Annotated in this window: 49 protein-coding genes and 1 tRNA gene (2 of these 50 running past the window's edge); 13 read left to right on the top strand and 37 right to left on the bottom strand. The window is 49.7% G+C overall.

Translation table 11 applies throughout. The annotated features are described in order from the left end of the window. Positions 1–294: the 3' portion of an alpha/beta fold hydrolase gene (locus A7E78_RS02985; protein WP_158516059.1), read on the top strand. It extends 225 nt beyond the left edge of the window; 294 of the gene's 519 nt are visible here — the last part of the coding sequence; the start codon falls outside the window, past its left edge; its stop codon occupies positions 292–294. 285 nt (positions 295–579) lie between these two features. Then, a complete protein-coding gene (locus tag A7E78_RS02990; RefSeq protein ID WP_072282848.1) occupies positions 580–2,394 on the top strand; it encodes a chloride channel protein in 1,815 nt (604 codons plus the stop codon). A 21-nt stretch (positions 2,395–2,415) separates the two neighbouring features. Here the strand turns inward: A7E78_RS02990 and A7E78_RS02995 are convergent, their stop codons facing one another. Further along, a complete protein-coding gene (locus tag A7E78_RS02995) occupies positions 2,416–4,287 on the bottom strand; it encodes an AMP-dependent synthetase/ligase (RefSeq protein WP_235606790.1) in 1,872 nt (623 codons plus the stop codon). Positions 4,288–4,454: 167 nt separating this feature from the next. Between A7E78_RS02995 and lepA the strand changes: the two genes are divergently transcribed. The 10 genes from lepA to recG all read left to right on the top strand — a co-directional run bounded on the left by lepA (position 4,455) and on the right by recG (position 17,626). Next, positions 4,455–6,257: a translation elongation factor 4 gene (gene lepA, locus A7E78_RS03000; RefSeq protein WP_072282850.1), complete on the top strand. Its 1,803-nt coding sequence runs from the start codon at positions 4,455–4,457 to the stop codon at positions 6,255–6,257. Between the two features lie 2 nt (positions 6,258–6,259). Continuing rightward, positions 6,260–6,910 carry a signal peptidase I gene (lepB, locus tag A7E78_RS03005; protein ID WP_072282851.1) on the top strand — a complete coding sequence of 217 codons (651 nt, stop codon included), beginning with the start codon at positions 6,260–6,262 and terminating at the stop codon, positions 6,908–6,910. Positions 6,911–7,209: 299 nt separating this feature from the next. Then, on the top strand, positions 7,210–7,746 hold the full coding sequence (gene pyrR, locus A7E78_RS03010; protein WP_072282852.1) for a bifunctional pyr operon transcriptional regulator/uracil phosphoribosyltransferase PyrR: 537 nt from the start codon (positions 7,210–7,212) through the stop codon (positions 7,744–7,746). A 111-nt stretch (positions 7,747–7,857) separates the two neighbouring features. Beyond that, on the top strand, positions 7,858–8,799 hold the full coding sequence (locus tag A7E78_RS03015) for an aspartate carbamoyltransferase catalytic subunit (RefSeq protein ID WP_072282853.1): 942 nt from the start codon (positions 7,858–7,860) through the stop codon (positions 8,797–8,799). A gap of 34 nt (positions 8,800–8,833) precedes the next feature. Next, a complete protein-coding gene (locus tag A7E78_RS03020) occupies positions 8,834–10,114 on the top strand; it encodes a dihydroorotase (protein WP_072282854.1) in 1,281 nt (426 codons plus the stop codon). A gap of 89 nt (positions 10,115–10,203) precedes the next feature. After that, positions 10,204–11,328, top strand: a complete 1,125-nt coding sequence (gene carA / locus A7E78_RS03025; RefSeq protein WP_072282855.1) for a glutamine-hydrolyzing carbamoyl-phosphate synthase small subunit — start codon at positions 10,204–10,206, stop codon at positions 11,326–11,328. A 68-nt stretch (positions 11,329–11,396) separates the two neighbouring features. Next, the gene (gene carB, locus A7E78_RS03030) at positions 11,397–14,654 is read left to right on the top strand and encodes a carbamoyl-phosphate synthase large subunit (protein WP_072282856.1); all 3,258 of its coding nucleotides are present in this window, start codon (positions 11,397–11,399) and stop codon (positions 14,652–14,654) included. Between the two features lie 89 nt (positions 14,655–14,743). Continuing rightward, a complete protein-coding gene (gene greA, locus A7E78_RS03035; protein ID WP_072282857.1) occupies positions 14,744–15,220 on the top strand; it encodes a transcription elongation factor GreA in 477 nt (158 codons plus the stop codon). 32 nt (positions 15,221–15,252) lie between these two features. Beyond that, positions 15,253–15,456, top strand: coding sequence for a DUF1858 domain-containing protein (locus A7E78_RS03040; RefSeq protein ID WP_072282858.1), 204 nt, complete (start codon positions 15,253–15,255; stop codon positions 15,454–15,456). A 16-nt stretch (positions 15,457–15,472) separates the two neighbouring features. Beyond that, positions 15,473–17,626 carry an ATP-dependent DNA helicase RecG gene (gene recG, locus A7E78_RS03045; protein ID WP_072282859.1) on the top strand — a complete coding sequence of 718 codons (2,154 nt, stop codon included), beginning with the start codon at positions 15,473–15,475 and terminating at the stop codon, positions 17,624–17,626. Positions 17,627–18,488: 862 nt separating this feature from the next. Here recG and A7E78_RS03050 read toward each other — a convergent pair. The 29 genes from A7E78_RS03050 to A7E78_RS03195 form a co-directional block, all read right to left on the bottom strand. Beyond that, positions 18,489–19,559: an alginate export family protein gene (locus tag A7E78_RS03050; protein WP_072282860.1), complete on the bottom strand. Its 1,071-nt coding sequence runs from the start codon at positions 19,557–19,559 to the stop codon at positions 18,489–18,491. A 687-nt stretch (positions 19,560–20,246) separates the two neighbouring features. Beyond that, positions 20,247–20,323: transfer RNA gene (locus A7E78_RS03060), tRNA-Pro, on the bottom strand. A 135-nt stretch (positions 20,324–20,458) separates the two neighbouring features. Beyond that, entirely contained in the window at positions 20,459–20,890 is a 432-nt protein-coding gene (locus A7E78_RS03065; RefSeq protein WP_072282862.1) for an amino acid-binding protein, read from the bottom strand. A 22-nt stretch (positions 20,891–20,912) separates the two neighbouring features. Then, positions 20,913–22,214, bottom strand: coding sequence for a phenylacetate--CoA ligase family protein (locus tag A7E78_RS03070; RefSeq protein WP_072282863.1), 1,302 nt, complete (start codon positions 22,212–22,214; stop codon positions 20,913–20,915). Positions 22,215–22,279: 65 nt separating this feature from the next. Continuing rightward, positions 22,280–22,858 (bottom strand): indolepyruvate oxidoreductase subunit beta, encoded by a 579-nt coding sequence (locus tag A7E78_RS03075; RefSeq protein WP_072282864.1) that lies wholly within the window; start codon positions 22,856–22,858, stop codon positions 22,280–22,282. After that, the gene (gene iorA, locus A7E78_RS03080) at positions 22,851–24,614 is read right to left on the bottom strand and encodes an indolepyruvate ferredoxin oxidoreductase subunit alpha (protein WP_072282865.1); all 1,764 of its coding nucleotides are present in this window, start codon (positions 24,612–24,614) and stop codon (positions 22,851–22,853) included. The genes A7E78_RS03075 and iorA overlap by 8 nt, the downstream gene beginning before the upstream one ends. A 142-nt stretch (positions 24,615–24,756) precedes the next feature. After that, positions 24,757–26,445, bottom strand: a complete 1,689-nt coding sequence (locus A7E78_RS03085) for a Na/Pi cotransporter family protein (RefSeq protein WP_235606791.1) — start codon at positions 26,443–26,445, stop codon at positions 24,757–24,759. A 125-nt stretch (positions 26,446–26,570) separates the two neighbouring features. After that, positions 26,571–27,185, bottom strand: a complete 615-nt coding sequence (locus A7E78_RS03090; RefSeq protein WP_072282866.1) for an L-threonylcarbamoyladenylate synthase — start codon at positions 27,183–27,185, stop codon at positions 26,571–26,573. 85 nt (positions 27,186–27,270) lie between these two features. After that, positions 27,271–27,711 carry a dUTP diphosphatase gene (dut, locus tag A7E78_RS03095; RefSeq protein ID WP_072282867.1) on the bottom strand — a complete coding sequence of 147 codons (441 nt, stop codon included), beginning with the start codon at positions 27,709–27,711 and terminating at the stop codon, positions 27,271–27,273. Between the two features lie 27 nt (positions 27,712–27,738). Next, on the bottom strand, positions 27,739–29,001 hold the full coding sequence (locus A7E78_RS03100) for a M16 family metallopeptidase (RefSeq protein ID WP_072282868.1): 1,263 nt from the start codon (positions 28,999–29,001) through the stop codon (positions 27,739–27,741). A 13-nt stretch (positions 29,002–29,014) separates the two neighbouring features. Next, the gene (gene pnp / locus A7E78_RS03105) at positions 29,015–31,171 is read right to left on the bottom strand and encodes a polyribonucleotide nucleotidyltransferase (protein ID WP_083553184.1); all 2,157 of its coding nucleotides are present in this window, start codon (positions 31,169–31,171) and stop codon (positions 29,015–29,017) included. A gap of 151 nt (positions 31,172–31,322) precedes the next feature. Further along, complete coding sequence (gene rpsO, locus A7E78_RS03110; RefSeq protein ID WP_072282870.1) at positions 31,323–31,589, bottom strand: 30S ribosomal protein S15; 267 nt, start codon at positions 31,587–31,589, stop codon at positions 31,323–31,325. 100 nt (positions 31,590–31,689) lie between these two features. Next, on the bottom strand, positions 31,690–32,601 hold the full coding sequence (gene truB / locus A7E78_RS03115) for a tRNA pseudouridine(55) synthase TruB (RefSeq protein ID WP_072282871.1): 912 nt from the start codon (positions 32,599–32,601) through the stop codon (positions 31,690–31,692). Between the two features lie 3 nt (positions 32,602–32,604). Further along, positions 32,605–33,555: a DHH family phosphoesterase gene (locus A7E78_RS03120; protein ID WP_072282872.1), complete on the bottom strand. Its 951-nt coding sequence runs from the start codon at positions 33,553–33,555 to the stop codon at positions 32,605–32,607. Then, positions 33,548–33,904, bottom strand: a complete 357-nt coding sequence (gene rbfA / locus A7E78_RS03125; protein WP_072282873.1) for a 30S ribosome-binding factor RbfA — start codon at positions 33,902–33,904, stop codon at positions 33,548–33,550. Before rbfA ends, A7E78_RS03120 begins: the two co-directional genes overlap by 8 nt. 8 nt (positions 33,905–33,912) lie before the next feature. Further along, on the bottom strand, positions 33,913–34,203 hold the full coding sequence (locus A7E78_RS03130) for a DUF503 domain-containing protein (RefSeq protein ID WP_072282874.1): 291 nt from the start codon (positions 34,201–34,203) through the stop codon (positions 33,913–33,915). Between the two features lie 14 nt (positions 34,204–34,217). After that, complete coding sequence (gene infB / locus A7E78_RS03135) at positions 34,218–36,953, bottom strand: translation initiation factor IF-2 (RefSeq protein ID WP_072282875.1); 2,736 nt, start codon at positions 36,951–36,953, stop codon at positions 34,218–34,220. Then, positions 36,953–37,531, bottom strand: a complete 579-nt coding sequence (locus tag A7E78_RS03140) for a DUF448 domain-containing protein (protein WP_072282876.1) — start codon at positions 37,529–37,531, stop codon at positions 36,953–36,955. The genes infB and A7E78_RS03140 overlap by 1 nt, the downstream gene beginning before the upstream one ends. Before the next feature lie 17 nt (positions 37,532–37,548). Then, positions 37,549–38,814 carry a transcription termination factor NusA gene (nusA, locus tag A7E78_RS03145; RefSeq protein WP_083552597.1) on the bottom strand — a complete coding sequence of 422 codons (1,266 nt, stop codon included), beginning with the start codon at positions 38,812–38,814 and terminating at the stop codon, positions 37,549–37,551. A gap of 63 nt (positions 38,815–38,877) precedes the next feature. After that, on the bottom strand, positions 38,878–39,366 hold the full coding sequence (locus A7E78_RS03150) for an LSm family protein (RefSeq protein ID WP_072282877.1): 489 nt from the start codon (positions 39,364–39,366) through the stop codon (positions 38,878–38,880). A gap of 171 nt (positions 39,367–39,537) precedes the next feature. After that, the gene (locus tag A7E78_RS03155) at positions 39,538–40,149 is read right to left on the bottom strand and encodes a hypothetical protein (protein WP_072282878.1); all 612 of its coding nucleotides are present in this window, start codon (positions 40,147–40,149) and stop codon (positions 39,538–39,540) included. A gap of 100 nt (positions 40,150–40,249) precedes the next feature. Further along, positions 40,250–41,545: a class I SAM-dependent RNA methyltransferase gene (locus A7E78_RS03160; protein ID WP_072282879.1), complete on the bottom strand. Its 1,296-nt coding sequence runs from the start codon at positions 41,543–41,545 to the stop codon at positions 40,250–40,252. Continuing rightward, positions 41,542–42,291, bottom strand: coding sequence for an RNA methyltransferase (locus A7E78_RS03165; protein WP_072282880.1), 750 nt, complete (start codon positions 42,289–42,291; stop codon positions 41,542–41,544). Before A7E78_RS03165 ends, A7E78_RS03160 begins: the two co-directional genes overlap by 4 nt. Positions 42,292–42,303: 12 nt before the next feature. Then, on the bottom strand, positions 42,304–43,101 hold the full coding sequence (locus tag A7E78_RS03170; RefSeq protein WP_072282881.1) for an RsmE family RNA methyltransferase: 798 nt from the start codon (positions 43,099–43,101) through the stop codon (positions 42,304–42,306). Then, complete coding sequence (locus A7E78_RS03175; protein WP_072282882.1) at positions 43,082–43,498, bottom strand: DNA polymerase III subunit chi; 417 nt, start codon at positions 43,496–43,498, stop codon at positions 43,082–43,084. The genes A7E78_RS03170 and A7E78_RS03175 overlap by 20 nt, the downstream gene beginning before the upstream one ends. A 21-nt stretch (positions 43,499–43,519) precedes the next feature. Next, positions 43,520–44,062 carry a 2-oxoacid:acceptor oxidoreductase family protein gene (locus A7E78_RS03180; protein ID WP_072285023.1) on the bottom strand — a complete coding sequence of 181 codons (543 nt, stop codon included), beginning with the start codon at positions 44,060–44,062 and terminating at the stop codon, positions 43,520–43,522. Between the two features lie 38 nt (positions 44,063–44,100). After that, on the bottom strand, positions 44,101–44,850 hold the full coding sequence (locus tag A7E78_RS03185; RefSeq protein WP_072285024.1) for a thiamine pyrophosphate-dependent enzyme: 750 nt from the start codon (positions 44,848–44,850) through the stop codon (positions 44,101–44,103). A gap of 14 nt (positions 44,851–44,864) precedes the next feature. Beyond that, entirely contained in the window at positions 44,865–45,932 is a 1,068-nt protein-coding gene (locus A7E78_RS03190) for a 3-methyl-2-oxobutanoate dehydrogenase subunit VorB (RefSeq protein WP_072282883.1), read from the bottom strand. Between the two features lie 57 nt (positions 45,933–45,989). Continuing rightward, positions 45,990–46,211 (bottom strand): indolepyruvate ferredoxin oxidoreductase subunit alpha, encoded by a 222-nt coding sequence (locus A7E78_RS03195; protein WP_072282884.1) that lies wholly within the window; start codon positions 46,209–46,211, stop codon positions 45,990–45,992. 278 nt (positions 46,212–46,489) lie between these two features. Here A7E78_RS03195 and A7E78_RS03200 point away from each other — a divergent pair, with 278 nt between their 5' ends. Then, entirely contained in the window at positions 46,490–46,960 is a 471-nt protein-coding gene (locus A7E78_RS03200) for a hypothetical protein (protein ID WP_072282885.1), read from the top strand. 287 nt (positions 46,961–47,247) lie between these two features. On the opposite strand, the gene A7E78_RS03205 is transcribed toward A7E78_RS03200, so the two are convergent. From A7E78_RS03205 to A7E78_RS03235, 7 genes are all read right to left on the bottom strand, one after another. Beyond that, positions 47,248–49,560, bottom strand: a complete 2,313-nt coding sequence (locus tag A7E78_RS03205) for a tetratricopeptide repeat protein (RefSeq protein ID WP_072282886.1) — start codon at positions 49,558–49,560, stop codon at positions 47,248–47,250. Continuing rightward, positions 49,553–50,263 carry a tyrosine-protein phosphatase gene (locus A7E78_RS03210; protein ID WP_083552603.1) on the bottom strand — a complete coding sequence of 237 codons (711 nt, stop codon included), beginning with the start codon at positions 50,261–50,263 and terminating at the stop codon, positions 49,553–49,555. Before A7E78_RS03210 ends, A7E78_RS03205 begins: the two co-directional genes overlap by 8 nt. 12 nt (positions 50,264–50,275) lie before the next feature. Beyond that, positions 50,276–52,459 carry a GumC family protein gene (locus tag A7E78_RS03215; RefSeq protein ID WP_083552606.1) on the bottom strand — a complete coding sequence of 728 codons (2,184 nt, stop codon included), beginning with the start codon at positions 52,457–52,459 and terminating at the stop codon, positions 50,276–50,278. 37 nt (positions 52,460–52,496) lie between these two features. Then, positions 52,497–53,300 carry an SLBB domain-containing protein gene (locus A7E78_RS03220; protein WP_072282887.1) on the bottom strand — a complete coding sequence of 268 codons (804 nt, stop codon included), beginning with the start codon at positions 53,298–53,300 and terminating at the stop codon, positions 52,497–52,499. Between the two features lie 24 nt (positions 53,301–53,324). Next, a complete protein-coding gene (locus tag A7E78_RS03225; RefSeq protein ID WP_072282888.1) occupies positions 53,325–54,647 on the bottom strand; it encodes an outer membrane beta-barrel protein in 1,323 nt (440 codons plus the stop codon). After that, complete coding sequence (locus tag A7E78_RS03230; RefSeq protein WP_145924833.1) at positions 54,644–56,632, bottom strand: polysaccharide biosynthesis protein; 1,989 nt, start codon at positions 56,630–56,632, stop codon at positions 54,644–54,646. Before A7E78_RS03230 ends, A7E78_RS03225 begins: the two co-directional genes overlap by 4 nt. Positions 56,633–56,828: 196 nt before the next feature. Beyond that, positions 56,829–57,671, bottom strand: partial view of a DegT/DnrJ/EryC1/StrS family aminotransferase gene (locus A7E78_RS03235; RefSeq protein WP_072282889.1) — the 3' portion only. 348 nt of this gene lie beyond the right edge of the window; 843 of the gene's 1,191 nt are visible here — the last part of the coding sequence; its start codon lies beyond the right edge, outside the window; it ends in the stop codon at positions 56,829–56,831.

Below are 57,671 nucleotides of genomic sequence, written 5' to 3' on the forward strand. Positions count from 1 at the left end.
TACGTTGTCACCGTAGCCTCCGCCACGTTTTTTCCCACAGCCATGTTGCTGTTGGCCCCTGCGGTTTATCTGTCCGGTTATGCCGAACAAAATCCTACCCCATTTGCCGGGCAAACAGTTGTCGTACATGGCTGGCATGATCAGGTTGTGCCGGTAGACAATGTCCTGCGTTTCTGCCGTGAACATTCCATCGAGTTACATGTTCAACCCGATGGTCATCAGCTTTTGGGTTCCCAACTTCAGATTAAGTTGTTGTTCCGGGAAATGCTGCAACATGTTCTCTGCCGTTTCTAAAACCCACACCTTAACACCACCTGTTTCCACTTTTTTCGCACCCCTTTACATCCGCTGAATCGTACCTGGTTTATATGCGGGTATTTGCCAGGTTACAAAAATTGACGGGAACTTTTCATCTTCCCGGGGTCTTGAGTTCGACAAACAAGATTTGTCCATTGCATAATATCAACGGGCCGTCTATATTTAGTTGTTTTTGTTACATAATTGACTTGTTGGTTTGGCTTGGTGCCAGCTTTGCTCCGAATTGGAGCGGTTCGTGGAAAAGCCAAAGGGGAGAGCTTGATGCTGCAGCGGTTACAGTTATGGAACGCCCTGGACAAACTTGATATTCGTAATGTCGGGCGATTCATGTTGCTTAGCTGTCTCGTCGGCATGGTGTCGGGAATCGGTGCAGTAGCCTTTTATGTAGTGACCAATTTTAGCGAGTTTTGGATTCTTGACCAGTGGGCAGGATTTCACCCGCCGATGGGGGAGGGGGCTTCCGCCTCAGAAGGCGATTTCATCAACTCTTTGTTTGTACCTCATCGATGGTTCTTGTTTCTTGTTCCTGCCGTGGGTGGGCTATTTTCCGGATGGCTGGTCTTTACCTTTGCTCCAGAAGCTGAGGGGCACGGTACGGACGGAGCCCTTGATTCCTTTCACAACCAAAAAGGGCGCATTCGGGCCAGGGTCCCCTATGTCAAAGCCCTCGCTTCCATCGCCACCATCGCCACAGGCGGTTCGGCCGGTCGTGAGGGACCTATTGCCCAGATCGGAGCCGGCTTCGGCTCTTTTCTTGCGGATCGGCTTAAACTTGGAAATGTAGACCGACGCACTTTGCTTTTGGCCGGAATGGCCGGTGGTATCGGCGCCACTTTTCACGCGCCCCTCGGGGGAGCCTTGTTTGCCGTCGAGGTCCTCTACCAGGACCCCGAGTTCGAACACGAGGGGCTAATCCCCTGCATTATCGCATCTATAGTCGCCTATTCCTTTTTCGGCGTCATTACCGGTTGGAAACCGCTTCTAGCGACTCCCAATTTCCAGTTTCGCCATCCCTCAGAGTTAGTTTTTTATTTTGTACTGGCGATCCTTTGTGCGGTCATGGGTCGCCTTTACGTAAAAACTTTTTACGGCGTTCATGCCATGTTTGAGCGGCTCCATTTTCCCAAAGCTTTGAAACCTGCCCTTGGAGGTTTAATGCTGGGCCTCCTGGCGATGGCGGTGCCTCAAGTTCTTGGCTCAGGCTATGGCTGGGTTCAGGCCGCGCTGTATGGAAAAATGGCCTTGTGGTTGATGCTGCTGTTGGCTCTGGCCAAGATCGTGGCAACCAGTTTAACCATCTCCTCCGGTGGTTCAGGTGGGGTCTTTGCGCCAAGTCTTGTCATTGGAGCGATGGTCGGCGGCACGTTCGGAGCGGCCTCCCATGCTCTCTTTCCAACAATGATTCAGGACCCGCGGGTTTGCGTGTTGCTCGGCATGGCCGGTTTTTTTGCCGGCGTGGCCAACACGCCTATTGCCACCTTGATCATGGTCAGCGAATTGACCGGCAACTATGCTCTACTGGCGCCATTAATGCTGGTTTGCGTTGTGGCCATGGTCGTTTATCGGCGTAACACCATCTACCAAAAGCAAGTCCGCGGTCGGGTTGATTCTCCGGCTCACCTGGGAGATCTGGTGATTGATGTATTAGAGGGGATAACCGTTGGTGAGTTGGCTGAGTTGGGGCGAGAACCGACCCTGATTCCGGAAGGGATGCCGTTGAGGGCTATTCTGGAAAAAATGGCCGGAGCTGCTGGCGGCTACTATCCGGTCATCAATGATGACGGCCGTTTAAGCGGCATCTTTTCGGTCAATGATATTCGCCGTATTCTGCACGAAGAGATTCCCGCCGGCTTGATTCGTGCCCGCGATATCGCCATGTCTCGTGTTGTGACCACCAGTCCTTCCGAATCATTGACAGGGGTCATGAGAAAACTCTCTCTCCGGGGTCTGGAAGAAATTCCGGTTGTGGATGATGAAGATCCGGGCAAGGTATTGTTTATGCTCTCGCGCCGGGTCGTTTTGGCTCGCTACGCAAGCGAACTGGAACGGCAAAAAGGTGTCTTTGCGGAAGCCTGATCCCTTGGCAAGGCCTTGTCCTTAGATCGAGGTCTTGATGTCGGCTTCCACCGCAAATCGTTTGATTTTACGCGTCGTTGTTTTAGGAAATTCGTCGTCCCGCAAAGTAAAACGTTTAATGCGTTTGTAATCTGCCAGTCGCTGCCCCGCCTGTAATACCTCCTGACGAAGCAAGGATTCGACTGCGTCTTGATTGAGAGGTCTAATACCTTCTCTGGCGGCATAAGCATCGAGCGCATCCTGGTCCGGATAGATCTGCGCATGGACCTCTTCCGCGGTTGCATCGATTCGATGCCCATACACCATGACTTCAGCGATCAGTGGGCTTTTCAGTAGTTCGTTCTCGACCTCTTCGGGATAAACATTCTTGCCGTTGGGAGTGACAATCAGATTTTTCAAACGACCGCAAATATAAAGAAGCCCTTCCTCATCAAGACGACCCAGGTCACCGGTATGATACCAGCCATCCTTTATCGCTTCGGCCGTCGCTTGAGGTCTGCGATAATAGCCCTGCATTACATTGTCTCCCCGCACCAAAATTTCACCGACCCCCTCTTTATTCGGTGCATTAATTCGCACCTCGACCCCGGGGATGGATCGGCCGACACTTCCTAGTTTTTTTGCGCCAGGACATTCTACCGAAATAATGGGCGATGTCTCAGTGATCCCATATCCCTGGTGAAGAGTAAAGCCAAGCTTTTCCATGCCAAGAGCAATTTCAGGATCAAGTGCAGCACCGCCGCTGATGAAGGTCGGCGAGCAGCCGAGTTTCTTTCGCACCTTGGCGGCGATCAACGGGCGGGTCAATGACATACCGAAGAGGGTGCGCGCCAGGGGTTTCTCAGAAATATTCTTCATAATGCGATTGAAAAGCAGGCGGTAGACGGCCGGAACTCCCATGAAGTAGGTCGGCTGTACCTCCACCAGGTTCTGGGCTATTTTTTTTATGGACTCTGCAATAGAAACGGTCCCGCCCAGAGACAACGGGGCTAAAGTGCCTGCGACCTGTTCGAAGACATGGTTGATAGGCAAAAATGACAGGGTGTGCATCGTATGATCTGCCCCCATCTGAGGGATAGCATTCTCGATATTCGACACGATATTGCGATGACTGAGCATGGCTCCTTTCGAACGGCCTGTTGTCCCCGAAGTGTAAAGAATGACAGCTGTATCATCGGCGTCTCGACGAACCGCTGCGGGCAATTCGTCTTTCAGTAAATCGCTGAACAGGCTTAGGTCGCATCCTTTAGGTAAAATCGCATCAGGCGTCGCGCCGGCGCGGCCAATCCACCGTTCGCCTATATCGATACCTGCCATGTCTTGAATCTCGCGGCTTAAATATTCCAGCGGCTGCAGATCCTTATCCGGTATAGAAAACTGTTTCGCTAAATGACGCCATGCGGCGACTAAGGCCTTCAATTTTTCCTGCAGGGGAGGCTGCTTGTGCTTCACTGTATCCATGTCGAACAACACAACTCCCTTCAACTCCGACAGGTCACCAGCAATATCGGCAATAATTTCGAGAGCGGAAGGTTCACAGATCAGCAATCGGGCGCCGCAATCATCAAGAACGTGGCGCATTTCTGCACTTTTGAGGTCTTTGTCAACGGGAACCACAATACCCCCGCAGCGAAGAATGCCAAGATAGCTGCTTATCCAATAAGGCGAATTGCTGCCTAACAAAGCAATTCGGTCGCCAGGAACGACGCCCCTGGCCTGCAGCCCTGCAGCGATCTGACAAACGGTGATCCATAATTGTCGATAACTGGTCTCTTGCCAATGACCACATTCTTTGTGTCGAATAGCAACTTTATCCGAAAACTTCTTGCAGCTTGCTTCAATAAATCCGTCGATAGTTTTCACCGGCAGCACTCCTTCTTCTGTTCGCAGCAATGCGCATATCCTAGCCGTGACTTGAGGCAAGGCAAAGTAAAAAATTCTTAAAGAATGGTTTTCTGCCTGCAGTCGGCAGCAGGGCTTTTTACTTTACAAATGACAGCACCTTTTGTAGATTGAGAGGTCTTTGTGTAACACACTTTTGCTAGGAATACTAAGCCACTATGGATCAAAGCCGAATTCGTAATTTCTCCATTATCGCCCATATCGACCACGGCAAATCAACCCTGGCCGACCGCCTGCTTGAAGAAACTGGAGCCCTCTCCGACAGGGAAAAGACCAACCAGTTTCTTGACAAGCTCGACCTGGAAAGGGAGCGGGGCATCACCATCAAGGCCCAGGCGGTACGACTTAAGTATCGGGCTGATGATGGTCAGGATTATATCCTCAATCTTATCGATACTCCCGGCCATGTCGACTTCAGTTATGAAGTTAGTCGTTCTTTATCCGCCTGCGAGGGGGGGCTGTTGGTTGTGGACGCCTCCCAGGGGGTCGAGGCCCAGACTCTGGCCAATGTTTATTTGGCTATTGACCAGAACCTCGAAGTCTTTCCCGTGTTAAACAAAATAGATCTTCCCGGCTCTGAACCGGAGCGCATCAAGGAAGAGATCGAAGAGATCATTGGTTTAGACACCTCCGACGCAGTTGAAGCCAGTGCCAAGGAAGGCATCGGCATCCACGACATCCTCGAATCGATTGTTGCCAAAGTGCCGCCACCTGAAGGCAATCCGAATGCACCACTCAAGGCCCTGATCTTCGATTCCTGGTATGATTCGTACCAGGGTGTCATTGTGCTGGTGCGGGTAGTGGACGGCACCTTGCGTAAGGGAGATAAAATCAAGTTCATGGCTAATAATAAAAGTCATGAAATCTTGAAGATCGGTGCTTTTTCTCCCCATCCGGTCGAGTTACCCGAACTGGCAGCAGGGGAGGTCGGTTTTCTTATTGCCGGTATCAAGGTTCTTCATGATGCCAAAGTTGGTGATACGATTACTCACTTGAATCGTCCCGCTGAAAAGGCGCTGCCGGGCTTCAAAGAAGTTAAACCGATGGTCTTTTCAGGCCTCTATCCCATCGACAGCGGCGATTATGATTCCCTTCGTGACGCGATGGAAAAGTTGCGATTGAACGATTCGTCCTTTACCTTTGAACCGGAAAACTCCATGGCCCTCGGCTTCGGCTTCCGTTGCGGCTTTCTTGGCCTGCTGCACATGGAAATCATTCAGGAACGGCTTGAGCGCGAGTTCAATGTTGACCTGATCACCACGGCGCCGACCGTAAGTTACCAGGTGACGACGGTCAAAGGTGAGGAACTGATCGTCGACAGTGCCAACAAATTGCCTGAAGTCCAGTTTATTCAAGAGATCCGCGAGCCGTTTATCCTTGCCTCGGTTCATGTTCCTAACGAATTTGTCGGTGCGGTATTGGCGCTTTGTACAGAAAAGCGCGGTATTCAGCGGGAAATCAAGTATCTCACCGCTAATCGTGTAATGGTTGTCTATGAGCTGCCGTTGAATGAAATCGTTCTCGATTTCTTTGATCGCCTCAAATCGATCAGTCGTGGGTACGCCTCTCTCGATTACGAATTTATCGACTATCGCCCGAGCGATCTTGTCCGGCTCAACATTCTGGTCAACGGTGAAGTCGTCGATGCGCTGTCTCTCATCGTGCATCGAGATAAGGTTCAATTCAGAGGCCGTGAACTCGTAGCCAAAATGAAAGAGTTTATTCCTCGTCAACAATTTGAGGTAGCTATTCAGGCCGCTATCGGCAACAAGGTCGTCGCCAGAGTCAACGTCAAAGCCCTGCGTAAAGACGTTACCGCCAAATGTTATGGCGGCGACATCACCCGTAAGCGCAAACTGCTCGAAAAACAGAAAGAGGGTAAAAAGCGCATGAAGCAGGTTGGCAGTGTTGAACTTCCCCAAGAGGCCTTTTTGGCTATTCTTAAAGTGAAAGAGAAATAAGCATGTCTCTTATGTCACAGGACGGTAATGGTAAGAAACCCTGGTACCGCGAATATGGTGAAGCTCTGCTTTTCGCACTGATTCTTGCCTTGATCATTCGCACCTTTTTGTTTCAGGCTTTCAAAATACCTTCCGGATCCATGGAAGATACGCTGTTAATCGGTGACCATCTCCTGGTCAATAAATTTATCTACGGCACTCAATTGCCCTTCATGGAAGACCGTTTTCTTGCATTGCGAGATCCCGCGCGTGGAGATATTATCGTTTTTGAATTTCCGATGGATGCTGAAAAGTCCTACTTTCAGAGGCGGGACTTTATCAAACGGGTAGTCGGTATGCCCGGAGATCGAATCGAGGTGCGTAATAAGCAGGTTCTGGTCAATGGTGAACCCTACAAGTTGCCGCAAGAGATTCATAAAGAACTGGATATTATCCCGGGCAATATGCAACCAAGAGATTTCATGGGGCCGGTTGAAGTCCCCGATGGTCACTATTTTGTGATGGGTGATAACCGAGACCGGTCATTCGACAGTCGTTTTTGGGGGTTTGTTCCCGAAGGAAAGATTAAGGGATTGGCCTTTATCAAATATTGGTCCTGGAACAGGGAGAAAAATCTGCCAAGGTGGAATCGTATCGGCCGTCTTATCAATTAGGAGGCAGTTTAAATATCCATAAGGCAGCTTTAAATCCGTTTGTTTGGCCCGTATAGCCCGTCAGACTACCGGCGCCCTGAAGAAATCTCTGGTTTTGCCGTTGACCCCTTGGAAAGAATCTGATAAATTCGGATAAATTTGGCTGAACAAAATACCTTTTAAGTTGATCCGAGAGGTTAGCAAAGGTGGCAAGGCATTGGTACAACATACAAAAGTCAGTATATTCGAGTACCTTTTCGCTATCCGGCGAAGGGGTACTTTTTTTGTGTCCAATCTCTAACGAATAGGAGTATCGGCACATGGCCGTTCGGGAAACCATCATATTGGACCAGCCGGCGATAAACCGGGCTCTAACCCGCATTGCTCATGAAATACTGGAACGCAATAAGGGGACAGATGATGTAGCCCTCGTGGGGGTAGTTCGAGGCGGCGACCATCTAGCTCGGTGCTTGCAGCAGCGAATCCAGGATATTGAAGGGGTAGAGATACCTCTAGGTTCTCTAGACATCACCATGTACCGCGATGATCTCGCGTCCCGTGGTTCGCTTCCCGTTGAAAAAACTGACCTGCTTTTTCCCCTGGAAAATAAGCGCATCGTGTTAGTCGACGATGTACTTTTTACCGGACGTACCATTCGGGCCGCCATGGATGCTTTAATGGATATTGGCCGGCCCCGGTCCATACAGTTGGCTATTCTTGTCGATCGCGGGCACCGGGAACTCCCGATTCGCCCCGATTATATAGGTCGCAATGTACCGACCTCGGTATCGGAAAAAATCGTTGTTCAATTCAACGATGAAAACAATCCGACCGAAGTGAGGGTAGCCAAACCGTGAGATGGTTCGATGTTGATTGCCCAGGATTATGAAATATCGATGTCTTGTTTTTAAATCAGTGAAGCGAATCAGTTATATAGGGCGATAAAAGGCCCGCAACAGGAGGTCCCCATGTCCTTTGGACACAAACATATTCTCGGGATTGAACAGCTTTCAGCCGATGACATTACGTTAATTCTCGATACCGCTGAAAGTTTTAAGGAAGTCAGCACCCGCGAAATTAAAAAGGTACCGACTCTGCGCGGCAAAACGATTATCAATATATTCTTTGAAGCCAGCACTCGCACCAGAGCATCCTTTGAGATTGCCGGCAAACGGTTGTCCGCTGATACCATGAACATCAGTGCTTCGACCTCTGCGGTGGTTAAGGGTGAGACCCTTGAGGATACGGCTAAAAACCTTGAGGCCATGCATCCTGATATCATCGTTATGCGCCATGGGCATTCGGGAGCCCCCCATTACCTGGCTGAGCGCTGTGGCTTTTCTGTCGTCAATGCTGGTGATGGAGCCCATGAACACCCGAGCCAGGCACTGCTCGATCTGATGACCATACGTGAAAAGAAGGGCACCATCGAGGGTTTGGTTGTAGCGATCGTCGGCGATATCGCCCATAGTCGCGTGGCCCGATCGAATATCTATGCTTTAAAGAAAATGGGGGCCACAGTTCGGCTGGCCGGTCCCGGAACCTTGCTGCCAACCGAGATTGAGCGCATGGGTGCCGAAGTCACTACGGACATGAATACGGCATTGGACGGGGCCGATGTGGTTATGATGCTGCGTATCCAGCAAGAAAGGCAGGGCAAGGCCCTGTTACCTTCGAATCGAGAGTACAGCCGCTTCTATGGTCTCAATCCGGAAAACCTGAAACTGGCTAAAGCCGATGCTCTTGTTATGCATCCAGGGCCGATGAATCGCGGTGTTGAGATATCCTCGGCCGTTGCCGACGGCGCGCAAAATGTCATCCTTGACCAGGTTGAAAATGGTGTGGCGGTTCGCATGGCCCTGCTTTATCTTGTCTCCGGCGGTGAACAATTAGCCGAACAGAGCGCCTGATATATTTCCAACTCATCACCAACTGGGGTAGACCATGAAAATTCTTATAAAGGGCGGTCGCCTGATTGACCCGGCCAACAGCATAGACGATCAGCTGGATGTGCTCATCGAAAACGGTTGTGTAGCGGCTGTTGGTACGAACCTGGACTCCGATAATGCTCAGGTGCTCGACGCGACAAATCGCCTGGTTGTTCCGGGGCTGATCGATGTCCATGTTCATCTTCGGGAACCCGGATATGAATACAAAGAAGACATTCAGTCCGGCACTCGAGCGGCGGTGGCAGGTGGATTCACTTCTGTAGCCTGTATGCCGAATACTGATCCCGTTAACGACAACAAAACCGTTACGAGCTATATCTGTCAGAAAGCCGCCGAGGTTGGGCTGGCAACGGTTTTTCCTGTAGGCGCCATCACTAAAGGCCTTAAAGGCGAATCCTTATCAGAAATGGGACAATTACGGGAAGCTGGGTGTGTCGCAGTTACCGATGATGGTCGTCCGGTAGATGACGGTGAAATTATGCGCCGGGCCATGGAATATGCGCGGTCCTTCGACCTGCCGGTCATCAGCCATGCTGAAGACCTGGCGATTGTCGGCGGCGGTGTCATGAACGACGGTTTTGTCGCTACCGAACTCGGCCTGAAGGGGATACCCTGGGTCGCCGAAGATGCCATGGTCGCACGGGATGTGATGCTCGCTGAATTTACCGGAGCTCGCCTTCATGTTGCTCATGTCTCTACCCGCGGCGCCGTCGAAATTATCCGGGCAGCACAAAAACGTGGTGTGGCCGTTACCGCTGAGGTAACACCTCATCACTTCACCCTGACTGAAGAAGCGGTGCGGGGCTATGACACCAACGCCAAAATGAACCCTCCGTTGCGTAGCGCTGATGATGTTGCCGCAATAAGGCAAGGGCTTGCCGACGGAACAATCGGCGTTATCGCCACCGATCACGCTCCGCATCACCGCGACGAGAAAAACGTGGAGTTCAACATTGCGATGAACGGCATTGTCGGACTTGAAACGGCATTGCCCTTAACCCTGAGGTTGGTCGAAGAAGGGGTCCTGTCTTTGTCTGAGGCTATAGCGCGACTGACGTGTGGTCCCGCCCAGGCGCTCAACTTATCTCGAGGGTCCCTCACCGTCGGGAGCATTGCCGATGTCACTGTCATTGACCCCGAATGCGCTTGGAAATTAGAGGCTGAAGAACTGTTGTCCAAGAGCAAGAACACTCCCTTTGACGGCTGGAGCTTGAAGGGCAAAGCCACCAACACTTTGGTCCGCGGGAAAATCGTTTACAATAGTGATGAAGTTTAAAGTCTCATATCCACAACAAATATTTATATCTAAATCATTTTGTTAATATATCGAACAACGATGCATCAGTATCAGAGGAGTAACAATTTATGAAAGCAGTTCTGGCCCTTGCTGACGGCAGGGTTTTCTACGGTAAGGCTTTCGGTGCCTGCGGTGAAACAACCGGTGAGGTTGTCTTCAATACCAGCATGACCGGCTACCAGGAGATTCTTACGGATCCTTCCTATTGTGGTGAAATCGTCACCATGACCTATCCGCAAATCGGTAATTACGGCATCAATCGTGAGGATGTTGAGTCGGGTAAACCTCATCTGTCTGGTTTTGTGGTTAAGGAATATTGCGATTTCCCGAGCAATTGGCGTTCGGACATGACCCTTAACGACTACCTCGTTGAAAACGGTGTGGTCGGAATTCAGGGCATCGATACTCGTGCGCTGGTTCGGCACATACGGGACAAGGGTGCCCAAAACGGCATTATTTCCAGCGTTGACCTCGATCCAGAGAGTCTGATTGCCAAAGCCCGGAAGGCTCCGTCACTCGTCGGCCAGGATCTGGTACAGAAAGTTACTTGTGACTCTCCTTACAAGTGGCAAGAAGGCATCTGGACTCTCGGCAGCGGTTATAGTCAGGCCGAAGGGGATGGCCAATTTAAAGTTGTCGCTTATGACTTCGGTATCAAGCGCAATATCTTGCGTCACCTTACTGAAGCCGGGTGCCGAGTGACGGTAGTGCCCGCCGATACTCCCGCACAAGATGTACTGGCGATGGATCCGGACGGAATTTTCCTTAGCAATGGCCCCGGAGACCCGGAACCCATTGCCTATGCCCAGGACAACATTCGTCAGCTGCTTGGCAAGAAGCCGATCTTCGGTATCTGTCTCGGTCATCAATTGTTGGCGCTGGCCCTTGGCGGCAAAACCTTCAAGCTCAAGTTCGGGCATCGCGGCGGGAATCAGCCGGTCATGCGCCATGAAAGCGGTCAAGTTGAGATCACCTCACAGAATCATGGTTTCGCAGTAGAAGCGGGAAGCATCGATGATGAGGCGGTACAGACCCATATCAACCTTAATGACAACACCATTGAGGGGCTTGAGCACAAACGATTGCCCGCCTTTTCGGTGCAGTATCACCCCGAAGCATCTCCCGGGCCTCACGATGCTCGCTACCTGTTTGAACGTTTTACCGCTTTGATGGCAAAACAACGCGGCGAATAACCGGGCGCCAGCCCCCAGTTAACGACCATCCGTCTCATAAGACGGTTCACACTATAGAAGGACTGAGAATGCCTAAGCGTACCGATATAGAAAAAATCCTCATCATCGGAGCCGGCCCCATTATTATCGGCCAGGCCTGCGAGTTTGACTACTCTGGGACCCAGGCCTGCAAGGCCCTCAAAGAAGAGGGTTATTCGGTGATTCTGCTCAACTCCAATCCGGCCACTATCATGACCGACCCGGATTTTGCCGACCGTACTTATATCGAACCGGTCACGCCTGAGTCTCTTGAGCGAATCATCGCAAAAGAACGCCCTGATGCCGTTTTGCCCACCCTGGGTGGCCAGACTGCTCTCAATACCGCAGTAGCGGTAGCCAAGTCGGGAGTTCTGGAAAAGTACGGTGTTGAGCTCATTGGTGCCAAACTTCCGGCTATTGAAAAAGCTGAAGACCGCACCCTCTTTAAAGCCGCCATGGAAAAGATTGGCGTGGCCGTACCCCGTTCCGGTCTGGCCCACGATTACCACGAAGCCATGGAGGTTGTTGAGCATGTCGGTTTCCCGGCCATTATCCGCCCCTCTTTCACCCTGGGCGGCACCGGAGGCGGCATCGCCTATAACCGGGAAGAATACGAAGTCATGGCCATGGCCGGGATTGACGCCTCGCCGACCGACGAAATCCTCGTTGAAGAATCAGTCATCGGCTGGAAGGAATACGAGCTTGAGGTCATGCGCGACATGGCCGACAACGTGGTGATTATCTGCTCTATTGAAAATCTAGATCCCATGGGCATCCATACCGGCGACTCGATCACCGTGGCTCCCGCGCAGACCCTGACCGACAAGGAATATCAGATCCTGCGCGATGCATCCCTGAAGATCATTCGCGAAATCGGCGTCGATACCGGTGGCTCCAATATTCAATTCGGCATCAATCCCAAAGACGGTCGACTCGTCGTCATTGAAATGAATCCCCGAGTCTCCCGTTCCTCGGCTCTGGCATCCAAGGCTACCGGCTTTCCCATCGCCAAAATCGCCGCCAAGCTATCGGTGGGTTATACCCTCGACGAGATCCCTAATGATATTACGCAAGAAACATTTGCCTCCTTTGAGCCGACTATCGACTATGTGGTAACCAAAATACCACGGTTCACCTTTGAAAAATTTCCTCAGGCCGACAGCACTCTCACCACCCAGATGAAATCGGTTGGGGAGGTCATGTCGATCGGCCGAACCTTTAAGGAGAGCCTGCAAAAGGCCTTGCGCTCACTGGAAATTGGTTCCTACGGATTCGAAAGTCGCATCTATGAAACACCGGCTGTCTATGGCCAGCCCCTCTCCGAAGAGGTTAAAAACCAACTCTACAGCAAGCTGCGAACTCCCAATTGTGAGATGCTCTGGTATCTGGCCGATGCTCTGCGTGCCGGTCTAAGTTGCGACGAGCTGTATAAGGAAACGGCCATTGATCCCTGGTTTTTAAATAATATTGCCCAGATCGTGGCAATGGAAAAGGTGCTCTTCGAGCGCAAGCCAAGTTCCGTCATTGATGACCAATCCCTCGCCGATATGCTGCGGGAGGCCAAAGAATATGGCTTTTCGGACCGACGTTTAGCTGCCCTCTGGCAAATCACAGAAGGAGAGGTGCGGGCCTTACGGTACCGACTGAACGTCCGCCCCGTATACAAACGCGTTGATACTTGTGGCGCCGAATTTGTTGCCCACACACCCTATCTCTACTCGACCTACGAAACCGAATGCGAGAGTTTGCCCACCAACAAAAAGAAGATTATGATTCTTGGTGGTGGTCCGAACCGCATCGGCCAGGGAATTGAATTCGATTATTGTTGTGTACACGGTGTTATGGCCTTGATCGAGGCCGGTTACGAGACCATTATGGTCAACTGCAACCCTGAAACGGTATCAACTGACTACGACACCTCCGATCGTCTGTATTTTGAACCATTAACCCTGGAAGATGTCCTGGAAATCGTGGATATCGAAAAGCCCGAAGGGGTTATCGTTCAATTCGGCGGGCAAACTCCCCTTAAACTTGCCGTGGCATTGGAAGAAGCTGGCGTGCCGATCATTGGTACCAGCCCTGACGCCATCGACCGCGCCGAGGACAGGGAACGCTTCCAAGCACTACTTCATAAACTCGAACTCAAACAACCGGAAAACGGTCTGGCCCGTTCTTTTGAAGAAGCGGAACAGGTCGCTGCCCGTATCGGTTACCCGGTCGTAGTAAGACCGTCCTACGTACTCGGTGGCCGGGCCATGGAAATTGTTTACCAGGTTGAACAACTGCGTAACTATATGCTCCATGCAGTACAGGCTTCACCGGACCATCCTATCCTGGTTGACAAGTTTCTTGAACAAGCGATCGAGGTTGATGTCGACGCCCTTTGTGATGGAACGGATGTGGTTATCGGCGGCATCATGCAGCATATTGAAGAGGCCGGCATCCACTCGGGGGACTCGGCCTGCGTCCTGCCGCCATTTTCCCTTGATCCTGAATTGGTTGAAGAGATTCGTCGGCAGACCCGGGCTCTTGCCCTTGAGCTTAATGTTATCGGCCTGATGAATATTCAGTTTGCCGTTAAGGATGGCGTCATCTACCTGCTTGAGGTGAATCCCCGAGCCAGTCGTACGGTACCGTTTGTCTCCAAAGCGACCGGCAGACCTTGTGCTAAAATTGCTGCGCGAATTATGGCTGGCGCCACTCTTGCCGAACTTGGTGTCGAGGGGGAACTCACGCCTGAATATATGTCGGTCAAAGAAGCGGTTTTCCCCTTTGTCAAGTTCCCGGGTGTCGACACTCTCCTTGGTCCTGAAATGAAATCGACCGGTGAAGTCATGGGCATTGATGCTGATTTCGGCAAGGCCTTTGCCAAAGCCCAACTCGGTGCCGGTGTCAAACTGCCAACCTCTGGCAAAATATTTGTAAGCATCAAAGATACCGACAAGCCCTTGGTTGTCGATGCCATGCGGCAGCTTGAAGGAGCCGGCTTCGAACTGCTTGCTACCGGAGGAACCGCCAGCTACCTGCAAGAGCAGGGCATAAAAGTAACTGCGATCAATAAGGTTAAAGAGGGACGTCCCCATTGTGTTGACGCTATCAAGAGTCGTGAAATAGCCATGGTTTTCAATACGACCTTTGGCCCCGATTCGGTCTCCGATTCCTATTCCATCCGCCGCTCTGCACTGATGCAGAACCTGGCCTATTTCACCACCGTTGCCGGCATTGAAGCGGCTGTGGCAGGAGTTCTGGCCCTTCAGCGAGAAACCCTTGACGTTACCCCCCTTCAAGAGTATTATGTGCAACGTTGAAAAACTAGCATTCAGACATCATTAAAACATTCACCTTCGGGCGGGTTTTCCCGCCCGATGATTTTTTTATTTAAGGAATCAATACCAGTATGTCACGTTCAATCCCCATGACCGAGGAAGGTCATCGCCTTCTTCAGGAAGAGTTGAAAAATCTGATTCGTGTCGAGCGCCCCAAAGTCGTGCAAGAAATCGCCGAGGCTCGCGATCACGGTGACCTTTCTGAAAATGCTGAATACGATGCAGCCAAAAACCGTCAAGGCTTTATTGAAGGCCGTATCAAAGAGCTCAACGATAAAATAGCTCGGGCGGAAGTGATCGACCCTGCCACCTTGACTGGAGACAAAGTGCTTTTTGGGGCTAAGGTCACTCTATTCGACATTGATATCGAAAACGAAGTCACCTATCAAATTGTGGGTGAAGACGAAGCCGACATCAAAAAGGGGAAAATTTCCGTCACCTCACCGGTTGGCAAAGCCTTAATTGGGCGTAGCCTCGATACGGAAGTGCGCATTGCCGTACCTTCTGGCGTCAAAATTTATGAAATTACCGAAATCTGTTACGAATAGTCGTCGTTTATTCGGCAGCGAAAGGACCTCGCATGAACCTCAAAGTTAATAAGAATATGACCTTTAAAGACGTCCTCGATATGGGACCTGAGGTGGTGCAGGTCTTTGTTAAATACAATATGGGTTGTGTCGGCTGCGCCGCCGCCAAATTCGAAAGCATTGAGCAAGGCGCCAAAGCTCACGGTGTAAATCTCGATGATCTGCTCCGAGATCTTAATAATGCCCTTAACGATTAATTGACGGGGAGGGCAGGTGTCCGCCTCTCGCAATGAACCGCTAAACTCTAATCCCCTTGCCACTCCCCTAAGCAACTTAAGGGGAGTGGGCCCGCGCATCGCCGAAAAACTTGGCAAATTAGGCCTTTCAGACGTCGAAAGCGTCCTATACTCCCTTCCTTTACGCTACGAAGACCGCCGCCAAATACGCAAAATTTCACAACTACATGATCATGGCATACAAGTTTTTTCCGGGAAAATTCTCGCGGTTGGTGAGTCTCAGACCGCAAGACGCCGTAAAAAACTCTACGAAGTGGTAGTCAGTGATGGCACCGGACAAGTATCTCTCAAATGGTTTCACTACCGTAAACCCTTCATGCAGCAACGTTTTATCGTTGGTCGTCACGCGGTGTTCATCGGTGAACCCAAACGTTTTGGTGCTGTTCGGGAAGTTCACCATCCGGACGTGGAATTTCTTGCCCCAAACCAGTCAACTTCCGAGTTAACGGTCACGGATCCACTATCCTATGGCTGTTATTTACCCGTATATCACCTGACAGAAGGCCTTCACCAAAAAACTGCCCGCAAAATATGGCGTGAGGCCGTGGAACGTTATGCACCCTTAGCTTTTTCGCCACTCCCCGACGAAATTCGCCAACGCCAGGGGTTATTGCCCCTTGCGAAAGCCTTACAAGAAGCCCATTGGCCCAGCTCTGAAACATCTTTTGATGAGTTGGAAGGAGGGACCGACTTGGCTCGCCGCTCGTTGGTCTTTGACGAATTTTTCTTCTTGGAACTCGGCTTAGCTCTTCGTCGTCAAGGCATTGAGCTTGAGAAGGGTTTTGCTTTTACTGTGGCCCACAAGTATACGGCACCTTTGGCCAAGATGTTGCCTTACCGATTAACCGAAGCCCAGCGAAGGGTCCTTAATGAAATCAAACGGGACATGATGGTCGAGCGGCCGATGAATCGTTTATTGCAGGGGGATGTCGGCAGCGGAAAAACCATTGTCGCTTTGATGAGTGCCTTGATCGCCATTGAAAATAATACTCAGGTGGCTTTAGTTGCTCCAACGGAAATTTTAGCTGAGCAACATTACCTACAGTTTCACCCCTGGCTCGACAAGCTGGGTCTTAGAGTTGTGTATCTATCAGGCTCAACTTCGGTAAAGGATAAAAAGGCCATCTTGCACCAAATCGCTGTCGGTGAAGTCCATATGGTGGTCGGTACTCACGCGGTTTTACAGCAGGGCGTTGAATTTCATAAGCTGGGTCTCGGTATCATCGATGAACAGCATCGTTTTGGCGTCAAGCAAAGGGCCGCCTTGCGTAAAAAGGGAAAACACCCCGACTTGCTGGTGATGACGGCAACACCCATACCTCGTTCCCTGGCTCTTACGGTATACGGGGATCTGGCCCTGAGCATTATTGATGAGTTGCCACCCGGACGCACCCCCGTTAAAACCTTGTGTTTGACGGATCAATTCCGGCAAAAAGCCTACAAGCACATTCAATCTAAGATCGCCAAGGGGGAACAGGCGTATATTGTTTACCCCCTGGTCGAAGAAACAGAAAAAAGTGACTTGTTAGCCGCCACCGAAGGTTTTGAGTGTTTACAGAAGGATATTTTCCCTGACTTTAAGCTCGGGTTGTTACATGGTCGGCTTAGACCAGAAGAAAAGGAACAGCTTATGCGCGAGTTTAAGTCCGGCGAAATTCAACTGTTGGTGTCCACCACAGTCATCGAGGTCGGAATCGACGTGCCTAACGCATCCGTTATGATGATTGAACACGCTGAAAGATTCGGCCTTGCACAATTGCACCAACTTAGAGGCCGCGTCGGTCGGGGTGCGGCTGAGAGCCATTGTTTACTAATGCGTTCTGAGCGCTGTTCAGAAGTAGGCCGGAAACGCTTGGCCGTGATGGTAGAAAGCAACGATGGTTTCCGCATTGCTGAAGCGGACCTTGAAATCAGGGGGCCCGGCGAGGTGTTAGGTACAAAGCAATCAGGGATGCCGGACTTTCGAGTCGCTAATCTTTTAAAAGACGGTCGTGTTTTAGAAGAGGCTCGGCAGGAGGCCTTTCAATTGGTTGAAGGCCATAAATTCCTCGATAACCCTCGATATGATGATTTGCGTCTTGAGTTAAAAAAACGATGGGGAGGACGCCTGGAGTTAGCCAGTCTTGGTTAAAGACAAATATTTCCCTTTATCATTTTGTTAGTTTACATAATATATATTATCCGACTCAACGTCTAATGGTCGTTTGGGTGGTCTCTCATGACTACCCCTGGCCAACGTCGGACACAGCTTGCCAGAGAACGCCTTTCTAAGCTCCAATTCTACGTTGACTCCCTGACCAATATTGAGCGGTCCAAGCTGGCTGCTCGATACCTTCGTAAAGTTCCTTCTAAATACCGTTCGTATCTTCTCCGTAAGATGACCATTGCAGAGCTTGCCTTCTGCCAGGTCTTTTCTAGGGAGACCTACGGATGGTAACTACTCCAACCAACTATCGAAAAAAGAGCGGTAATGTTTATCCCTTCTTCACGGAACATCCTCGACATTATATATGCATGTACATCACGCACCCAATTCTCTCTGTTGAATTGACGCAATTTTGAATCAGGTCTTGAAGATGCGTCTTCCATGGTGATTCAGGAGGGAATACTTTTTCTGGGAATCAACAATAGCATTTACCATATTTCTACTATCATTTTTGTGGTAGGGAAATGGAACTTGCAATAATATGGCGGCAACACCCAACTGGCTTATTTATATAGAGAAACTCCAGCCTTTGGATATAAGTTGGGGTTCAGTTTTGATTATCGCCCTTCCCTCATCTGATGCGAAGCCATCGTCAATTGAAATAGTTTTTTAGAGAGAATTGACGGGGACGGCCGGCACAACAACGACAAGGACTTTTAAGAAAAACTGCGGAACCTTCCCTGAACAACACCAAAGGTGAACAAGGTGGACATAACCCACTGTCAACCAAAGGAGGCCATGTGCCATACGTATGGAAAAATGGCTCCGCAGCTCTTGAATACGATTGTCAGAAAGAATAAATCAGTTCGGCACGAAGGAACGAGGCCGTATGATCCTGTTGATCGTCCGTATAATAATTTCCAGGTTCCATGAATTCAAACAAAAGATGTCCTGAAAGTTTATCTTTCTGGGTAAACAGTTTTTCCTTGAGGGTAAAGTTGTTTTTGCAGGTAATAAGCAAACCGCGGTCATGGCCTCCGCCCGCACCGTTGTCCTCAGGGGCCCACATATATCCGAGCAGGAGGTTAATCTTCAATTTTTTAAGGGGTGAAATGGAAAAGTCGATATAGGGCATATTCAAGTTGGACCAGCGGCCTGCGCCATCGGTGTCATATGCATAGACGTATAATTCGCTGTATTGCGGCCAACGAGCCCAGAGCGGATTCCATCCCTCATCCTTGGACGTATCGGGATCGTCGCCTGAAAGATAATACCAGCCGAGGCCGAGGCGTGCCTTCTGCGCGGCAAGGGCTTCTATGAACAAAACTGCCTTGGCATCGATCATAAACGCAGAGATGTCATCGCCAACCTGATAGGCTGCCTCCAGGTTGCCCTTTAGATGAGTGGTGAGGGTCGGCATCAAGCGGGTGCCAACGGTATGGCGGTCATTGTTGTTAAGAAAAGAGACATCTTGTTCATGGGTCTTGATGAGATAGTACGCCTCAAACGGAAGCTTTTCGATGGATTTGTTTTTAACATAAACACCGCCCCCCGTTTCCGCGCCGTCAAAGGCGTTTCCGCCCGTAAAGCCGACAATGTCGCGATCTTGGGTGTGCATGGCTAGGGGATCTTGCGCCTGGGTGTGTAGTAGAAGAAAGTCGACAGTTGTGTCTGCAAAACCGGAATAGGTCAATTTCACGGCATCAAAGTAAATCGTTCTAGAACCATCCTTGGGGGTTCCGTCAAGGATCAGTTTCCCTGTTCCATAAATCAGGTCCTGGCGTCCGAAGCGCAGGGTCCAGTCGCTCTTTTTCCAGTCAAAAAACAGGTTGTCGATTACAATTTCGTCTAACGAGTCCCAGGAGTCGTTGTCCGGATCCAGATAGGTGCGGAATTCATTTACGAGGCGGGCTTTCACCAAAAAGTCATCGCTGCGGTGGTACTCCCCCAGAGGCGGGTCCGATAACGCTGGAAATGATTATGGCCACCACGTGCCTCACCGCCGTTGGTGTAAGGAATATTGTCAAAATAGACCTCGCGAAGCCGAATGTCCCCCCGAACAAAAACTCCGGACCTGCAGCCTCAGCTTTCACATTTTGATCAGCGCAGACCGGGAAAGACAGAAAGGCCATCAAAAGCATCAGGAAAGTAATTTTCAATTTGCACCCCATAACAACACCCCTTTTTACATTCCAAAAAAAGATCCAAGATTAAAGCAACCTCACTGTGGCAAAAACAGGCCTTGTTTGTTTTTGTCACCCCCGAACTTGGTCCAAGTGGAGGATTAAAATACGGTTCTATAAACCAAAACGAGAATGCCATGAACGTCAACAGAAACGCAACACCTTTTCCATCAAAGCCAGTGTTTTTGGCGTCCTTGAAGCAGTGGCATGGCCAGAAAATGCTGTCTTATTCGTATTGTCACTGGGATATAGTCTGCTGTTTGACTTGTAGGCTGGATTGTAGAAATTACCACGGGCAGTTAATGGTCATGCCCCGACCCCATTCCACAACACCTATAGGCACTGAACTGTAAAGTAATATGTGTAGTTGTGTAGCTTTAAACGTAAAAAAGCCGTGACTTTCGTCACGGCTTTTTTGGCGTTGGTCGGGGCGAGAGGATTTGAACCTCCGACCCCCTGCACCCCATGCAGGTGCGCTACCAGGCTGCGCTACGCCCCGTCAATCAACGCGTGCGGATTATTGTCCATCCGCCATAAAATGTCAAGAATAAAAGACCCTTGAAACACGCCTCTTCTTACAAAAAATCAAGTGGCCTGCAAGTGGCCTGGTTTTACTTCATAGGCCTTAAAATTACTACATACTGTAGACAGCTTCGGCTGACAGAACCTCGACGTCATTCGAGGTTAAGGCCGCAATTGCCTGCTCACTGTCATCGAAACGAAAAATAATGACCGCATGATCCCCACAACGCTCGACAAAGGCATAGAGATATTCAACGGTAATTTTGGCTTCATCCAGGATGTGTAAGATATGCGCGAGCCCCATGGGACGATCAGGCACCTGGACCGCCACCACATCCGTTTTATCCACGGTGAAACCCTCTTCCGTGAGTGCCTTTTTCGCCACATCTGTCCGGTCGACAATCAACCGCAAAATGCCGAAATCGGAGGTCTCAGCTAAAGAAAGAGCCCGAATATTCACTTCGGCCTTGCCAAGGGCGGCAGTGGCCTGAGCAAGTTTCCCTGCTCGGTTTTCTATAAAAACAGAAATTTGTTGTACGGTCATCTGCCCTCTCCTTTTAATCTTGCTAGCCTTTACGCAGATCGATAACCCTCTTGGCTTTTCCTTCGCTCCGGGTTATCGATTTTGGTTCCACCAGGCGAACCTTGCAGGTGATGTTGAGAAGACTTTTGATCTCGTGACGTATGCGCTCGCTCAAACCCTGCATGACACGGATCTCATCGGAAAAAAGATCTTCAGTGACTTCGACCTGAACTTCGAGGGAGTCGAGATTGTCTTCACGGTTAACGATTAGCTGGTAGTGAGGTTCGACACCTTCGACCTGCATTAACACACTTTCGATTTGAGACGGGAAAACGTTAACCCCACGTATGATCAACATATCGTCGCTGCGCCCACTCATGCGTTGCAGGCGACGATGGCTACGGCCACAAACACAGGGCTCGCTGATGAACCGAGTGATATCACGGGTGCGATAACGAATCATGGGAATGCCTTCTTTGGTGATGGTAGTGATCACCAGCTCCCCTTCTTCGCCGTCGGCTAATACTTCTCCCGTCTGCGGGTTGATAATCTCGGCAATAAAATGGTCTTCCCATATATGGAGGCCGTTTTGAGCTTCGATGCATTCGATGGCCACACCGGGACCGAGAATCTCCGACAAGCCATAAATGTCGATAGCCTTGATGTTCAGTTTTTGCTCGATTTCCTGGCGTATCGATTCGCTCCAAGGTTCGGCACCAAGGATACCAACCTTGAGAGCAAAAGAACGGATGTCCAGACCTTCCTCGGCAGCGGCTTCAGCAAGGTAAAGGCTATAGGAAGGGGTGCAGGTAATGACAGTGGAACCGAAATCCTGCATGATCATGATCTGCTTTTTGGTGTTGCCGCCGGACATGGGAATGACTGCAGCGCCGAGCTTTTCGGCTCCGTAATGAGCTCCAAGACCACCCGTAAAGAGACCGTAGCCGTAGGCATTATGAATTACATCTCCGCGGGCTACACCGGCAGCTGCAAATGAACGAGCCATCAATTCGGACCACATATCGATATCGCGACGAGTATAACCAACAACGGTCGGCTTCCCGGTCGTGCCTGATGAAGCATGCAAACGCACAATCTGCTCCATCGGCACGGCAAACAAACCGTAAGGATAGTTGTCACGCATGTCCTGCTTAAGCGTGAAGGGCAAACGCTGCAGGTCTTCCAGGCTCTTTATCTGCTCGGGTTTAATCCCTGCCTTGTCAAAAGATTCCCGATAAAAGGGAACCCGGGCATAGACCCTTTCCAGGGTATGTTGCAGACGTTTCAACTGCAGTGCAGCCAAAGCCTCGCGAGGTAACGTTTCGAATTCATCATTCCAGATCATGGCTGTATCCTATAACACTCGGTTATGACCAGATAAACAGTGTCAGCACCGAACAATTTACCAAGTCACAGATTGCGACCCAAGCTGAAGGCCTTCAGGTTTTCTTCCAGGTACTTAGCGGGAACCATTTTTTGTAAAGTCTGCTGCCAGAAGCTGTCGTCAATATCGATATTCTTCGACAAGGCTCCGAGTAGCACGACATTCACGGTTCTCTGATTGCCGGCATCGGAAGCCAGCTGCAACCCGTCAACGAGCTTGGTGTCAGGGAAAGCCGCCTTGATTTTTGCCGGTATATCAACAGGGTAACTCTCCTTGCCAAGGGTAACCGGAGCAGGAAACACCTGCAGGTTGTTGGCTAGAACGCTCCCGCCCTTCCGAACCAGCGGCAAGTAACGATAGGTCTCAAGCAATTCAAAGCCGAGCAGCATATCAGCCTGCCCTTCGGGAATAATTGATGAATACACCTTCTTACCGTAACGGATATGGGAAACAACACTGCCACCCCGTTGAGACATGCCGTGGATTTCATTTTTTTTGACGTCAAAACCGGCCAGCATGAGTACTTCTGAAAGGACTTCACTAGCCAGCAGGATGCCCTGGCCGCCTACACCGGAAATGAGAATATTGGTCACTTCATTACTCATTGATATCTCCAATAGCGTCGACATTACAAACCTGGTTGCAAAGACCGCAGCCGACACAGAATAAACTATTAATATGAGCCACACCCTTACCGTCAGCAGTAGTGCGCCATTCGATGGCCGGGCAACCCAGCTTGAGACAAGCCCGGCAACCAGTACAGCGGTCTAGATCGACCTTCATGGCAGGCTTGCGCGCAACCGGATCGCGTTTGACAAGCATGCAAGGCCGACGGGCAATAACGACAGAGACCTCAGGGCGTTCCATTTCTTCTTTAAGAACTTGACGGGTAGCGGCAACCTCGTAAGGATCAACAACCTTTACGTGTTGAACACCAACCGCTCTGCAGAGTTGCTCCAGATCAACCCGGTAACTGTCCGCTCCCATCAGAGTGTAGCCTGATGAGGGGTTCTCCTGACGACCGGTCATGGCAGTAATGCGATTATCAAGAATGACCACGGTAGAGACCGCACTGTTGTACACCATATCCATCAAACCATTGATACCGGTATGCAAAAAGGTGGAGTCACCGATCACGGCAACCACCTTCCGCTGCTCATCGCCGGAAAGCAGTTTACTCAATCCCGTAGCATTGCCGATACTGGCGCCCATGCAGATGCAGGTGTCCATAGCCGCCAGAGGCTCCATAAAACCGAGGGTATAGCAACCAATATCGCCGGTAACAAATGCCTTCAGGCGGTTAAGAGAATGAAAAACACTGCGATGCGGGCACCCCGGGCACATACTCGGCGGACGGTTCGGCAGAGTCTCGCTGTGGCTGAAAAAAGGTTGTTCATCTTTACCGGAGAGGCTTTTAGCGACTCGACCAGGGGTCAATTCTCCACAAATGGAAAAAAGGTCCTTGCCCACAACTTCGATCCCCATGGCACGGACCTGCTCTTCAATGAAAGGGTCGAGTTCTTCAATGACATAGAGGGTGTCGTATTGGGCGGCAAAGTCACGGATTAACTGCTTGGGAAGCGGATAAACCATGCCCAGCTTAAGAATGTCAGCATCCGGCAAAGCCTCCCTGGCATATTGGTAGCTTACGCCGGCAGTGATCACCCCGATTTTACCACCGACCTTTTCAACCCGATTAAAGGGCTGCTGACAAGCCCACTCTTCTAGCCGGGTAATGCGGTCTTCGACAAGAGGATGCCGTTTACGCGCATTGCTGGGCAACATGACAAATTTGGCGGGATCTTTTTCAAGGCCGGGCTCGGGCAGACCGGTTACCGGGTCTTGCAGAGTAACCACCGATTTAGAGTGAGAGATGCGGGTGGTTGTGCGCAACATAATCGGTGTATCAAATTGCTCACTGGTTTCCAGAGCAAGGCGAGTATAAGTCAGAGCTTCCTGACTATCCGCCGGCTCGAACATGGGGATTTTGGCAAATTTTGCATAGTTACGGCTGTCCTGCTCATTCTGTGACGAATGCAACTCGGGATCATCAGCTACGGCCAGGACCAGACCACCTCTGACACCGGTATATGAAAGAGTGAATAAGGGGTCAGCAGCGACATTAACCCCAACATGCTTCATCGCGACCAAAGCTCGTCCACCGCCAAAAGAGGCACCAATCCCGACCTCCAGGGCCACTTTTTCGTTAGGAGCCCAAGAGGCGTCGATGGTGGGATATTGCACCACATTTTCGAGAATCTCTGTACTCGGGGTCCCTGGATAAGCCGAAGCGACTTTAACGCCGGCTTCATAGGCTCCGCGAGCGATTGCTTCATTACCTGACAAAATAGCACGTTCCATATAAGTATCATCCTTAGAATAGGTGCCGGCAAGATTGACATCAGCCAGCAATAGGCTCAGTAAAACGGCATTTGACTATAGTGAAATATCAGGGGGCTGTCAATCGTAGGATATGCAAAAGGAGGCTGTTGTTAAAGCCCAATTAAGTCTCGCCAAGACCGCGAGTGATATTTCCAACATGTTCTCCAACCTTGGCGACATGATGTAAAATATCGATAAACAACAGACCTTGTGCAGTATTGCATTCGCCGGTACTCAGGCGCTGAATATGATTATTTCGTAATTCTAACTCGAGATCAAAAATAGCAGAAGCATGTTGCTCCCCTTCCCTGTTTTGAATTTTCGATTCACTATCGATAGCGTTGATGGTCAGGAGTAAAAAATTTCTAGTATGTGAAACAAGGTCGTCGAGTTCTTCTATAGCTGCTTCGGAAAATTCGATTTGCCGATCGATTCTGGTCACCAGAAGGTGTTGTAGATTTTCGCAATGATCCCCGAGCCTTTCCAGATCATTAACAATATGCATCAGTCCGGCGGCTTGCCTGGAAGCCTCTCGAGTTATCGATTGCTGGGATAAATTGACCAGAAAATCTGTAATCTCCCGTTGCAGCATATCCATGGAACCCTCTTCCCGGCTTAAATGCCTGATCTTTTCTTCGCTGTATCCAGGCAAAAGGTCCAAGGTTTTATCGAATACTGCCAGACTTAAGTGCGCCATGCGTTTGGTTTCGAGCTGAGCCTGACTAAGAGCAAGAATCGGCGTATTGAGAACCCTGTTGTCGAGATATTGCAAATGAAATGATTGTGTAGTTAAGCGACCTTTCATCAATAAAGTCGTGAATCGGGCCACCAAACTAAGCAAAGGCAAAAAAACCAAGGCATTGACCATGTTGAATAGGGTATGACTGTTGGCGATATGACGCGCAATAAAGGGCTTATCGCCTATTGCAGCGTCAAACTGAGCAGCGAGCTGGGGGGTATTGAGAACGAAATCGGGATCACCTGGAGTGAGTAAGTCGACTAAATGGAGGAAATAGGGAAAAAGCAGTAAAACATAGGCCACACCGATCAGGTTGAAGAGCAAATGAGCCAATGCGGTACGACGTGCGGCAAGGTTGGTATTAAGGGCTGCAATATTAGCACTGCATGCAGTACCGATATTTTCACCGAGAATCAGGGCAATACATAAATCGAAGGGAAGAAGACCATTCCCCGCGAGCACCAGGGTTAGCCCAATAGTAGCGCTACTGCTTTGAATCAGAACGGTTAGTAAGGCGCCGAGGGCCACAGCAAAGATCTGATGTTGGCTGACCAAAAGTAAAAAATCGTGAAAAGAAGCATTGTCCTTAATCGGGACAAAAGTTCCTTTCATGATAGTGAAACCAAAAAACAAAATGCCGAAGCCTAGCACAACTTCGCCAAATAGGGACCAACGCTTATTGGAACAGAACAGCTTAAGGCCGGTACCGATACCAATAGCCGGCAAGGCAAAATGGCCTATATTGAAGGCCAGCAACTGAGCGGTTACAGTGGTGCCGATATTGGCCCCGAGCAAAACCCCGAGCGCCTGGGCAATGGACATGAGCCCGGCATTAACGAACCCTACCACCATCACTGCGGTAGCGTTGGACGATTGTACGATAGCGGTTACAGAAGCGCCGGTGAGGACGCCCAACAGACGGTTGTTAGTTAAAGAGGAAAGCCCCCTGCGCAGACGATCTCCGGCTATCTTCTGTAGTGCCTCCGACATGATTTTCATGCCGAACAATAAGAGGCCAAGACCGCCAATCAGGCCGAATAACAATGGTTGATTTATAAAGTCCGGCAGCAAAATGACTCTCTTCCAACTTCAAAGAGCCGGCACAATCCAAAAATCCGATTCATGCCGGGTTATTTTAAGGATAAGGTATTGCTTGAGACGAGATTAACCAGATGCAACTGGTCGGTTGAGGACCGTCAAAGTTGATGAATCCAGGAAGTGTCGCCACTGCCCTGCCGCAACACTTCCACCTTATCATCAATGAGACTGATAACGGTCGATTGCTCACCAAGCAGATTCCCCCCATCGACGACCATATCCAATTGTTTACCAACCTGCTGATTAATTATTACAGGATCACAGTGGCTCTCTTCGCCGGAAATATTAACACTGGTGGTCACTATGGGATGACCCAGTTCCCGCACAATAGACAAGGCAATGGGGTTGTCGGGGATGCGAATGCCAACTGTTTTTTGCCGGGTAGTCAGCACATCGGGTACAACTCGAGTGGCTTCCAGGACGAAGGTAAAAGGCCCAGGAAGATAACGTTTCATTATTTTAAAAGCAAAGTTACTCACTTGAGCGTAGTTTGAGACATCGGAAAGATCAGCACAGATAAATGAAAACGGTTTTCTCGGGTCCCGCTGTTTAATCTGATATATCTTTTTGACCCCTTTTTTATTGAAGATATCGCAACCCAGACCGTAAATGGTGTCTGTAGGATAGGCGATTACCCCCCCCTGTTTCAGACACTCAACCACACGATTAACCAAACGTTGTTGAGGATTTTCAGGATTGAGTGCAAGGATCATGTTGGGCCTCCCCAAAGAAAATAGGATCTACGAGTTTCGAACTGTTTATAAAGATATTAGCATACCCGGGGCAACAATCTTGTATTTAACCGGTATGCCCAAAACCTCCAGCCTCACGAGCGGTTGTATCCAGTTCGTCAACTAAAGTCAGGGAGGCTTGATGTACCGGTGTAATGATCAACTGAGCTATTCTGTCGCCGCAAGCTATCGTCACCGGTTCTTGGCCATGGTTGATCATCACAACCTTGATCTCTCCACGGTAATCGGCATCGATAGTACCTGGTGCGTTGACAAGACTCAGGCCCTTTTTTATCGCCAACCCGGAACGCGGCCGCACCTGCCCTTCGTAACCTGCGGGTATGGCCAAGGCAATGCCGGTCGGGATCAAACACCGTTGACCTGGAAGCAATTGCTGGCTTTCTTCAAGACAGGCGAATAGATCCATGCCTGCAGCCAATTCTGTCATATACACGGGCAATTGCGCAGTGTCGCGCAATAATTTTACTTGGACATCGACCATACTCATCCTTACCCTTTCTACAGGAAGCGGCTATCAACCAAGAGTCAGATCCATTAATGGGAAGGCATCATTGGTCAGATCCCCGACCATTTGCAGCACCAGACCCTTATCTTGAAATAGATTTTTTGCAAGCCGCTGAATATCCTCAGCATTAACCTTGTCGATATTTATCAGAATCTCTTCGGGATCCAATACTTTCCCCAAATAAACTTCATTTTTTGCCAACCGTGTCATACGGTTATCGGTGCTTTCCATGGACAGCATAAACTGCCCCTTCAGTTGATCCTTGGCTGCTTGCAACTCATCAGGAGAGACAATTTGATTTTTAAAAAGATTCAGTTCCCGCAGTATAACGCCAATAGCATGACCTGCATCGTCAGGCGAAACTCCGGCATGCACGATCAGGGTACCACAATCTAAATGAGCATTTAGATATGAATAAACAGAATAGGCCATACCTCGTTCTTCACGAAGTTTTTGAAAAAGACGCGAACTGATGCTGCCACCAAGGATGGCATTGAGAATTTGACCGACATAGCGCAAACGATGTCCTTGTGGTAATCCTGCCGTACCAAGACAAAGATGAACCTGTTCAAGTTTTTTCTTGAGGATATTAACCTGGCGTAAAGGCAAATTGATCGGCGGAACAACCTGGGTCTTACTTCCGGACGGCAAATCACCAAGGGCTTTGGCGACATGATCTACCACTTGCTGATGGTCAAGATCACCGGCGGCAGAAATAATTAGATTTTTGCCGGAATACTGCTTGGCAAAAAAATCCAGCAAAGTCGAACGGTCAAGGGACGAAACGCTTTGAGGTGTGCCAAGGATGGGTCGGCCAAGGGAATGATCGGGCCAGAATTTTTGAGCAAAAAGTTCGTGAATTCGTTCGTCGGGACTATCCTCGACCATGTGGATCTCTTGCAGAATGACTCGACGCTCTTTTTCAATTTCGTCAAGATCAAATAGAGAATGGCAAAGAATGTCGGAAAGCAGATCGATGGCTAAGGGCAGCTTATCGCCAGCCACTTTAGCAAAATAACAACTCAATTCATGGCTGGTAAAAGCGTTCAGTGCGCCACCGACCGAATCAATTTCTTTAGCAATATCGAGGGCGCTGCGGCGCCGGGTTCCCTTGAACAGTAAATGTTCAATGAAGTGCGACGCACCATTCAGCGCCCTCGATTCATGTCGTGCCCCATTCTCGACCCAAAAACCCAAAGCGGCAGAATATGCCGAAGGGATCTTTTCGGTCAGTATGCGAATACCATTATCGAGAACAGTCTTTTGATACATTCCCTAGCCGCTATCAGCCTTCTTCTGGCAGGGTCTGTCCCAACGCTTCTTTACGGGACAGCTTAATTTTACCCTGACGGTCAATGTCCAGGCACTTAACCAGAACCTGATCGCCCTCTTTCAGGATATCGGTAACGTTGCGTACCCGCTCCTTATCCAACTCAGAAATATGAACCAGGCCGTCGGTTCCTGGGAAAATTTCGACAAAAGCACCAAACTCCATAATCTTTCTAACGGTGCCCATATAAAGTTTGCCTTTTTCCGCTTCCTGGGTCAGGTCGCGAATCATTTTGATCGCCATCTTGCAAGCATCGCCATCGGCAGAAGCAATGTTGATCCGACCATCATCTTCGATATCGATAGCGCAACCAGTGGCTTCGATAATTCCACGAACGTTTTTACCGCCGGAACCGATAACGGTACGTACCTGATCGGGTTTAACCTGAATTGTAGTAATGCGCGGAGCGTATGGTGACAGCTCTTCTCGCGGAACGCTGATAGCTTCAGCCATTTTGCCAAGAATGTGAATACGGCCTTCACGAGCCTGCTCGAGGGCCTGCTTCATGATCTCTTTGTTGACGCCGCCAATCTTGATATCCATCTGCAGTGCGGTAACACCTTCAGCCGCGCCGGTCACTTTAAAGTCCATATCGCCGAGATGGTCTTCATCACCGAGGATGTCGCTCAAAACCGCAACATCATCACCTTCTTTGATCAGACCCATGGCAATACCGGCCACAGCTTTCGTCACAGGAACGCCAGCATCCATCAATGCCAGGGTAGCGCCACAAACACTGGCCATGGAAGAAGAGCCGTTGGATTCAAGCGTTTCGGAGACAACCCGAATGGTGTACGGGAAATCGTCATGAACGGGCAGGATCTTGGAAATAGAACGTTCGGCAAGCATGCCATGGCCAATTTCGCGACGGCCGGGAAAAAGGCGCATGCTGGTTTCACCAACGCAGAAAGGAGGAAAGTTATAGTGCAACATGAACTTTTTGAAGTCCATTGACTGGACATTGTCCATGCGCTGCTCATCTTTGCTGGTACCGAGGGCTGCTGCTACCAAGGCCTGGGTTTCGCCACGGGTAAAGAGGGCACTACCATGAGCACGGGGCAGCAGACCGACTTCGCTACTAATTGGACGAACAGTTTTAAAGTCACGACCATCGATACGAATTTGATCGCGAATAATCATCTGCCGCACAACTCGTTTCTGCATAGCGGAAAAGATCTCGCTGATCTCTTCCTTATTGGTGCCTTCCTCATCAACCAATTCAGCGACGACTTCTTCCTTGATTTCTCCAACCGCTGCATAACGGTCTTGTTTGCTCTGAATCTTGACAGCTTCAAGCAAGCGCGTCTCCGCTAAAGCGGCAACCTGCCCTGCCAGAGCTTCGTCAGTTTCAGGAACAGAGAACTCTCTTTTCTCTTTACCGGCAATCTTGCGCAATTCAGATTGCACTTCGATCAGCGGCTGCATGGCCTCATGACCAAAGAAAATGGCCTCAAGGATTTCATCTTCACTGAGAAATTCGGATTCCCCTTCAACCATGATGATCGCTTCACGGGAGCCTGCAACGGTCAGATCCAAATCGCTGGCTTCGCGCTGTTCAATGGTAGGGTTGGCAACCAGCTGACCTTCAACCCGGCCTACCCGTACCGAGGCAATGGGGCCATCAAATGGAATGTCGGAAACTTCAAGAGCCGCTGAGCAACCGACGAGAGCCAGGGTATCCGGATCATTCTCCATGTCGACAGAGATAACCGTCGGCATAATCTGGGTTTCAAACATATAACCCTTAGGAAAGAGCGGCCGCAACGGACGGTCGATAAGGCGACAAATCAAGGTTTCCCTTTCAGTTGCCCCTCTTTCACGACGGAAGAAGGAACCGGGGATCTTACCGCCGGCATAGAACTTTTCCTGGTAGTTGACCACCAGAGGGAAAAAGCCCTGACCTTCCTTCATTTTTTTGGCAGAGACGGCGGTGCAGAGTATTTTTGTGCCGCCATAGGTAATAACCGTAGCACCGTCTGCTTGACGGGCCATCTTGCCGGTCTCGATGGTCAACGGTTGGCCGTTGAACTCAATTTCTACTTTGTGATAAGCCAATTTTTTCTCCTTTTGTTTGGAACTTGCGCCCGCAGTCGCTATTTTTTTTCTAAGCATAAAACAGCCAAAGGAGGTTGGCCTGAGACAGGAGTCGGTCCTGCCAAACGGCAAACCAAACCGATCCCTCTCTCCGGACAGCCTCCCGAGCTGTACCAAAAACTCAGGCAGCAGACCCTACGCTGCGGCGAAGGGCGTGCTGCCTGTGATTTTACCTGCGAATTCCCAGGGCTTTGATAATGGCGCGATAACGCTCAACTTCGATCTTTTTCAGATAGTCGAGCAGTCTACGTCTCTGTCCGACGATCTTCAACAGGCCGCGACGAGAATGATGGTCCTTCTTGTGGGTCCGAAAATGATCGGTCAGATAAGTGATGCGCTCCGAAAGCAGCGCAATCTGTACTTCTGGAGATCCGGTATCGCCTTCATGGCGCTTAAACTCATTGATAATTTCCTGTTTGCGTTCTGTGGCCAGCACTGTGCCATCTCCTTTCACACTCGGTTCTTTTCGATAAGGGCGCGAATACGCCTAAAAACTTTCAACTTTTACCATAGAAGTCAGGCAGTGTAAAGACCTATTAACCACCACTGAAGACTCTTAACAACTCAAAATCGCCACGTTTTTCTTTGCTCCGTGAAGGAGCAAAATGAGCCATTGCCAAAGCTTGGCCCTTCGAAGTCAAAAGCACCTTCTGTCCTTCATCAAATTCAGGCTCGACGGCTAAATGCTCTAACAGTGGCGGTATACCGTGGCGAAGCTTCTTACACCCTTCTTCGTTAACCTCGCATGCGGGGTAATCACGCAAGGCAGACGCCAAAGAAAGAAATTTTCCGCTGATATCTTTTGAACTGGCCTGTTCCAGCCAATCGAGAGTCACTGCTTCCTTAATGTCAAAAGACCCGCTTCGAATGCGGCGCAAAGAGCTAAGATGAGCAGCGGTGTTCAGCTTGCGGCCAAGGTCATGGCAGAGGGTTCGAATATATGTCCCTTTGCTGCATTCTACCTCAAAAGAGAGACTCGGCAACGCCAAATCATTAACTGTGATTCGATGGATATGTACAGACCGGGCCGGCCTTTCAATCTCTATCCCCTGACGAGCTAAACGGTGGAGCGCAACCCCTTTGATCTTAATCGCAGAATACATAGGTGGAATCTGTTGTATTTCACCGACCATTTCCTGACAGGCCTGTAAAACGGCAGTGTCTTCAAGGTGATCAACAGGACACTGAAGGGTGATTTCACCTTCTGCATCCTGGGTAGTGGTTTCGCAACCAAACTGTAGCGTCGCCTGATAAGTTTTGTCACCCTCGACCAGAAATTGTACTACACGTGTCCCCTCCCCTACTGCCACCAACATTAAACCGGTAGCCATCGGGTCGAGAGTGCCTGAATGTCCTACCCGTCGAGTTTGACAAATTCGCCGAAGCCGCCGAACGACATCATGGGAAGTCATCCCAGCGGGTTTATCTACAATCAAAACTCCATTCATGGGTCAGGGCAGAAGGTTCTGCAGGCGGCTAAAAACCATATCCTGGATCGAAGTCAGATCACCGTTCAGGGTGGCACCAGCGGCATTATGGTGACCGCCACCGCCTAATTGGCGGGCCAGATCACCGACATTAACTTCGCCCTTAGATCGAAATCCGACCTTAAAACAGTCTTTATCGGTCTGGCGGAAAAGGAGTGCAACCTTCACGCCCTGAATAGACCGTGGGTAATTAATCAGTCCGTCGGTATGTTCCGGTCCTGTACCTGTTTCAGCCAGCATCTGTTCGGTGACGCTCACGGCGCCAAGTCGCCCACAATCGGAGATGATCATAGTTTTAAGCGCTGCGGTCAGGAGACGAAGTTGCTTTTCTGGCCGATTTTCATAAATATTCGCGGAAACGTCCCAGGGAGAAACTCCAAGAGAAACCAGTTCGGAAGCAATTTCAAAGGCTTCAGGATTGGCATTGGAATAACGAAAAGAGCCCGTATCAGTGAGTATAGCCGTATAGATGCAAGTCGCCACCGGCAATGACAGGCTGTGCCCGGCCTTTTTCAAAATGCGATAGATCAAGGCACCGGTGGCACAAGCACTCTCGTCCACATAATAAATACTGCCGAAATTTTCTGAATGAGGATGATGGTCGATGTTGACCAATGACTTACAATGATCTTTAAGGTGGCTTCCGGCGCGACGTAATTCACCGCTATCAAGGATAAAACCGGCGTCAAAGCTTTCGTTCGCCTCTAAACTGTCAACGACCATTGAAGCGCCGGGCAAGAAAGCTAGTTCGGCAGACATTCCGTCCTGGTTATAGGCCACAACTTCTTTGCCCATTTCCAGCAAAGCATTAGCCAATGCCATGGTCGAGGCAAGAGCATCACCATCCGGGTTGCCATGAGCAGCAACCAAAAATCGCTGGCCGCGGTCGATGGTGCTCAGAATGGCATCAATCATGTTCTTCCTTCTGTTTGATTTCTTGCAAAAGCGACTCGATACGATTGCCGTATTCAAGAGCAGAATCAAATTCAAAGATCAATTCCGGTACATGCCGCAACCTGAGCCTTTTGCCCAATTCTCTCCGAAGATAAGCGCTGGCACTGGTAAGCCCCTGAGTTGTTTCTCGCCGAACCTTCTCCTCACCCATAACGGTGAAATAGATACGGGCCAAACCCAGATCGGAAGTAACCTTAACTTCAGTAATCGTGACAAATCCGACCCTGGGATCCTTTAAACCTTTTAGCAAAAGGGCCGATATTTCTTTTTGAATCTGTTCCCCAACTCGTTGGGATCGTTGAGACCGCAAGGACACCTCTATGAGTAATGAAGAAATTCAACAAATCGATCAACAATCTCAGCCAAACCGATCTGTTCAATTTCGTTTTCTATATTTTCAAATAAACTATGAGCTGATGCTTCAGTGCCCGCAACTACAGCGAAACCCAGTTGAGTACTTTGTCTGAAATCCTGTAAACCCGTTTCGGCGCAGGAAACGGGGAAACGGGTTCGGCAGCGCCCAAGTATCTTTTTGACTACCGAGCGTTTTCCCTTGAGACTGGTGGTGTCAGGCACCACCAGTTCAAGACGCAAAACTCCGACAATCATAACCTACCCCAGGATCAAAGGGTCGCCTTGGTCGCTTCCATTTCAAAGGCTTCAATAACATCACCGACTTTGATGTCGTTGTAGTTCTCGAGGCTGATACCACACTCATAACCGTTGGTGACTTCTTTGACATCGTCCTTGAATCGCTTCAGGGAGCTCATTTTGCCTTCCCAAACAACGATATTGTCACGAACAAGTCGTACCTGGGCCCCTCGAACTATTTTACCGTCGGTAACGTAGCAACCGGCGATCGTGCCAACCTTGGACACATGGAAGGTCTCACGAACCTCAACGCGACCGAGTTCCTTCTCTTTGAAGATCGGGGCCAACAGGCCTTCCATGGCGTTTCGGATATCTTCAACAGCATCGTAGATAATATTGTAAAGACGAATATCGACACCGTCCAAGTCGGCCTGAGCATTAGCTTTGGGCTCGGGACGAACATTAAACCCAAGAATAATGGCATCAGAAGCCGCCGCCAGAGACACGTCACTCTCGATAATGCCACCGACAGCGCTGTGAATTACCACCAGGCGACATGCGTCCGTAGAGAGCTTGCCCAAAGTATCTTTGACCGCTTCAACGGAGCCTTGAACATCGCCCTTAATAATAACCTTAAGTTCCTTGACATCACCTTCCTGGAGACGGGCATAAAGCTGATCAAGAGAAATCTTGCTAGAACTGGCCAGCTCGGCTTCGCGCAATTTCCGTTGCCTGTGACCGGCGACGTCCTTAGCCGCTTTCTCGTTTTCTACGGCATGGAATGGTTCGCCGGCATCAGGCGTACCCGACAGCCCTGTAACTTCCACAGGGCAAGAAGGGCCAGCTTCTTCAAGCTGGCAACCACGATCATCGGTCATGGTACGAACGCGACCAAAGTTAACTCCGGAAACGATAGGATCACCGATACGCAAAGTACCTTCCTGAACCAGAACCGTAGCTACCGGTCCTCGCCCTTTATCAAGGCGCGCTTCGACGATAATCCCCTTGGCCCGTTTAATTGGGTTAGCCTGGAGCTCCAGAACTTCAGCCTGCAGCAGTATCATTTCCAGCAGGGATTCGAGGTTGGTGTGTTCCTTGGCGGAAACCTCGACAAAGATCGTGTCGCCACCCCAATCCTCGGGTACCATTTCAAACTCTGTCAGTTCCTGCTTGACCCGGTTGGGATCGGCGCCAGGCTTGTCTATCTTATTAACAGCCACGATAATTGGGACGCCGGCGGCCTTGGAGTGGTTAATCGCCTCTTTGGTTTGAGGCATCACGCCATCATCGGCTGCCACCACCAGAACTACTATATCTGTAGCCTCGGCCCCACGGGCGCGCATGGCGGTAAAGGCCTCATGGCCAGGGGTGTCAAGAAAAGTAATTTTGCGGCCATCCAGCTCAACATCGTAAGCCCCGATATGCTGAGTGATGCCTCCAGCCTCGCCAGCAGTGACATCGGTGGTGCGGATAGCATCCAGGAGGCTGGTTTTACCATGGTCAACATGTCCCATGATGGTGACCACCGGCGGCCTGGTCTGCAGATTGCTTGAATCCTCCGAGGCATCGGACTCAATGCCAACGTCCTCCAGAATGATATCCTCGTCAAAAGCGACGTTTTCGACTTCGTGGTTGAATTCAGTGGCCAGCAATGCCGCAGTTTCATAATCCAAAGGATGATTGATGGTCACCATACTGCCCTGACGCATCAATTCCTTGATCAGGTCGTTGGCTTTTATCCCCATACGCTTGGCAAGTTCACCAACCGTTATGACATCGCTAATTCGAATAATTCGCTTGATGGCCTTAGAAGTGGTCACCTCTGTTTTTTGTACAGGCTTAGCACCCTTTTTTCCCCTGCGGGGACGGCGATCACGATCAGGCTCAAAAATCTCTCTTTTCGGCCGGCGACCCCGGCCACCGTCACGCAAATCGTTCTCGCGTGGGCCGGAACCCTTGCCCTTTTTCTTTTTGCCAGCCCGGGAAGTTTCTTCCTGGACAAGCACTTCGGGCGGCACAACCTGAGTAGGCCTTTCCTGAGGACGTGGAGAACCATTGCCGCGAGCGGGACGAGGACGACTCGGCTTAGCAGGTGTGGCTTTCTTAGCCGGCGCCAATTGGGAAAGTTCGACACGGCCAAGAATCTTCGCCTGGGAGGCCGTTGCCTCCTGCACAGCCGCAGCTTTGGGCTTTTCTTCCTTTTCTTCCTTTTCAGATTTTTCGGTAACTTTGGGCTTTTCAACCTCTTCCGAAACTTGGGGTGCGGGTGGGGCCTTTGCCTCCGGTTCCGCCTTAACCTCAGCAACGGGTTCTTTTGTTTCTACCTCGCTTGAGGCTTCCTCAGAAACAGCAGTATCTTCCTCTGCGGGAACCGGAGCCTCGGCAACTGGTTCTGCCGCCGGCGCAGCTTTCTCTACCATGTCGGTCTTTTCGATGGGCGCGACTGCTTCTTCACCTGTGTCAACGGATTCTGGCTCGGCAGCGACCGGCTCATCAGCAGGCACTTCATCAGCCTTGGGAACTTCCTTGCGACGACGTCTGATGATTCCGGGATTAATCCGTTGTTCCTCAATTTTTTCCTCAACCACCTTCTCTTCTGAAGCTTCAACAGGGGCATTACCACCCTCAAAAGCTTGAAGAGCTGCTGCGTCTAAAACGCTTAAGTGATTTTTGGCTTCAATCCCAGCAGTCTTAAGGCGCTCCAGCAGTACCTTATTGTCCAATCCCAGCTTTTGCGCTAATTCGTAAACTCGCATTTTGTCACCCATCAGGCCTCTCCCGCAATCTGCTTGTATCTTAAAATTTCATCATTTATTGTCTCCGCAAGCGGGCTAGAACTTAGCGCCACAACGCTTCGCTCCCCCTTGCCCATCAACTGTCCCAAATAGCCTTTGTCAAAAATGACATAGCAAGGGACCCCACGACTTTCTGCTATTGATTTCACCTTACTGGCAATAGTTGCGGACAAGTCTTCACTCAGCAGAACTAAAGACAGTCCTGAATCACGTCCCAGTTCGGTCATAACCAAACGGCTGCCGGACACGACCACTCCCGACTTTCGGGCCATCCCCACCAGATTTGCAATGCGCTGCCTGACTTGCCTGACTAAATCCTCTTTCAGGCCCTGGCAAGTAGGGGCAACAGACAGCCCGGTAAAAATACGTTTAAACTGGCTGCGCTTAACCGCTGTTTCCAGGCAAGTGATGTCGCAGCAGGTATATCCGCCCCGGCCGGGTAATTTTTGTCCGTAATCAACCAAGACCTCCCCCTGCGGGGAGAGAACATACCGCACCAAAATTGACTGGTCAAGAACCTTACGACAAGCAATACAGCTGCGTTGAGGCACTTGGCGACTCCCTTTACTCAATCCTGACTCCGCTCCTCGTCAACGACGGTTTCATCATTGGAAGCTGAATCATCCTCTTGCAGAGTATCTTCTGCAGGAGTCTCGCCTTCAGGCTCAGACTCCAAAGGCTTGGCGGTTTCGACCGTTGCAGCATCTCCGGTCTCTATCGAGACCTCTTCAGCTGTATCAGCCTCACCTTGTCCTTCACCCTTTCCAGAGGTTTCCCCAGCGAATTCTTCCATGGCGGCTTCTGCGGCCCGGGTTTCGCTCTTGATATCGATATTCCAGCCGGTCAACTTGGCAGCAAGCCGAACATTCTGTCCTTTTTTCCCAATTGCCAAGGAAAGCTGATCGTCCGGCACAATGACTTCGAGGGACTGCATTTCATTGTCGACGTAGATACGAGTTACCTCCGCAGGTGAAAGCGCCGAACAGGCAAATCGTCCCACATCCATGGTCCAGGGGATAATATCGATCTTTTCGCCACGCAGTTCCGAAACGACATTTTGTACGCGCGATCCACGCATACCGACACAAGCCCCAACAGGATCTACGTCGGAGTCGTAGGACGAGACAGCAATTTTGGTGCGACTGCCGGCTTCGCGTGCAACAGCCTTGATCTCGACAATCCCCTCGGAAATCTCCGGTACTTCAAAGTGAAACAGCGCGGCTACCAGGTTGGGATGACTGCGCGACAAAATGATTTGCGGTCCCTTGGTCGCCATCTTAACTTCTGAGATATATACGCGAACCCGGTCGCCCTGACGGTAATTTTCCCGAGGCACCTGTTCACGGTGCGGAAGAAGCCCTTCAGACATGCCTAGGTCCACAATGAGGTCGCCTCGTTCATAGCGACGGACGATACCATTGACCAGTTCACCAACCCGATCCTTGAACTCGTTAAAGACTTTCTCTCGTTCTGCTTCCCGCACCTTTTGAATAATGACCTGCTTAGCAGTCTGAGCGGCAATTCGACTGAAGCTGCCGGCGTCCATCTTCATGCCGAGGGAATCACCGGCCTGAACATCCGGATCAATCTCTCTTGCTTCATCGAGGTCAATCTCTTTATAAGAGTCAAGCACTTCATCGACCACAGTGACAAACTCAAAAATCTCCACTTCACCCAATTCATCGTTGAAATGAGCTTCGAGATCACGGGTATTACGAAATTTTTTATTAGCTGCAGACAAGACCGCGGACTCAAGCGCTTCGACCAAAACGGCTCGATCGATCCCTTTATCCTTAACGACCTGATCAATAATGTGATTGAGATTTTCAAGCATTTTATCTATATCCCCCTAATTTTCATATATTTGTTCGCGACTGGGAATAGCGATCGCAAAGTTCTATAAGTCTATTTCTAAGTTCGCGTGCTCAATATCGCTCAAAGGCAACTCAACGAGACCGCCCTTCTTGTCCGTCTGCTCCAGCAAAACCATTCCATCGCGCAAACCAAGCAGCTTGCCGACAAAGGTTTTACGTTGATGCCCTCTCTGATCGGGATCGCACTTGACGGACATCTTAATCTTGGCCAAGCGCGTGCGAAAGCGTTCGTAATCGGCAGCCTTTGTCAAAGGGCGGTCTATGCCCGGAGAGGAGACCTCAAGACGGTAGGCGCAAGTTATCGGATCTTCCACCTCGAGCAAAACACTGACTTCACGACTGATTTCGGCACAGTTGTCCAGAGTGATTCCCCCCTCCTTGTCAACATAGAGCCTCAAAACCATGTCGCGCCCTTCCCGCCGATATTCGAGCAAGACCAGCTCAAACCCTTTTTCATCAAGAACCGGCTCAACAAGCTCCGTTATTCTATCGATGATGGCCTTTCCTGACATAAACACCAAGCCCCGAAATAGAAAAAGTGAGCTGCAAGCCCACTTTTTAGTGAACAATAATTATCTCTCTTAAGTACCATAAAGAACAAGCATCTGCAAGAACATTTTACGCCGACAACAATCACTTTTGCGGCGACTCGTAGATCAGTTGTAAAGTTTTCAAAATTTGATTCATTTCGACTTTATCCTGCGGGTCACGGAGTGGATCATTATAGTACAGGTAGAATCGATACGGTGCCCTAAAGCCAACGACCCCATGAATAATTGGGGTTTTCCATCAAGAGAATAATTGGCTTCCATCTTACCTGCCCTGGAACCACCATTGATTGCCAAAGATCCGATATGGCTCTCGAGGTCGGCCACCCCCTCTTCATTTTCCAGCGCCAGCAAAGCACCAGACGCGGAGGCCTGCAACTCGGACAGGGCCGGGCCTCCCTTGCCCTCCCTCCGCAAACTGAAGTCGATCATCAGCAAGGCACCGCTGTGCTTGTTGAAAACATACCCTTCGTTAACCGCCAATCGTTTTTGAGCAAGCGACAACAGTTGCTTAACTTCAATGTCTGGCGCAAAGGCCGAGACCTCCTGACGCAGGTGATCGGTCATTTTTTGTGCGAGAAAGTCGGGAGGTTCTTCACTGAGCTGCCAGCGTGGACTCGGCAGAACCAGAGCCAGCTGCAAATGCTCGTCGATCGAAAGGTGGTGCGTGGGAGTTTGTCTTGTCGCTGGAGAACAGCTAACAGCCGTCAGCATAAACACAAGGACAAGAAAGAAATTCCTGTGCATAGCAGCCTCCTAAAGATTGAGTCTCGGTGCTATTGATCAGCAATCCATGCGAGCCACCACAGATAAAAGCATCTGAAGGCAGTAGCCTTAAGGGTCGGAATCATTTTCTGTGCAACAAGGTTACACTTTCAATATGGTGAGTCTGAGGGAAGAAATCGAACGCCCTGCTCCACTCCACACTATATCCACCCCGCAACAAGGGTTGCAGATCCCGGACCAGAGTCGGCGGTTCGCAGGAAACATAAAGAATATGCCGAGGCTGCAAGGAAAGTAAATCCTCAACCACCTCAAAGGCACCGCTTCGGGGCGGATCAAGCATGACGAGATCAAACCCCGAATCCTTGGCCAATTGCCCTATGGCACCGCCAGCGGAAAGATGGTGAAACGATGCATTATGGATATCATTACGCCTTGCGTTTGCACGGGCCTTGGCAATAGCGGGAGCAAAGTCTTCGACCCCGACAACTTGGTCGACTTGGCGTGCAACCGGCAGAGACAGATTGCCCATGCCGCAATAGAGATCGAGCACCCTCATCGCGCCGCATTCCTGAACGGCAGCAGTGACGGTTTGTACCAAGGCTCGATTCTGCTCAAGATTAACTTGAGCAAAGCCCCCGGGACCATAGGCCAACCTCAAGGGCGGTTCGCCGACCTGAATAAAGAGATCCTCATCTCCGCAAATCGATTGCGGTTTCGCCTGACGACCGCCCTGCAAATACAGAGCAATACCCGCGCCAGCGATGCGAGTCCGTAGAAACTCAGTTACAGAGCCTGATTCGGTGCCTAGATAGTGCAACACAGCCCGCACCTGATCATCATCACCTATTCCCAGGTCCAATTGGGGCATATGCCGGCTGTGATGAACTCCGCTCAACAGCCTGCGAAACACGGTGGCAGCCTGATTAAGGCGCGGGTCGAGAATCGGACACTGCTGGTGGTCTATCACGGCATGGCTGCCCCGACGAAAAAACCCCATGGCCAGTTGTTGGCCCTTGATCTGCAACTTCAGTTGAGCCCGACTGCGATAGTGCCAAGGCTCGGGAGCGGCCACCAAGGATCGAATACTTCTTTTGTCGATCACGGCCTGACGTTGAAGAAGGTCAGAAAAAATCCGTTCCTTCCAGTGGATCTGGGTCGCATAAGGCATATGTTGCCACTGACAACCTCCGCACAGACCGAATACCGGACAGGCTGAAGGACAGCGCTCGACAGAGGGTTCCAGGACCTTCTCAAGACGCGCTTCAGCAAAACGTTTTTTCGACTTCACCACGCGACAGTTTACCCGGTCTCCGGGAGACGTCTGCGGCACGAAAATCACTTTGCCGTCGTGATATCCCAGACCGTTTCCTCCGTAGGCCAACGATTCTATCTTCAGATTCGTAATAACCTGGCTCATTTTTGTTTAGTCGCCCCCTTGATCCGCTCTCGCTCCAGCCAATCAAGACGACTCCACAGGCCTCTTAAAATACGAACTTCACGATCATTAAGTCCGGCACGACCAAAGATCCGCCTTAAGCTGCGCAAAATATGATCCGGGTTTTGCTCATCCAAAAACCCAATATCACATAGAGTGCTTCGCATGTGTCGGTACATGCTCTCAAGAACCTTGTTCGTAGCAAGTTTTTTGCGGCCTCCCGATTTCAATTCCGATGCGGCCCGGGCTTTGCTAATTTCGTAAAGACATAAAACAACCGATTGGGCCAGGTTCATAGATGGCAATTGGTCGCTGGTCGGAATAGTGATCAACCTTTGGCAAAGATCCAGCTCGTCCGTGGTAAGGCCCTTGTCTTCCCGGCCGAACACAAGAGCCACCCTTCCCTTCTCGGACCAGGGCAAGAGATAGCTGGCTGCCTGATCGGGATGAAGAAAATCTTCGCGATACTTTCCAAAACGCCGCGTTGTTGCGAGTGCAAGATGGCAATCTTGCAAAGCTTCACCCAAACTGGAAAACATACGGCCCCCTTCAAGCAAGCCACCAGCCTTTACGGCCATTCTCCGCGCTTCGTCACATAAATGATCGGCCCTGGGATTAACCAATCTCAGATCACTGAAACCAAAATTCATCATGGCACGACATACTGATCCAATATTCAGGGGACCTTGCGGCTCAACCAATACAACACTAATGTTATCAATATTCATAAACTACTTTATCTATCCGGTGTAATTATTCGTTTTTACATCAGTATCCAGATCGCCAGAGACCATCTGGCAAACAGTTGCGGCAACAATTGCCGCCGTTTCGGTTCGAAAAATACGCGGCCCAAGAGACGCGACCCTCGCCCCTTTTTTTTGCGCCAAAAGAACTTCATTATTACAAAAACCGCCCTCGGGACCAATTATCAAGGCCAGGCTATTCAGCTGTCGTTGCCGTAAAATCGACCCGACACCTTGTCCCTCCTGTCTTTCGTAAAACAGCAGGGCTTCTTGAGAAGCCGAGATTTCTTCCAGAACATGAGTCCAGTCGACTACCGGGGCCAGTTCAGGAATCATCGCTCTACGGCATTGTAAGGATGCCTTGAGCAAAATTGACGGCCAGCGATGGGCTTTTTTTTGGGCCATTTCTCGCTCGGAGAGGGTTGTTGAACGTGTGCTTTGAAAGGGGACTATACGGTGCACGCCGATTTCCGTGAGCTTTTGCAAAATGAGCTCAAACCGCTCCTTTTCCGGCAGGGCCTGAAAGACTGTAATCGACAGAGGACTTTCAACCGGAAAAGGCAGTTCGACAAAAGGCACCACCTTTGCGGAAGAATCAGACACCTCCGTCAAGCGGCCTCGAAAATAGCGTTCGCCGGGAGCAACCAAAGTAACAATTTGGCCGTTTCGTGCCTGCCAAAAAGTCAAGGCCCTGACCGATTCCGACGGCAGGGCCAATTCTTTTTCAAGTATCGGGTTAGCAACAAGGCAGATCTGACTGCCTGGGCCACCCTGGTTAACGCATGGCCACGGCAAAACCGGCCTCCCTGTAACTGGCATATCTCTGGCGCGCTTGGCTGGCTAAATCCTGATCGTAAACTTCCGCAAAATCGACCACATGACGAAAATGGCCCATAAATTCAAAACTGCAGGGTTGTCCCATGATAAGGATTTCGGCCCCATGGGGATTACGTTCGCCGAGCTCAATAATAATAGGTTCATCAAGACAATCGACGGCACCATTATTATAAGCATGGGGAATAAACGAACCTTTGTGCCAGGTCCACATGAAGCGATCCAGGGTTACAGCCTGGTTTTCATCGCTTACCGTAATGAGTATTTTATTCCCGCTATTAAAAAAATGTTCGGCCAACTCACATAAGTGCCTGGCCTTTTCCGGTCGTTTAAGCTTAACAAACTCGACTTGGGTCATGCGGCTTAACCTTTTTAGCAACTATGCCTTGGCAAAATCGTAGCCGCGGTCGAGAGCCTGCAAGTTAGCAGGAATAAAACGCTTATTTCGCTCAGGGATAATAATGTCAAGAGCCTGTTTAATGCTCTCGAGCGACACCATTGGATTGAGGGCCAGCAGCGCTCCCAGCATCACCATATTAGCCAATTTGACATTTCCGACCTCAGTCGCAATCTCGTTGGCAGGGATAGCCAAAACATTAATATCACTGCGCTGATAGTCGCTGGCATCAATCAAGGAACTGTTGTACAGGCAAAGTCCTCCGGAACGAACCCTGGGAAAATACTTTTCCATCGAGTTTTGATTCAGCAGCAAGACATTGCCTGGCTCTCCAACCACTGGCGAACCGATATCTTGATCGGCGACAATTACACTGCACATAGCTGCCCCACCCCGCTTTTCGGGGCCATAGGCTGGAAAAAAGGAAGCGTTTTTTCCAGCTTCGATAGCAGCATATGCCAGCAAATTCCCAATAAGCAATATGCCCTGACCGCCGAAGCCAGCCATAAAGACATCTTCATTCATTTGATTGTTGTCCATGCAAAGAGTCCTATTATCGAAGCTTAGCCTTGAGAAGCGCTCAAATCCTTAAAGGTGCCGAGGGGAAAACAAGGCATCATTTCCTGGCTGATTCGCTCGTTCGCGTCAAGGGCGGAGAGCCCCCAGTTGGTTGGGCAAGCAGCTAAAACCTCAACAAAAGTAAAGCCGGCACCATTCTTCTGCATTTCGAAGGCTTTTTGAATTACCCTGCCGGCCTGCGCAACCCGTTTTGGAGCGTCAACCGCCACTCGTGCGGAAAAATGAGTGCCGTCGAGCAATGCCATCATTTCTGCCATACGGATAGGATTACCATCTTTTTCAAGATCACGACCGTAAGGTGTTGTGGTCGTCACCTGTCCACCCAAGCTAGTTGGTGCCATTTGTCCGCCGGTCATGCCATAGGTCGTGTTGTTAACAAAAATAACAGTAATGTTTTCCCCACGATTGGCAGCATGGATGATCTCGGCGGTACCGATTGCCGCCAGATCTCCGTCACCCTGATAAGTAAAAACAATACTATCGGGGTGGACTCTCTTAACCCCTGTGGCCACGGCAGGTGCACGCCCATGGGGAGATTCAACGACATCGATGTCAAAATATTCGTAAAGCAAAACACTACAACCGACAGATGCAATGCCGATGGTCTGTTGTTGCAGCTCAAGTCGGTCAAGAGCTCTAGCTACCAGTCGGTGAACCGTGCCGTGATGACAACCGGGGCAGAAATGACTGGACACTGGTTTAAGGGAGCGGGGACGTTCAAATACCGTAATCATACTGTCGGTCATAGTCAGTCCTTATAGTGCTTTTGCAACTGTTCGAAAAGCTCTTCCGGGGTCGGCAGCGAACCGGTACCACCGGGCCGGCCGTAAAAACGAACATCAGCCTGGCGATCGACGGACAGCCGAACATCTTCAACCATCTGGCCGTTGTTGAGTTCAACACAAAGGACTCGGTTGCAACGTTCGGTAGCTTGTCGGAAAATCTGTTCCGGGAAGGGAAACAGGGTGATGGGACGAATCAGGCCAACCTTCAGCCCGGCTTGGCGTGCCATGCTAACCGCCGTCTTCGCTATACGCGCCGTACTGCCGAATGCGGTAAGAATCAATTCTGCATCTTCGATGCCGATCGTTTCGCAACGCACCTGCTGGTCCTTCAAGTCCTGATAGCGACCATGCAACCGCCAATTGTGAGCTTCAAGAGCGCCATCCGCCAAATAAAGGGACTTGACGGTATTGCCCTTTTCGCGTCCCCTCTTACCGGTTACGCACCAATCCTTGTTCGGCAATTCGCCCAAAGGTTTATAATCGTGCGGAATCAGGGCTTCTTTCATTTGGCCGATCATGGCATCGCCAAGAATCATTGCCGGCATACGATATTGATCGGCAAGATCGAAGGCGACCATAGCAAGATCATATAATTCCTGAATTGAATCAGGAGCCAATACAATCATGTGGTATCCGCCGTGGCCTCCACCCTTAACGGCCTGAAAGTAATCGGCTTGGGATGCATCGATACCGCCAAGGCCAGGTCCGCATCGCATCATATTTACAATAACGGCTGGCAATTCGCTGCCAGCCATATAAGACAGGCCTTCAGCTTTAAGAGAAATGCCAGGTCCCGATGAAGAGGTCATCACCCGAGCTCCGGCCGCTGAGGCGCCCAGCACCATATTGATAGCGGCTACTTCACTCTCAGCCTGCAAAAATGTGCCTCCTAGCCCGGGTAATTCTCGGGACATGTATTCGGGAATTTCATTTTGAGGCGTGATCGGATAGCCGAAGTAATAACGGCAACCAGCGGCAATTGCGCCGATACAGACCGCTTCGTTACCCTTAACAAAGAGCCTTTTATTCAAGAGTTCCTCCAAACTGCATAGATCAGGCTTGCGCGATGAATTACAGTTGACCTCGCATCAATCCTTTTTGAGTTGATAGACGGAGATCGCCCCATCGGGACACATCCGGGCACAGGCCGAGCAGGCAGTACACTTAACCTGGTTGGCATCGCTGATTTGGGCCAGGGGATATCCCTGTTTATTAACCTTTTTACCCAGCGTAATCAGCTCCAATGGACATGCGATAACACACAGACCGCAACCCTTGCAGAAATCTTCATTGATGACGAGTTTTTTCAACGGATGCTCTTCCTTTAACTTACGCAACACAACACTTAAACTGTCGAATCATAACAAATGTCGGAAAATTTAGCAAACACAGGATCAATCAAGGGTCCACATCCTGTTTACTAAACTAAACAATATTTTGCGTAACCACCCAATACCTCCCTAAAAGTAAAAAAGCAACCCTCCTGTCAAGTCGTGTTGGCCTGGCCTTTAAGTCATTTGTAAACTTTTCCTCCCCAGCGTCGTCAGAAGTACAAAACCAACACCCAAGAAAACAGGAGGAAGTTATCATGAAACAAAAAAAAGTATGGTTAGGCATTATGTTCTGCTCACTTTTAATCTGGACCGGTAATGCTTTTGCGGATGGACCGGCATCCCAGCGCCAAAACCGCCAGCAACATCGCATCGAACAGGGTGTGCGCAATGGTAATATCACCAGGTCTGAACTGAAACATCTAAGAAAAGAGCAACGTCATATTGCCAATTTTAAACGACGGGCACATCGCGACCACCACATAACTCGTCACGAAGCGCGGCGCCTCAACCGCATGCAGGATCGCGCCAGCGACAATATTTATCGCTACAAGCACAATAAGGCCAAACAACCGCGCATGTATCGTCATGCCCATAAACAGCATAAAAATTATCCGGCACCACGAGTTCATCGTCACTGCAACGTCGACCGATATATTGGCAGTTCGATCAACGGCATTTTTGCCCAGCCGGGAATATCCCTGGCCTGGAACATCGCCCTTGATTAATCGGCAACCCTCTAAACATCTAAATCCAATTACACAAGTGCCACTCTTGGCTGCAGCCAAGAGTGGCACTTGTGTAAAAACAAACAGATTGGATTCATGCGAAAAACCTTAGTCCGCGCATTAACCAATCTCTAACTATGAGAGCTACGGTATTACCAAAAACGATTTGGCGTTGTTTCAGCGGGACACCTTTTATATGTTAACCCTCACCCGTTTGCCACTTAGCTTTATAATCTTATTAGGTTGATTCAGGACGAAATCATGATCAGGAGCCCTATCTCGGCAAATCAATGCCGCTGGCCTTCAAGCTGATTCAAATGCCGTCTAAGTTCCAGGTCCTCAGGGGTGTGAATAAGAATTTTGCGATATATCTCTGCTGCCTTGAAAGTAAGCCCCAAACGCTCGTGCAAACGTCCGGAAACTTCCATCATGGCTAGATCTTCGGGATAAAGACGCGTTCCAACCAATACAGTATTAAGAGCTTTTTCATATTCTTGTCTGGCTTCAAAAAAGGACACCATACGCCAAACAACATCAGGCTGAAAAGATTCAGCGCCCTGAAGAATACGCAATGCCTTGGAATAACTGTTCGCAGCAAGTTCAGGCAGATCTCTTTCTAACAGATAATCACCAAAGTCGATATAACATTGAGGATGCCCTGCGAGGACGACTGCAACTTCGGTGACCTCGAGTCCCTTATCATTTAAAAATCTCAGCCATTCCAGGGTCCGTGGAGGATCTATGGCGAGGATCTGTCGAACATGTTTCAGCGCAGCCGTTTTTTGACCCTTTGTCAAAAAACGGCTGACAAAGTCGACATGCAAAACCTGATTGCTCCAGTCGTTCTCCAGGCCGTGTTGCATCAATTTTATAGCGAGATCTTCCTGGCCGGCATCGGCCATGTACATCCCCATCCGATAGGTTTCAAGACCGGCCAGCGGATCGAGTCGCAACGCTTTTAAAAAATGGGACATGGCTCTCCGGGTTTGTCCCTGTTGCAACAGGCCCCAGGCAAGATCTTTGCGATATAACGCTTCCCAGGGATCATATAATGCAGCATGCTTCAACAGTCGCAGCTCGGACAAAGACCCCGGTCCGCCATGAGCATCAGCGTTTTTAGCAGAATTAGCCAACCCCTTAGCCAGAATCCCGCCACCATGAAACAACAAAGACAAAATCACCAGGCCACCAGCGACCATTGTTGCCAGAGAATAACGCCGGTTGTAGGTTGCCGGTCGAAAATCATCCTTGTCTGATGCTTGATAGGATGATTGAGAGGACGCTGACACCAGGCCAGCCAGTGCAAAAGCGTAATATTGAAACCAAACTGGAATCGACAGCTCCCAAAAAGCTACCGCCAGGACGAAAAACAACAGACCTCCTAAGCTGCCGCCAAATAGATAGATCGCCAGTTTATTACGACGCCTTCGCCATTTGGGCCACGATCGCCAGAGTAAAATTGTAAAGAAACCGATTAAAACGATAATAGACAGCCATCCAATTTCCGTTCTGGCGCGAATTATCAAAGGTCCGGAAGTAGTTGAAAAATCATGCCCCGCTCCCTGCACTTGTTGCCGCTTATAAACCTTTTCATAGGTCCCTAAACCCGACCCGGTCAATGAGTATTGGGAAGCCAGTTCCCTGGCGATTTCATGATCGGTTTTTGTAATTAGTTTTTCTGGGGATTTTTCATTATCTCCACCGTTATACAGGCCGATACTCACCGCACTTACGAGCAGCACTAAAATCAAGGAGAAATACGGGATTTCCCGGCGGCCTCTCTTTTTGATAAACAGCAGAGCCCAGAGCAGACCCAAGGCTAACAAATAAAAGAGCGCATTGCGCCAATCCAACAAAGCCAGACCAAAGGGTACTAATAATGCTGAAAGTGCAACAATCAAGAAATGATCTTGTACCGTGGCTTGCCAATAACTGTTTACCCTTTCCTGCAGGGTTCCGTAGCGGGAAGACGGTCGAAAGGCCAGCATCGTTGCAAGGGCTACGGGACCAATCAGCAACAGTAACAGACCGAGGAAGGCCAGATCATTTTGCAGAAAAACAGCGAGGTTGTTATCTATTTCAATATATTCGGAAATGAACTGTTTTATAAAATACAAAGCGATGGTTGCAGCCGCCACTCCACCTCCGATTCCAGTTAACCAGAGGGCTGCCTGTTTGAGTCGATGTCGGTCTTGCAACAACTGAGCAGTCAGAAGATAACAGGCCATTCCGGAGCAAAGTGTAAAAATGGCCTGCAAGGTCCCCTTGGGATATAAAGACAACCTCATCCAAGGATCCGTTACCAGTGCACCTACACTCTGTTGATAGATCTGCCAGGTATGGGGAGATAAGAGTTTCACCAGGAAGGCCGGTAAAGGAACCAACTGCAGCAGCCCCCAGCCGACCAGTATCAGCAGGACGTATGACCCCGGTGGCAACTCAAACGATTCGTCGCCATGGCGTTTTTTCCAGAACCAGAGCGCCAAGGCAATGAGCGGCATCACCTCAATTGCTGTGCCCAGCCAATCCGATCCCATAATTTGGTTGAATGGCGCCAATAACAATACTGCGCCAATGAGCAACACGAGAAATTTAGCCATTAATATCCCTCCCGGCAACAATCGCCGCGGGATTAGTTGTCACCAGGCTTCGGGCGGCTTCCTCACCGATAATGGCTGCCGCAGCCTTTGTTCCTTCAGACAACACCGGCAACCGATGGGTGGCCGAATGACCGTCACTGGCCAAAAAGTGAACCTGCCCCATTCTTAACAGATAAGCAGCACAATCTCTCGAATCAGCACCAAAATCCCCAACCAGGCTACCGGCGGTAACCTGCACAAGACAACCAGCGTCGACCAGACTGAAAAGAAGTTCAGGGTCACGAATAATAGACGGATTACGTTCCGGATGAGTAATGATTGGCCGTAACCCGGACAGCAGTATCTGAAATACAAGTTCGTTAGCGTTATGTGGAAGATGACTATGGGGAAATTCGAGCAAAAAGTATTTACCACCATTGATGGTATAACGGGCCAACACATCAGGGGGCAGCATGGCGCTGACATCAGCGCCTGTTACAATGAGCAGTGGGTAACCTTGTTTTTTCAGGACCGCATTAAAATCGGCCACCTGCTGTTGCAGAAATTGAGGAGAATGCACCTCTCCCTTGATGTGAGGAGTCGCGACAACGCAACTTACACCGTCCGCAATAGCAAGCTTGGCCATCGCCAGAGATTCATCCAAACTAGCGGAACCATCATCAATGGCGGGCAATATGTGACAATGAATATCTATCATTTCCATTTGGCAATAGCCTTAACTAGCAGCAGGACTATCCTTGGGCTTTTCGGCATAATAGTAATCCTGATGGTAATAGCCACTTTTTTGAGCGTCAAATCCATTAATAACCAGACCGAGCCGCCTGGCACCCATATCGTCGAGTAATTTATTGGATCGTCCCAGCACTTCGTAGGTCGTAACACCAAACCTGCTGAGCAGAATCACACCATCAAATAAGCGACAAAGAATACGCGTATCGGCCACCGGCAACAGGGGCGGCGAATCGCAGATAATGAAATCGAATTCTTTACTCATCGACTCTAGAAGCATTTTCATCCGGTTAGATGCCAACAATTCCGAAGGGTTAGGCGGAATCGGGCCTGCAGGTATGACAGCCAGATGCGGCAAAGCCCCTTTTTGAATAATCTGACTGTCGGCAACTCCGGCAAGATAACTGCTGAGTCCTTTTGCATTGTTAAGTTTCAGCAATTTATGAAAGCGTGGTTTACGCAAATCGCCTTCGATGAGCAACACACGGTTGTCTGAGCGGGCCAGTGCAAACGCCAGATTAACCGAAGTGGTGGTTTTACCTTCCCCGGGTTCGCTGCTTGTCAAAAGAATCTTCTTGGGAGGACTGTCCGGAAAGGACAGCTGGATAGCAGTTCGAAGAGCTCGATAACTTTCAGCAAACTGCGACTGCGGCTCATTTAATACAACTTGATCGAGACCTTTTTCGGAATCACGCCAACGACCGATCGTGGTCAAAATCGGGATACCGAAACGAGCTTCGACGTCTTCAGGGTCTTTGATTGTATTATCGAGATATTCAAGGAAAAAGGTCAGCCCAATTCCTCCCAAGGTGCCGATCACCAATGCTAACAATAAATTTACTGCAACCCAGGGGCGCGCCGGCTTCAGTGGTACGGAAGCCTTTTCAACTATCCAGAGGTTTATTGGACTGGTTTCTTCAGTAATGCTCTTTTCTTTCAGCTTTAGCATTAATGCATCGTGAAGCTGGCGGTTGGTATCTACACTCCTCTTTAACGCCCCATACTGGATAAACTTTTCGTTCAATAACAAAGCTTCGTTCTTGGTCGAACCCAACTGGGAACGCAAACTTCGTTCGTTAGCCTGAGCCAACTCGTATTCGTTTTTAATCGACTCTACAAGACGGTCGATCTCCTGATTTCTTTTTCTTCTCAAAACCTGCAGATCGCCTTTAACCTTAACCATCAAGGGATGTTTGGCCCCATATTTATTCGACAGCTCCATGATGTTCTTCTCAGTTTCTACAATCTGAGCGCGAATGGCTTGCAGTGAGGGGTCTGACGATATGGCTGAGACGGTAGTAGCGGCCCGGTAGTCTCTGCCGACCTTCCGGACCTTGCTATAAAGAGCTTCCAATTCCTTGCGCCGTGACTGGGAGCGAATTAGTTGGATATTAATTTCGGAAAGCTTCTGAGGCGTTACCGTCATACGGTCTTCGATGGTAACAATATTGTTGGCCTTCATATAATTCTGAAGTTCCATTTCAGACTGCCGCAATTTCTTCGCTTCGGTCTCGGCCTTTTTGGTCATCCACTGCAAACTGTTTCTTGTGGAGGACAATTTCATTTCGAGGGTTTCTTCAATGTAAGCCTTAGCCGTGGTATTGGCTATAAGAGCTGACAGTTCAGGATTCGGTGACAAATAACTGATATTTACAATGCGGCTTCCCTCAATGGGACGAACAAGAATTTGTTCACTAATGATTTTTGCCAGGTCATCCTTTTTAGATGATTCTGCTGCATCGTTCTTCGGCGAGTCCTCATCGGACTTAAATAAATTGCGTACTCGCTCCGGCAGTGCCTTCAGCTCCATGGCAAAAAAGCGCAGTGGTGACGTCTTTTGTACCGTTTTACCGATAAGGGCATCGTAATTTTCTTCCAATGATAGGATGTTGACTACCCTTCTGGCCACCGCACGGCTTTTTATAAGCTGGAACTGTGTTTCATGAAAAATCGGGTCATAAGAACTGCGGTTGTAACTGCCGGTGAGGTCCCCCCCCTCCGTCTTTTCGATCATGACTTTCGTCACTCCCTCGTAGAGAGGCGTCATGATAAAAGTTGCCACCGATACAAGCACCACCACAGAGAGGAGAAAAACAAGCAGAATATGCCTTCGCTTATTTATAATCCTGATAACATCCCGTAGATGCAGTTCTTCTTTATTGATCGGCATAGCCAGACCCCTTGATTTTAATTTGGGTTATCGCTGTTTAGAAAAAACTTTCCGGAACAACGATGACGTCATCGGCCTGAACCGGCGTATGCAGAGGTACCTTTTTCAAGACGCTTTCCTTATCATCAACCTTGCGAATTATCTGGATTTTCCTCTGCGAAGCCAGTTCGGTAAAACCACCTGCCATAGTTATGGCTTTGATTACGGAAGTCCCCTCTTCCAATTTATAAGCTGCCGGTCTGTTCACCTGACCGGTCACGTAAAACACACCAGCTCGTGGGACAAACACACTGTCTCCATCCACGATCATAAGATTTGAAACATTTTCCTTCTTTTCCAAAAGGCTTTTAAGACTGACGGATATAATCTGGTCAATCTCAGGTTGAGAAAGATCTTTCCTCTTTATGGTCACCAGGTCACCGGCATCTATGGTCAAACCACCCGCTTTGGAGATCAATTCCATCAGCGAACTGGGACCGCTCAATTCATAGAGACCCGGGACCTTCACTTCACCCATGATAATAGTTTTTTGACTACGGAATTCCTGAACGAACACAGACACTTGGGGGTCAATAATATACCCCTGAGCTAATTTTTTAGACAGATCCTGCGCTACTTCAGAAACAGTATACCCATCGATCTTCACCTCACCGATCAAGGGAAAAAGAATCGTTCCATTGCCACTGATTCGAGTGGTTGTCTCCAGGTCGGGGTTGTCGTATACCAAGACCCTAAGCACGTCCCCCTCGCCAACCCGATAATCCATACTGTCGGAAGGAGCAGCAAAACAACTGAAGCTCAACATCAATACCAACGCTACTGTGCTCAACCATAGTTTCATGAGGTAACCTCTCGATGAACGGTTTTAAAACGATGCGACCAGATTCAAATAGACGGAGTGCTTGTCGTAATCGTTATCCACAGTATTGGAATCCCTCTCTATGAACGAATAGCCTCCGGCCAGATTGAGCCACCGGGTCAATGTATATTTCAAGTCACATCCGCCACCATAGTAATCATCCTCCCGGTTGTCCCCCTTGTACTCATCGTTCTGATAGAAGAGATTAAGAGAGGCCAGAAATTTGGCGGTCAGACGCTGGAAATACCGTAGTTGCAGCTTATGTGAAAGGATGTATTCTCCTCCGCCGGAATCCGTTTCATTGGTACGGCGGTTGCCACGCAGGTCAACATAGGTTTTGGGTGTAAAACGGTGGCTGAATTGTATTTCAGAAAGAAAGTTGTTGGCATCATCGATTCCATCGTCATCAAAATCTTTCTTTCCGTACCCGACCATGGCCCGCCACCGCGATTTGATGGTTTGCCGCCACTGGAGGCCAAGAAATGCCTGATGCTCCTTGCTACTTGAGAGCACATTTTCGTCATAATCAATATCGATAAAGTTATATTCAATGAATGTTGATGTTTTTGGCATAAAACGATAGAAGGCCCGGCCGGTCAGACGATGATCATCCCGGTCACGAAAAGTGCTTGCATCGTCATCGTACTGAAGCGTGTACCAGGCATACTCAATTTCCGTACGGGTTTTGGAACTTATTTCATAAGAAACTGTGCTCCCCAAAAGATTTGAGGTGAATTTATCAAGGGAGCGAGTCGGTCCGCTACCGGCAGAATCATGCTCAAGCTCATATACATTGAGCAGGTCTACCGACAATCCTCCGCGGAAATTGTAGCGGAAAAAACCTTCGGCTTTCTGGTTGACCTGATCTTCTTCGTTAAAACGGTCGTGCCGCAGAATATCGGCCTGATAACTACCATAGGCCTGCAACCGGGTCTTCCCTTTGGTACGGAAACGGCTCAATTCCAGTCCGCCCGGGGCAACGTTAAGGGTGTTGAGACGAACCAGTTGATGGGGGCTGGCTGGCAGCGAGACCCAGATACCAGGGGTTATCCGAGTAACATACTCACTCTCAACATTGTTTTCTCTTTCAAAAAAGTTACTGGTATAAAATTCACCTATGGCCAGATAGGGATGGATGTAGCCGGTTTTTCCACCGATAACATCGCCAATATTTATGGCATTTGATCGTTGTTCGAATATGCTTTCTCCGTAAGCCAGAGGCGGTACGATCTTTGCGGCATCAATCTCAACCACCGGTTCTTCTGCGAAGGCACACTGCCATCCGGATAACATAAGCACCATAAGCAACCATCCAATTGACCATTTCATGTATCCCTCCCGTCTGGATTTATTACGCTATAAGTCATATTTGGGCCCTTTTGACCCACCAGATTGAGTTTATCTCCCTTTACAGGAAAACCCATTTCCTCTTCCAGAGTATGATCTGTTTCATGCGATTCGCAATGAAACTCCGGTACAATTTTTTTCAGTGTGCGGACCAAAGTATCCACATCCGCATTCTTCACCGCGTTATAAAGTGCTTCTGTTTCGTTATGTAAATCTTCTTCGGAAAAATGGGTTGCCTCAAGAATTCGAATTTTTTCGTGATCCGTTGCCTTGACGCCCTCCCCGGCAATGAGAAGCTCTTCATAAAGCTTTTCTCCCGGCCGCAGCCCGGTGAAGACAATTTCTATTTCTTCATAGGGTCGCCGGCCTGAAAGTCGAATCAATTCTTCCGCCAACCGCACAATTTTCACAGGCTCACCCATGTCGAGCAGAAATATTTCACCTGCGCCGCCCATACAGCCGGCTTGCAGCACCAATTGAACAGCTTCGGGGATGGTCATGAAAAACCGTGTAATTTCAGGATGGGTAACAGTAACGGGCCCTCCCTTGCGGATCTGTTCCTGAAAGGTCGGGATGACACTTCCATGACTTCCCAAAACATTTCCGAAACGCACGGTGGTTGCTTTCGTGCGTGCTTTGCGAACCAGATTTTGCACGTAGATCTCAGCAACCCTTTTTGTCGCCCCCATAATATTGGTTGGATTAACGGCCTTGTCGGTCGAGATCAGTACAAAATGTTCGGCACCAACGGCGACGCTGGCATCCACCACACACCGGCTGCCCATGACGTTGTTTTTAACCACCACCAGAGGATTCACCTCTGACATTGGCACATGTTTATAGGCAGCAGCATGAAACACAACCTGTGGCTTATGCTCCCAAAACACATGAGAGACTCTATTTTCATCTCGTATATCGCTAAGGCTTGGAGTAATGGTCAAATCTGGGAATTTTTCCCGCAATTCATTTTCGAGGTTGAACAAGGGAGTTTCTGCGTTTTCAAAAAGAACAAGGTGAGCGGGCCCAAACTGCGCCACCTGGCGGCAAATTTCACTGCCGATACTCCCCGCAGCGCCGGTCACCAGTATTCTTTTGCCATGTAGATATCCATTAATCTCTTCAACATCCAGCCGGATTGAAGGTCTGCCGAGCAAATCTTCAAGTTGTACGGAGCGGCACTGCTGGAGTGAAACCTGACCGGAAATAATGTCACCAATTGCAGGCAGAATTTTGGAGATAATTTTATTTCTTTTGCAAAACGCGACAATATCGCGCAGCTCTTTGGGAGAAACCGAACTTTGCGCAACGATGACCATATCGATACCGCTACGCTTGCAGATATTCTCCATATCATCCAGGGTGCCTATGACAGGCACCCCGTAAATAACTTTCGCCTGGCGGCGCAAGTCATTATCGATATAACCTAGAACAGCTTTCTCTAACTTAGGGTTTTCCCTTATCTCTCGAACGATGGACTGAGCGACGGTACCGGAACCTACGACCAGTACACTTTTTGGCCTGGAATGATACCCCCTTGAATTAAGATCCAGATGTTCTCTGATCATACGAGTGGAAACCCGTACGCCGATCATAATGAAAAAACAAAGGAGAAAATCGAGCAGGATAATTGAACGAGGTAATCCGTCAGTTAACCCCATGAACAAGACATAAACAACGACCCCTACCGAGGCCAGCAGGTTAGCCCTCAGGATTTGCAGTAGATCGGGCATCGACACATAGCGCCACCAACCATCTGCAAGGCCCATGCTCCAGAATACAATCAGCTTTATAAACAGCATGGCAGGCAACAGCTGTAAGATTAACGCCCAGTATTGCGAAGGAATATGGAAATCAAACCGAAGGGCAAAGGCGTAAATCAATGAGGCACTGACAACCGATAAATGAAACAGGGCGATCAGAGTTTTTCGAACCATGCTGTGACGCAACAGCAACGGAAGATCTCTCATCACATATCCCCCTAAAAACGAGAAAACCTCCCCTGTCAGATGGGTAGTTACGAAAACCATTCAAGGTCACCGGATAACGGGCGAACCATCAGTCTCCAACCCTGCAAAACCTATAAAACATCTAAATTCTAAATAGTTATCTTATGTTTAAGGAATATCACGGCTCGCCAAATTGTCAATCTGGTTTAGCCAACAATCAACCTGCATCAGTAAATACCTCCTCTATGCAGGAACTTATGGCGGCCATTTCCGTTTCTTTAATCGTCGGATGCACGAGGAACATCAAACTGGTTTCTCCGACCTTGCGGGCAACCGGAAGTCGTGGTTCGGAAGAAAATCCGCCCCGCTGAAAAGACTTTTCCAGATAGATTTCACTACAACTCCCGGTAAAAACCGGCACTCCCCGATCAGTCAAAGCTTGCAATATTTGCTCGCGTCCTATATCTGGGGCCATTCTGTTGGGTTTCAGGAAAGCATAATATTTATAATAGGAATGCCGCATGTACTCCGGTGGCTCTTCGATTCGCACCGCTTCTATTCGACCAAACAATTCACTGAGCAAACGCGCATTATTCCTTCTGACTGTTACCCAGTCATCAAGCTGGGTCAGCGCCCAGCGCCCGAGCACCCCCTGCATCTCCGTCATACGCCAGTTGGTACCGAACGATTCATGCAGCCAGCGAAAACCCGGTGGGTGTTGCCGGTTATAAACGGCGTCATAACTGCGCCCATGATCCTTGTAGGCCCAGGCTCGCTGCCAAAGGTTTTCATCATTGAGCGTAATCATTCCCCCTTCCCCGCCGGTGGTCATGATTTTATCCTGACAAAAAGAAAAGGCAGCGATATCCCCCAAACTCCCAACCATACGGCCTTTATAGGTCGCACCATGCGCTTGCGCACAATCTTCTATAACAGGAATACCGTGTTGTTTGGCCAGGGCCAGGATAGGATCCATCTCACAGGGCCAACCGGCCAAATGCACTACAATAATCGCTTTGGTACGGGACGTTAAAACCCGGGATATTGTTTCGGCGTTGAT

It is taken from the genome of Syntrophotalea acetylenivorans, assembly GCF_001887775.1.
Taxonomy (GTDB): Bacteria; Desulfobacterota; Desulfuromonadia; order Desulfuromonadales; family Syntrophotaleaceae; genus Syntrophotalea_A; species Syntrophotalea_A acetylenivorans.

What these genes read in the sequence shown, in the direction of transcription:
- A7E78_RS03100 (WP_072282868.1), bottom strand. Translation starts at nt 29,001, where the DNA reads ATGTATCAAAAGACTGTTCTCGATAATGGTATTCGCATACTGACCGAA.
- A7E78_RS03065 (WP_072282862.1), bottom strand. Translation starts at nt 20,890, where the DNA reads ATGACCGTACAACAAATTTCTGTTTTTATAGAAAACCGAGCAGGGAAA.
- A7E78_RS03155 (WP_072282878.1), bottom strand. Translation starts at nt 40,149, where the DNA reads ATGCACAGGAATTTCTTTCTTGTCCTTGTGTTTATGCTGACGGCTGTT.
- A7E78_RS03020 (WP_072282854.1), top strand. Translation starts at nt 8,834, where the DNA reads ATGAAAATTCTTATAAAGGGCGGTCGCCTGATTGACCCGGCCAACAGC.
- pyrR (WP_072282852.1), top strand. Translation starts at nt 7,210, where the DNA reads ATGGCCGTTCGGGAAACCATCATATTGGACCAGCCGGCGATAAACCGG.
- A7E78_RS03175 (WP_072282882.1), bottom strand. Translation starts at nt 43,498, where the DNA reads ATGACCCAAGTCGAGTTTGTTAAGCTTAAACGACCGGAAAAGGCCAGG.
- A7E78_RS03205 (WP_072282886.1), bottom strand. Translation starts at nt 49,560, where the DNA reads ATGGCTAAATTTCTCGTGTTGCTCATTGGCGCAGTATTGTTATTGGCG.
- lepB (WP_072282851.1), top strand. Translation starts at nt 6,260, where the DNA reads ATGTCTCTTATGTCACAGGACGGTAATGGTAAGAAACCCTGGTACCGC.
- A7E78_RS03040 (WP_072282858.1), top strand. Translation starts at nt 15,253, where the DNA reads ATGAACCTCAAAGTTAATAAGAATATGACCTTTAAAGACGTCCTCGAT.
- A7E78_RS03070 (WP_072282863.1), bottom strand. Translation starts at nt 22,214, where the DNA reads ATGATCTGGAATGATGAATTCGAAACGTTACCTCGCGAGGCTTTGGCT.
- A7E78_RS03180 (WP_072285023.1), bottom strand. Translation starts at nt 44,062, where the DNA reads ATGAATGAAGATGTCTTTATGGCTGGCTTCGGCGGTCAGGGCATATTG.
- carB (WP_072282856.1), top strand. Translation starts at nt 11,397, where the DNA reads ATGCCTAAGCGTACCGATATAGAAAAAATCCTCATCATCGGAGCCGGC.
- truB (WP_072282871.1), bottom strand. Translation starts at nt 32,601, where the DNA reads ATGAATGGAGTTTTGATTGTAGATAAACCCGCTGGGATGACTTCCCAT.
- A7E78_RS03220 (WP_072282887.1), bottom strand. Translation starts at nt 53,300, where the DNA reads ATGAAACTATGGTTGAGCACAGTAGCGTTGGTATTGATGTTGAGCTTC.
- A7E78_RS03090 (WP_072282866.1), bottom strand. Translation starts at nt 27,185, where the DNA reads ATGATCCTTGCACTCAATCCTGAAAATCCTCAACAACGTTTGGTTAAT.
- iorA (WP_072282865.1), bottom strand. Translation starts at nt 24,614, where the DNA reads ATGGAACGTGCTATTTTGTCAGGTAATGAAGCAATCGCTCGCGGAGCC.
- A7E78_RS03160 (WP_072282879.1), bottom strand. Translation starts at nt 41,545, where the DNA reads ATGAGCCAGGTTATTACGAATCTGAAGATAGAATCGTTGGCCTACGGA.
- pnp (WP_083553184.1), bottom strand. Translation starts at nt 31,171, where the DNA reads ATGCTTAGAAAAAAAATAGCGACTGCGGGCGCAAGTTCCAAACAAAAG.
- A7E78_RS03150 (WP_072282877.1), bottom strand. Translation starts at nt 39,366, where the DNA reads ATGTCAGGAAAGGCCATCATCGATAGAATAACGGAGCTTGTTGAGCCG.
- carA (WP_072282855.1), top strand. Translation starts at nt 10,204, where the DNA reads ATGAAAGCAGTTCTGGCCCTTGCTGACGGCAGGGTTTTCTACGGTAAG.
- A7E78_RS03015 (WP_072282853.1), top strand. Translation starts at nt 7,858, where the DNA reads ATGTCCTTTGGACACAAACATATTCTCGGGATTGAACAGCTTTCAGCC.
- lepA (WP_072282850.1), top strand. Translation starts at nt 4,455, where the DNA reads ATGGATCAAAGCCGAATTCGTAATTTCTCCATTATCGCCCATATCGAC.
- A7E78_RS03200 (WP_072282885.1), top strand. Translation starts at nt 46,490, where the DNA reads ATGAAACAAAAAAAAGTATGGTTAGGCATTATGTTCTGCTCACTTTTA.
- A7E78_RS03225 (WP_072282888.1), bottom strand. Translation starts at nt 54,647, where the DNA reads ATGAAATGGTCAATTGGATGGTTGCTTATGGTGCTTATGTTATCCGGA.
- A7E78_RS03185 (WP_072285024.1), bottom strand. Translation starts at nt 44,850, where the DNA reads ATGATTACGGTATTTGAACGTCCCCGCTCCCTTAAACCAGTGTCCAGT.
- dut (WP_072282867.1), bottom strand. Translation starts at nt 27,711, where the DNA reads ATGAGTATGGTCGATGTCCAAGTAAAATTATTGCGCGACACTGCGCAA.
- nusA (WP_083552597.1), bottom strand. Translation starts at nt 38,814, where the DNA reads ATGCTTGAAAATCTCAATCACATTATTGATCAGGTCGTTAAGGATAAA.
- A7E78_RS03215 (WP_083552606.1), bottom strand. Translation starts at nt 52,459, where the DNA reads ATGCCGATCAATAAAGAAGAACTGCATCTACGGGATGTTATCAGGATT.
- A7E78_RS03165 (WP_072282880.1), bottom strand. Translation starts at nt 42,291, where the DNA reads ATGAATATTGATAACATTAGTGTTGTATTGGTTGAGCCGCAAGGTCCC.
- A7E78_RS02990 (WP_072282848.1), top strand. Translation starts at nt 580, where the DNA reads ATGCTGCAGCGGTTACAGTTATGGAACGCCCTGGACAAACTTGATATT.
- greA (WP_072282857.1), top strand. Translation starts at nt 14,744, where the DNA reads ATGTCACGTTCAATCCCCATGACCGAGGAAGGTCATCGCCTTCTTCAG.
- A7E78_RS03120 (WP_072282872.1), bottom strand. Translation starts at nt 33,555, where the DNA reads ATGATTGATGCCATTCTGAGCACCATCGACCGCGGCCAGCGATTTTTG.
- A7E78_RS03230 (WP_145924833.1), bottom strand. Translation starts at nt 56,632, where the DNA reads ATGAGAGATCTTCCGTTGCTGTTGCGTCACAGCATGGTTCGAAAAACT.
- A7E78_RS03210 (WP_083552603.1), bottom strand. Translation starts at nt 50,263, where the DNA reads ATGGAAATGATAGATATTCATTGTCACATATTGCCCGCCATTGATGAT.
- infB (WP_072282875.1), bottom strand. Translation starts at nt 36,953, where the DNA reads ATGGGTGACAAAATGCGAGTTTACGAATTAGCGCAAAAGCTGGGATTG.
- A7E78_RS03075 (WP_072282864.1), bottom strand. Translation starts at nt 22,858, where the DNA reads ATGAGTAATGAAGTGACCAATATTCTCATTTCCGGTGTAGGCGGCCAG.
- A7E78_RS03130 (WP_072282874.1), bottom strand. Translation starts at nt 34,203, where the DNA reads ATGATTGTCGGAGTTTTGCGTCTTGAACTGGTGGTGCCTGACACCACC.